A 57505-nucleotide genomic window follows, 5' to 3' on the forward strand; every position below is an offset into this window, starting at 1 on the left:
GGACGGGACGGGCCGGGACGGGACGGGACGGGACGGGACGGGACGGGACGGGACGGGACGGGACGGGACGGGACGGGACGGGACGGGACGGGACGGGACGGGACGGGTAAGGCGGGGAGCCACGAGTGGCTCGCAACGCGGAAAAGCCGCTTTGCGAGCGGGGCTGGGACGCCTCGCGCGGCTCGCAAAGCGGAAAAGCCGCTTTCGAGCGGAGCTGGGGCGCCTCGCGCGGCGGGCAAAGCGGAAAAGCCGCTTTCGAGCGGGGCTGGGGCGCCTCGCGCGGCTCGCAACGCGGAAAAGCCGCTTTCGAGCGGGGCTGGGGCGCCTCGCGCGGCTCGCAACGCGGAAAAGCCGCTTTCGAGCGGGGCTGGGGCGCCTCGCGCGGCTCGCAACGCGGAAACGCCGCTTTGCGGACGGGGCTGGGGCGCCTCGCGCAGCTCGCAAAGCGGGAAAGCCGCTTTCGAGCGGGGCTGGGGCGCCTCGCGCGGCTCGCAACGCGGAAAAGCCGCTTTGCGTGCGGGGCTGGGATGCCTCGCGCGGCTCGCAACGCGGGAACGCCGCTTTCGAGCGGGGCTGGGGCGCCTCGCGCGGCGGGCAAAGCGGGAAAGCCGCTTTCGAGCGCAGCTGGGGCGCCTCGCGCGGCTCGCAACGCGGAAACGCCGCTTTGCGGGCGGGGCTGGGGCGGCGCCTTCAGTTCGTCGATCTATGCGCGGCTTGTGCCGAAGCATCTGAGAGGCCGCGTCATGTCCGCACACCTCTTGGTCGGGGGAGCGCTGCAGCCGGCTGGCAGCCTGATAGGCGGGGCGGTGTCCAGCCTATATGGCATCCCTTTGCTATTTGCCGCGGCAGGGGCGATCCCGATGCTCACCGGAGCCATCGCCTTTTTCTCCCCGGCCCTGCGGGACATTGACGGGGAGCTTAGTTGAGCGCTTGATCCAACTGCAGGCACGCAAAAATAAGCTGCCTCCAGGCAGATCCACGGATCCCGCGCGGAGGCAGCTTCATTTTACAGTACACCGAAGGTGCAGATTACAGCTTGGACTCGAATGTTTTACAGTCCGTTTCTTCTGAGTGACTGGCCTGCTTGCCGCGATTGCTCACCACATAGATCGAGGAAGCATTGCATTGATTGCCCGCAGCCCAGTATTTACAGGAGTTTACTTCGCATAAGACGTCTTTTGCCATGATTTAGTCACCTCCTTTCATATAGGCTAGGATCGGTTTAGAAACGCATCGTTTATACATTGTGCAGGAAAAAAGCAGCCTAACGTAACGCTCATCTCGCACATTTCCTCCTCCGAATTTTGGTGCTCCTCATTCCCATGGCTTGATTGTGAACAAACTAAGGTCCTTGGGGGGAATTGGGTCATCTCTAATGCACCGTAATGCGCTTATAGTCTCTAACTTTTTTGTAACCGTTTGCATATAATGAGAGTAGGATCCGAACTCAGTGGGTAAGGAGGTGCTAATCTTGAATACTAGAAACGTCCTCGCTGCTCTTATTGGTCTGTTTTTCGTGTTTGCACCTTGGCTGCTGGGGTTTACCGACGAGGCCGGACTCGTTCGGACGAGCGTTTTTCTCGGTGCGGTGCAGTTCATCACCTCCATCCTAGCCTTCGGCAAATACGGGTGGAACACCTGGCAAAACTGGATTTCATTCATCTCCGGCGTCGCTTTTATTATTTTTCCGTTCGCCTTTACGCTTGGGTGGGGGATCACCGTGATCTATATTTTCCTCGGCTTCGCCACCGTGCTGCTGAACTTCTACAATATGAATGCAGAGAAGGCCTCTTGACGACCAAAGAGGCTTTCTTGTCTGCCCCTTGAAAACGGCGGCCAAAACCGCTATACTACATAAAAATTGATACCGACATCAGGCCTGTGAAGAGCATCCAACTCGGAGGCGTTCTCGTCAAGGGGTTCTAACGTCCCCCTAAGTTTACCGGATTCCGCCCGTTACTGCGGAGCTAAGTGGATTGAGCAGCCCGGCTGTTCAGTCAATTTGGGTGGCACCGCGAGTTAAGCGCTCCTCGTCCCATTGGGAAGAGGGCGCTTTTTGTATTTTTTTCCCAACTCGTCACAAAGGAGCGCGGTGCAAATGCTGGACATGAAATGGATTCGAGAACATGCGGATGAGGTGCAAGCAGTCGCTTATCACAAAGGAATGGAGCTATCGATCGCAGAGCTGATCGCGTGGGATGACCAGAGACGCCACATTCTACAAGAGGTGGAGCAAGGACGGCAGGAACGCAACAAGCTGTCGCTAGACATCCGAAGCCTGATCGCCAAAGGCGACCACGAGGCGGCCGAGCAGCTGAAAAGCCGCGTGAAGGACATCAACGGCAAGCTCACCACCTTAGAGGAAGCGCTGGCCGAAGCTGAAACGCAGCATCAGCAGCTTCTGATGCGGGTGCCTAACATCGTATCGCCGGACACCCCCATCGGCCGATCGGACAAGGACAACGTAGAAATCAAACGAGTGGGTGAAGCCACCGTCTTTGATTTTGAACCCAAAGATCATGTGGCGCTCGGCGAGCTCCATGCCATGATCGATCTCCCCCGCGGGGTGAAAACCGCCGGAACACGCAGCTACTACCTCAAAGGCGCCGGTGTCCTCCTGCATCGCGCGGTGCAGCAGCTCGCCTTAGATCTGCTGCTGGACAAAGGCTTCACCCTGCTGGAGGTCCCGCTCATGGCACGTACCAAGATGCTGACGAATACGGGATTTTTTCCGCTCGGTGAGGATCAGACGTATCGGATCGCGGGCGAATCGAAATGGCTCGTCGGAACATCCGAGGTACCGCTTGTCTCGTTTTATAGCAACGAGATCGTTGATGCAGCGGAGCCCATTCGGCTGGCAGCCGCCTCGACCTGCTTCCGCAGCGAGATCGGCTCGGCCGGCAGGGACGTCCACGGCTTATACCGCGTGCATCAGTTCGCCAAGGTCGAGCAGGTCGTGATCTGCGAGAACAGCCTGGAGCGCTCGGAGCAGCTGCTGCAGGAAATTACGCACAACGCGGAGGAGCTGCTTCGTCAGCTCGAGCTGCCTTACCGCGTCATGGCCGTCTCTACCGGCGACATGTCGCAAAAAACCTACAAGCAATACGACATCGAAACCTGGATGCCCAGCCGGCAAGCGTACAGCGAGACGCACTCGTCGTCGAACCTGCTCGACTTTCAAGCCCGTCGCTCGAACATCCGGTACCGCGATGCCGCAGGCCGCTTGCAATACTGCTTCACGCTGAACAATACGGCCGTGGCGTCGCCCCGCATCCTAATTCCGCTGCTGGAAAATCACCAGCTGGAAGACGGAGCCATCCGGATCCCGCAGGCGCTGCGCCCTTACATGAACGGATTGGAACAGCTTGTCCCTTAAGCCCCACAAGCCATGCCGAGAAGCCCTCCGTCCAAACGAATGCAAAACGAAGGGTTTCCGTGCCGCGGTGATCGCCTCTTTTTTACACGTTCGTTTCCGGGTATGATAGGGTTAGCCTGCTACCGCTTCCTTATTGTCCGGGATAGCACGGCGGGAAGGGTATAATATCGCGAATGTCGTTGAACGAGTAATGGAATGTGGCGAACTGCGACTGATATAAATATTGCATCACGTAGACTTGGCCTGAATGAACGCTGCACAGGATGCCGGAGACGCCTTGCCCGTTTTTGAGCGAGATGCCGACCGGTGTGCCTCTCAGACGCATCGCTTTTTGTTCGATCGGGTTATGGGATGGCCAGGGTGGCCGAGGTCCATACATGAGTGGTCCCCCCTTTATGAAAATAGTCTAATGTCATTGCACTACACTATATGCGAGGAGGAAGCGAAGTGGCATTCGGGATCAAACGAAGCGAATTGACGCAGTGGAAAGAGGCAGTGTCCAGGGGCGAAATTGCTTTTTTGACGCATTTTTGGCTGGAGCCCCGGTTTCCGGGCATTACGACCGTCACCAAGGTGGGCTGTGCGGATCTCGACCGGCTTGCGGCATGGTGCCAGGCGAATGGCTTGAACCCAAACTACATTCATCGCCGCGAGCCCTTCCCCCACTTCGACCTCATCGGACCGAAGCAAATCGAAATTTTGAAAAAAGAGCGCTTATGGGATCAGCTAGAGCGTTTCCGACTGCTTTAAGGCGCCCAGAGCCAGCATATACATGACATGGAGAAACAAAGCCGAGGAGGCGAAAACCCATGATTACACTGCTGGAGCTAGAGCCATTTCTGGATACGAAGCGCACCGAACTGCTTGCCGCGATTCGAACGTTTGGCGCGCACGAACAGGCCTTGACCGAGTATGAGGGGGGCTGGAATGTGGCCAACATCGTAGAGCACCTGATCATCATTGAGCAAAAAGTGATCGAAGAGGTCGATCGGCTGTTCGCCATCGCCCCCGTTCGGCCAAGTGAGCCTCTGGAGGCCAAGGACGTCGACATTACAGAGCTGTTTCGCAGCCACGGGCTGCTTGGTGGCCGTAAACAAGCCCCGCCGGAAACCGTGCCGACAGGCTTATTGCCGCTAGAGGACGGCTTAACGGTGTTAGGCCACGTCCGGCAAGAGCTGAAAGGCTTTATCCCCCTGCTATTCCAGCGGGAGACGAATTCCATCGTCTCTGTGCATCCCTTGGGCGTGGAGCTAAACGTGTGCCAGTGGGTGCTGTTCAGTGCTTTTCACGAGTGGGCGCACATTCATCAGCTCAAGCGCATTCGGCAGCGGCATAGCGCATAAAAACAAAAACGGACATCAGCGAAAAGCTGGCGTCCGTTTTTGTTCTTGCGCCTAAACTGTTAAGCAGCTAAACGCCTTTGCTCCGCACTAGCGCACCCCACCACTCTCACTTTCACGCTCGCGCTCCTGCTTAAACACCATCAAATTATCCTCATGCCGGCGCCCCATACACAATCGGAAGCGGTAGCCCTGCGTGTCAAGGAACGCGTCAAACGCGCCCCGCTCCCCCGACTCCGACGCCGCCTCCGCTTCCACCAGCTCCAGATACGCATGCGAATCGCGGATGCGCTTCTGCAGCTCGGCGCCGTCCTCCGTCACACTGCCGTGGCCGGGCAGCAGCAGCTGCAGTCGCACCGTATCGCCCGCCGCAGCCGCCAAAGCCTCGAGCGTCCGCAGCGTGCTGCGGTACTCGGCAAAGCTGTGGTACACGAACGGAAACTCGATGTCTGACAAGTAATCGCCGGCGATCAGAATCCCCAGCGGCTGCACGACTGTGAGGATGCCATCCGGATTGTGTCCTCCGGCATCATAGAACGAGAGCGTCGTGCCGCCCACCTTCAGCGTCTCCCCCGCTCTGCAGACCACATCCGCCCGGGGGTAGTCAATCGCATAAGGACGGTCGATGTAATATTCATCGTCGTACCGCATCACTTCGCGCACGGCCGCCGCTCGATCCGTCCGCTCCGCGAATGCTTCGCCCGCCAGATGAATCGCATCGGGAAATGCGCCGTACCCTGCGATGTGATCAAAGTCCGAGTGCGTATACAGCACATATAGCGGCCTCTCGCCCCGGATGCAGTCCACGTAACCGCGAAGCTCGCTCACCTCATCGGGCAAATAGCCCGGATCGGTCACCAGCACAAGATCGTCCGTCTGAATGACGGCGCTATTCATAAGATAAAGTCTGCTTTGGTAAACGGCAATGTGCTCATTTGTAAACGACAGAGGCACAAGGTCGACCTCCTTTTCCTAATACATCCAGTCAGTACACCATGCGCTTATTTTGCCCCCCGACTTGAATCATCATTAGGAGTGAACCATGCTAAGGCGATGCCACGTTGCTTTCCAATTTTTTGCGGCGATCCGTTGTTCGTAGATCGTCCGTTTATCTTCCGACGTAAAAAATGGAGTGGGACGAACAATTAAATTGACTAAATCATCCACGCCATAAGGGGCAACTAAAGTCACATCCCCATTGGAATCAACATAAACTCCGATGGCCGTACAGACTTCAGTGAAATTAGCTAGTCCCTCAGCAGTTGAAGTGTAAGGGGCTTGACCGCTTTTGATATGCATTCGTGCCTGATTCTTTACAGACCAAGGAACCGAAGCGTCCAGTTCTTTAAGAATTCGTTCGTACTCTTTTTCAATGGATTCGTCGGTGTAGTCGGGGTCAAAATATACAACATCTACGTCAGGCAGACGTGTCTTTTTGAACCCGTGAAGGGAATCCCAGACTTTGGAGCGAACAAACCCTGCACAAACACACCAATCGGGTAAACCTAATGATTCTACGATTCGAAGGACATGCATCATGGGTTCATCATTCTGTATCAGCTTAATAATATCTTGCTGGTTCAACTGCAACCATACCTCCGTTTACGTTATAGACTTTTATACGCCGGCCTAGATGTCCCCTAGAAGATCGTCAAGCTGCTCCCATTGCTCCGCAATGTGTATCATTTCCTCGGCAAAGCGGGTAGGGACTACGCTGAACGATTCTAGCGACGGACGGATCCACCAGAACGATTCGACACACCAAACGTACTTGATCGCCTTCAAAAGCGCACCCTTTGGAAGCGAACGCACACTTCGGTAGCCTTCGATGAAAGCAAGCACCGCACCCGTACGGAACCCTTGCTCGTTAAGCGTGCCGGAAAGGACAGCTCGCCCAAGATCCAGCGTTGGAAACGAATAGCGTGCCCGGTCAAAATCAACAATGGCAGCCAGAGCGTCTCCTTCGAAAAGAAGATTGTCGGCCCACAGATCGAGATGGCTCCAGCCCGCCGTGGAAGGTGCCAAATCATCATCACCAAGCGAATCGATGATTGACTTTTGTAACCGCAGCGCGTTTCGAACACGCTCTGAAGCGTCTCTGGCTGCATCCCAGCCGGCCTCCCAGGTACGCTTCATCTCCTCGTGAGACAACCTCCAGTGCAGCTCCTCCGGAGGAACTGCTGCTCCGCTCCCTGATGCAGCCGCTAAGTCCCAAACCACATGCATCTCCGCGGAAGCCCGTCCGAGTGAGTACATCTGCTGCTCACCGATCATACCGGCAGGCACCATACTTCCCGGGCAGCACGTCATGACGGTGATATACCTTCCACACGGCAGGATATGCATACAACGTCCTTCCAGCGTCACGGGTTCAGGACAAGGTCCGCCCGATTGATAAAAAAGGAGCTGCAGCTGCAGCGCCGTTTCAATCTTCTCGCGAAACTCCAGGTCATGCATTTTATATCGTTTAGGGTGATAGCTTTTGACGAACAGCCGCCCCTTGTCCGACTCTACAATCCACTTCTCGTTCATTAGTCCGCGCCTTATGCGCTCGGTGGACAGCATCTCAGCTGGATAATGCTTTTTTAGCCAGCCCGCGATTTCTCTGACTAATTGATCCTCAGTCGCCATTTGCATTCACAGCCTCCAAGTCGACATTCTCGAATAACGGACAAGCCAAAAGCCGCAAGTAATGTATGTACGACGATCCCCGAACAAATCCCCAGGGTAGAATACATTCCGGCTTGTCTGCCTTGCAATATACTTCTACTCACTACATACATCGTATCCGTACCTGGAGTTAAATTTCTGTGATAATTTATTTATTCCCATTCCGCCAGGCACAAGAATTACGTCACACGGCAACAATCTTTCTAATCTATTAGTATTTTATCTTTGTACATATTTACTTGCTCAATCATATGCCCGATATTCCCCTCGCCAGCATATAAGCTCATATCAAAGAAATCTTGATTCAAATCGGACCAGTATAATTCATTCTCATCCCCTGCAATAAGGACGTCCCGCTTCAACTTCCCAACATAAACTTCAACATAGCAATTCTGAACATAATATTTAAAATCCATTAAATGAACTAGGGTCACATCCTCTTTCGAAATGCTGGTTTCCTCCATCAGTTCCCTATAGGCGGCGTCAATACCTGACTCTCTAGGCTCGATTTTGCCACCGACTAGATTGCTTAATCCCTTATATGGATCCTTTAATCGTTTGCACATTAGTAATTGGTTCAGCTCATTATTGTAGATCATAAGTACATTATAGCCTTGCATGACGCCGCCCTCCTGTTATCTCTCTCGAGCATACTTATTTACCAGCAATGCCTCCAAATTAACAAAAAATCTGATACCCATTCTTCCCGTTCGTTTTCGCCCGGTATAAGGCTATCCTTGAGCAGACGCTCCAACTCATGGCCCTTATCAGCGCAATAAGTGACAACACCGATGCTGGCGGATAAACGGAACTCCTTCAATTCGTTATCCCAAGTGGATACGTACGAAACTAACCGATCTGCCAGTCGACTAACTTCTTCCCTGGAGGTAACCTCCATGAGGGTCACGATGAATTCATCCCCGCCCAACCTCACGGCAAAGCCGTTGTGCTCCCTCACAAACCGTTCGAGTCTGGAAGCCACTTCTTTTAAAACGAGATCCCCCGCATCATGGCCGAGCGTGTCATTCACTTGCTTAAACCCGTCCAAGTCGAGATAAAATAAAGTCCCCCCAATCATAGAAATCTGTTTGAACGTCATATATAGGAATTGCCGATTATACAGTCCCGTTAAGGAATCCCTGAAGGCAATCCGCTCTAAATCCAAGTAATAGGAAAATAGTTTGGCTATTTTTTGAAGCAGGCTGATGCTTTTAAAATTAAATTCACTGGCTATAGACTGAGCAGCGCACAAGGTACCGAAGGCTTCCCCGTTGGTCAGAATGATGGGAATCCCAACATAGGAGTTAATATTCGCTTCCAGAAGTACCGTCCGAAGATCATCAAGGGTGGTTTCCTGACTCATATCTTCATAGATTAAGGGCTGATTTCGTTTAAAATCGATCCGATTGCAAACCGTTCCCTGAAGTGGAATTTTCATTCCTTCACTTAATCGGATGTCCGTATCCCGTTCGGAAAGCTTTAAAATCCATTGCTCACTCGCTGTAAACGTAGTTAAGTAAATTAATTTGTCCGGCAAAATATCTTTGGCCATTTCTAGGATGTCATTAGAAAGCTCATCAAAATTTTTAAACAGATCCAATTCAGTAACCAGCATCGACATATAAACACACCCCACACGAATAAATTACCAAGTACTAGTATATTATTTTTGGAAAAAAAAGAATAGAAACCGCCTTCATCCTATGGGTATAATGGAAAAAAACAGTAAAGGTGGATGATCTTATGCTGGGTCTGGAAAATAAAATCGTCGCGATCGCTGGCGGCAGCCGTGGGATCGGCCGGGCAACCGCGGAGCGGTTCGCTCAAGCTGGAGCTTCGGTGGTGATTGGGAGCCGAACAGAAACCGAGTTTACGGAAGCGGCCGATTCGATTCGGAAAATGGGCACAACAGCGTTAGGCCTACCCTTGGACGTTACGTCAAAGGAGAGTGTCCAGCAGTTTTTCAACCGGATTGACCAAGAGTTCGGTCGTCTGGATGTACTCGTCTACTGCTCGGGGATGAATCGCCGGGTGCCGGCAGAAGCGTATCCTGAAGACGCTTGGGACCAAGTGCTGTCAACCAATCTGAAGGGGGCATACCTTTGCTGCCAAGAAGCAGGCCAGCGTATGATTCAGCAGAAGGACGGGGCGATCGTTACCATCACCTCGATGACCTCTCATATCGCAACCCCGAACCAGAGCGCTTATGCCGCCACCAAGGGCGGGCTGCTTCAGTATACCAAGGTGCTGGCTGTGGAGTGGGGAAAGCATAACATTCGGGTCAACGCCGTCAGCCCGGGATATATTGAAACCGCTTTAAATGCGAATAATTTTCGTAATGAGACCTTTCGAAACAACGTTCTCAATCAGATGCCTATGGGACGTTTTGGAGGCACCGAAGAAATTGCCAACGCTGCCTGTTTCCTCGCATCGCCCATGGCTTCCTACATCACAGGAGCGTGCTTGCCGGTCGATGGAGGCTTCCTAGCAGGACATCCGAATATCATTATGCAGTAAGGAGCATCACGCTGAGCCGCGCTAACAGAATACGATCAAAAAAAGGCACCGTCCGCCATAGGGGACCGTGCCTTTTTGCTGTCTATTCAAATCCTACTCCACAGAAACCCGCCAGCCGAACGGATCCTCGAGCCGTCCAGTCTGGATGCCTGTCATCGTCTCGTACACGCGCGCAGATACCTCGCCGGTCGATCCGTTTCCAATCGTCAGCTTCTCGCCCTTCCAATACAGGGAGCCAACTGGAGAAATAACCGCCGCAGTACCGGTACCAAAAATCTCCTTCAAGCTGCCGTCCTTCTGTGCCTCCACCAGTTCGTCGATGGTGACGAGGCGCTCTTCCACCTCCAGCCCCCAGTGACGCAGCAGATGAATGACGGAATCCCGCGTGATCCCTGGCAGCAGACTGCCTGTCAACGCAGGGGTTACGATCTTGTCGCCAAGACGGAAAAATACGTTCATGCTGCCGACTTCCTCTACGTATTTACGGTGCACGCCATCGAGCCAAAGCACCTGTGCGCAGCCCTGTGCCGTCGCGCCCTCTTGCGCTTTCAGCCCCGCAGCATAGTTACCGGCTGTTTTAACATGGCCAACACCACCCGCCACCGCGCGAACATAATCGGATTCCACGTAGATCGAGACTGGCTTGATCCCTTCGGAATAATAAGAGCCGACCGGCGACATGATGATGATGAATTTATATTGCAAAGATGGCGAGACACCCAAAGCCGCCTCGGTTGAGATCACAAACGGCCTTACGTAGAGCGATGTCTCCGGCGCGTCCGGAATCCAGTCCTGATCAACCTGGACCAGCTGGCGCAGCGCTTCAAGCCCCAGCGCCTCATCGACTGCCGGAATGCTCAAACGGTCATTCGAGCGGTTCAATCGCTTCATGTTCATATCGGGACGGAACAGGACGATTTTACCTTCTTCGGTTCTGTAGGCCTTCAGTCCTTCAAAGATCGTTTGCCCATAGTGAAATACCTTGGCCGCCGGATCCAGCGTAATCGGCTGGTACGGAACAATTCGTGCATCATGCCAACCTAGACCTGCATCATAATCGAGAATAAACATGTGGTCCGTAAAATATTTCCCAAAGCCCAGCTCGCTGGCCTTCGGTCTTGGTTTAGGATTGGTGGTGCGTTCGATGCGGATCGGTTGTGTCATGTTACTTCCTCCTCAATGGATAGACTGTTAGATTGTTAATTGAATCGTAACCGCTTGCAGAGTATATTGGAAATATCTATTTTGTATAAATAATATACCTATATAGTATACAGCAAGGAGGCCCAAGTTTCGAATGGATTTTCGACAGCTTCGATATTTTCTTGCCGTGGCCGAGGAAGGACAAGTGACCGGCGCGGCCAAGCGCTTGAATATGGAACAGCCGCCGCTCAGCCGGCAGATGAAGCTTCTCGAGGAAGAGCTCGGCGTCAGCCTGTTCGACCGCAGCGGCAAGCGCCTGACGCTCACGCACGCGGGTGAGCTGCTGCGCTGCAGAGCCGAGCAGCTGCTGCGCCAATTCCAAGAGACGATCGAGGAGGTACAGGAGCTCGACGAGGGTGTCCATGGCACGCTCTCCATCGGCTCCGTCGTCTCTTGCGTCTCGCTGCTGCCCCAGCGGATCGAACGGTTCCACGAGCTGCACCCCCGCGTCACCTTCAAAATCCACGAAGGCGACCATTTTCTACTCGGGGAGCTGCTAGAGAAGCGGAGCTTGGAGCTCGTCGTCGCTCGCCTCCCGTTCGAAGCCGCCTCCGAGCCGGATCGCTATGCTGTCCTGCGGCTGCCTCCCGATCCATTCGTTGCCTTGCTTCCCAGCAGCTGGCCGCAAGCATCGGAAGAGCGCAAGCTGGAAATCGAGGCGCTGGCTCAATTTCCTTTTCTCAGCCTAAAGACCGATTTAACGACCGGCATGCACGACCAAGTGATGAAGATGTTCCACGAGTCAGGCCATGAGCCACACATTCTGTGCGAATCTTCCAGCGTCGCAATCCTACTCGCTTTGGTAGCCGCTGGCATCGGAGCAACGATTTTACCGAAATCCGTCCTCACATCCTTCCCACTGTCGAGTATTACGATGTATGAGCTGGCACACACCCCGTTTTACTCGGAGGTAGGCCTGATCTGGATCAAGGATCGCTACCTCTCCAAGAGTGCGCGGAATTTCATCGACACGTTCGTGGGATGAAGGCAGCCGGATATTCTTTTCCATTTTGGACATAACTGGATATAGAAAGATACAGTCCAAAGAAGAGTGAAAGGTCTTTTTATGCGGTTAAACCAATGGGTTGTAATCATCCTATCGATGTTCGTTTTTAACACGATCGCATTTACGATGAATAAAAAATTGAAGTTATCAGAGATTTACACAACGGTTGTCTTTTCTTTGTTTATTGTTGTTTTGACAGATGCCTACGCGGGCTTTCGGTTTAAAGCCTGGGGATTTTTCGAAGTGGAAAAAGTAGAATTCACTGCGTTGTTCATCATTTTAGGGATCTATCCGGCCGTAGCGGCAATGATTATTAATTGGTATCCCTATGAATCGGTCTGGTGGAAAAAATCGGGCTATTTTCTAGGATGGTCCCTTTTTTCCACCGCTTATGAATGGCTATGTGTAAAAACCGGCATTCTCTGGCACATCCATTGGAATTTGTACTATTCCTTTGTTTTATATTTATTGATCTACTACCTTTTTTTAATTCTCCACGTGCGGATTTACCGATGGATGCAGAAGAAGGAATAGCAAAAACGGCTGCCGAAGGGACCGGCAACCGTGATGCACTTTTTTAGCCAGGCCATTTCCATTAGGTTGTCGCGTTGGCCGCTTTCTGTATCGCGTATATCCCGAAAGTATAGATTCATTTTTCTCGCCTCCTCCACAATCCATACGTTGCAGAGGGGATAAAAGTTACATATTATTGGCCTTTCAAAAAATGCTCGATTCGTTTTTCCGGCACGACCCAGATCGCAGCCACGAGGACGTAAAAGAAGCCAGATACCCACGGACTCACATAGGCGGTCAAGATCGCAATCAAATAGAGAAAAGGAGATACCTTCACCTTCCAATCCCTGCCCATGGACTTAAAGATGGCGGAGTCGCCCGGATGCTGGTTGATGATGGCGAGCTGGAGCAGCTGGTAAGATATCGCGGCCAGCAGAAGAATGACACCATACAACGCCGTCGGGGCGGGTGCAAAATGACTTTCCCCCATCCACGCCGTCGTGAAAGGGATTAGAGACAGCCAAAAAAGCAAAATCAAGTTGAGCCACATCAGCCTCCCGTTCAGGGTCCGAATCATGTGCAGCAGGTGATGATGGTTATTCCAATAGATGCCGACATAAACAAAACTGAAGATATAGCTCAGCACTTTTGGTCCCAGTCCAAGTAACGCGTGCCAGTCGTGGCCGTCGGGTACTTTGAATTCCAGTACCATAATCGTAATGATAATCGCCAGAACGCCATCGCTGAACGCTTCCATCCGGTTCGCTTTCATTCGTTACACCTGCCTCCCCACTCCTGAAAATAAGCGGCGATGTCCGTCCGCTCGAGATAATTCGCCCAGCCGACCGGAGTCCCCTGGAACAGGCGGTCCTTGATGCTCAGGTCGGCCGCGGCCTCTACCAGCACCCGAACCGCGTCGAGGGAGCCCGAGTCCACCGCGTGGTGCAGCGCAGTCGCATGCGCGTGGAAGCCCGCCGGGCTGTACGCGTTCAGCTCGACGCCGCCCAGCCCGAGCACCAAGGCGAGCGCACGCGCCTTCCCGTACAGCGCTGCAGCGGTCAGAGCAAGCTGCCGTTCAGCGGCGCCGGCCGTTGCCCCCAGCTGCTTGGCAGCAGCCAGGCGCCCCGTGCAGACGGCGACCGGCAGCGTCAAGGGAGCGCCCCGCTCCAGCAGCCGCTCCACCGCTGCCAGCTCGCGATGCGCCAGCGCCGGCAGCACGGCCCCTGCGGGATCGGCCTTCGCGCTGACCAGCACATCGATCAGCTTAAGCTGCAGCCCGCATTCGCGCGGGACGCGGCCGGAGCATACGAGCCCAAGCGCATAGTCGAGCTGCTCGGACAGACTGTCCACCCGCTCGCGTTCCGCCGCGCGGATGAGGGCTTGCGCCACCTCGGCAATGTTGCCGGGTAGCTTCTCATTGCGAATCGGGTTTTCCGCGATGAACCACAGCAAATACGGCTCACGAAAATAGCCTTCGCCGTAGCCTGCCGCCCGTTCCTGAAGCAGCGACGGATGCTTGGCCAAGAGCCGCTCCAATTCACCCACGTTCCCTTCATCGATGGCAGCCACCGCACTGCGAAATCGCGGTTCAACCGTCTCTAATGCTTCCTTCCAATTCATGCACCTGCACCTGCTTTCAGTCCAATAAATAGATAGCCAAATTATACCATACTGTCCGGGCAGCTGCGTGCTTTTTCGTTGAATTGGTGGTGCCTCCAAGTGCCGCAACAAATAAAAGAGGCCTGCCGCAAAACATTGCGACAGACCTTCCCCGAGCCCCCTATCACTCCTCCACAGGCTGAATGCCCGTATGCGCACGAACCACGATCTCGTCGAACTTATCCGAAGCTGCAGCCGGTACCTCCTTTTTCGAGCTCAGTAAGGTGCCGACAAACGCCCCAAGGAAGCCGAGCGGGATCGACACGATGCCGGGATTAGCCAGCGGGAACAGCGGTGCGCCGACGAGGATCGCTTTACCCGCGTCCGGGCTCCACACGCTCGGACTTAGCACAACGAGCACGATCGCGCTGATCAAGCCGACCAGCATGCCCCACACCGCCCCTGTTGTGTTAAACCGGCGCCAGAAAATCGTGAACAGCAGCACCGGTAAATTCGCGCTCGCTGCAATGGCGAAAGCCACGCTGACGAGAAACGCCACATTCAGCTTTTGAGCGAACAGCGACAGCAGAATCGACAGCACCGCCACGCCGACGGAAGCCCAACGGGCAACGCTCATCTGCTCCTTTTCATTGGCATCGCCCTTGCGGATGATGTGCGTGTAGAAATCGTGGGCAAACGCCGACGCCGCCGACAGCACGAGCCCCGTCACCACCGCAAGAATGGTCGCGAACGCCACCGCCGAGATGAACGCAAAGAAGAAGTCGCCGCCCAGCGCCTTAGCCAGCAGCGGTGCCGCCATATTACCGCCCTTATCCGCCGCCAAAATTTGATCGTAGCCGACAAACGCCGCCGCGCCAAACCCTAGGAAGATTGTCATCACATAGAAGATCCCGATCAGCCATGTCGCGTAAACGACCGAGCTTCTAGCTGTCGGCGCATCCTTAACCGTAAAAAAGCGGATGAGAATGTGCGGCAGTCCCGCCGTCCCCAGCACCAGCGCGAGGTTGAGCGACAGCGTATCGAGCGGGATTTTATACTTATTGCCCGGATTGAGAAACGCATCCTTGAGCGGCGTCGCCGTCTTCATCTGCGCGAACATGTCCGTAATGCTGAAGTTGAACTTGGCAAACACGATCAAGGAAATGATCAGCGTCCCGCCCATCAGCAGAATCGCTTTGACGATCTGCACCCACGAGGTCGCCCGCATCCCGCCGAACACCACGTACACCGTCATCAGCACGCCGACGATCAGCACCGAGGTCGTATAATCGAGCCCCAGCAGCAGCTTGATCAGCGAACCTGCCCCCACCAGCTGCGCAATCATATAAAAAATCGAGATGACCACCGTGTTCAAAGCTGCCACGCCGCGCACCTTTTTATTGTCAAAGCGCGCCGCAATCATGTCCGCCATCGTATATTTACCCAAATTCCGCAGCGGCTCGGCCACCAGGTAGAGCACCACGAGATACGCCACCAAAAACCCGATGCTGTAGAAAAAGCCGTCAAAACCGACCAGCGCGATCGTCCCCGCAATACCGAGAAACGATGCCGCCGACATATAGTCCCCCGCTATCGCTAGCCCATTCTGCCACCCCGTAAGCGTGCTGCCCGCCGTATAAAACTCGCTGGTCGACTTCGTTTTTTTCGCCGCATAGTAGGTGATGACCAAGGTGAGCCCGACGATCACCAAAAATAAAATAAACGCCGTCGTATTCATAAGCGGTCCCCCTTCAATGGTTCTTCAAATGGACTATCGCAGCTCCTTACGAATATCCTCCACCATCGCGTCGTAGGCGTTCGCCTTCCGGGAGTAAATGCTGCAAAGCACCCACGTCATAATGAATTGCGAGAATGCGAACACCCACGCCCAGCTCACAGGTGAAAAGGCCGGGGTATTCAGCACGGTGGTGTAGGAGGTCAGAATCGGCAAGACAAAGTAATACGCGAAAAAGAAGATCGACATCGGCAGCAAAAAGCTTTTTTTCCTCGCCAGCAGCGCTTGAAACTTGGATGACTGAGCCACTTCGGAATAACTCCAGGCTTTGGCTTTCATCATTTTTCCCTCCGCTCAACCAGGTTATGGAAACGCTTACAATATTCATTATATTTATACCTTTGTCCAAAAATGCTATGCCCTTGACATGATGGAGAAATGATTTTTATACGATGCCGATCTCATTTCAGCAAAAAAAGCGTCCGACCAGGACATGTTGCCGTCCCGATCGTCCGCTCTCTTATTTTATACAGGCCAAGCTTCCTTCCGGTAAGCCATGTCCCAGAACATATACTCATAGCGGCTGCTGATGATAAAATGGCGCTTCATCCGCTCCCGATCCGTCTCCGACGCCTGCTCGGCCAGCTCGTCCAATCGAGCGATCTGCTCCTCCACGAGCTCCCGGAACCATTCGCCACCGTAGGCCGCGATCCACTCCTGGTAGATCGGCTCAGCCGGTGTGCACGATTGCAGCCGCTCTCCAATCTCATAATACAGCCAGTAGCAAGGCAGGATAGCCGCGACGATATCGCCGAGCGATCCATGCGCCGCTCTGAGCATATGCGAAGTGTAGGCATAGGAGGTCGGCGCCGGCTCGAAGGCCGCCTTCTCTTCCTCGGTAACCCCCAGCTGCTTCGAGAATTTCGCATGCAGCGACAGCTCGGCACCGTAGGTCCCCTGCGCATGCACGGCCATCCTGTTCACGGTGAACAGGTCGGTCGCTTTCGATGCGCCCAGCGCCTGCACCCGGGCAAATTGCGATAAGTAATACGCGTCGTTCAGTACATAATAGCGGAAGCAATCGAGCGGCAGCGTGCCGTCGCCGATCCCCCGTACAAAAGGATGCTCGAAGCTGGCCTGCCAGCTGGCATCCGCCGCTTGGCGTAACTGTGCGGAAAATTTCATCGTTCCGATTCCTCCCCGAATTAAAACACTTTATAGCTGACATCCCCGACGTGAAACCATGGGACATGCCAGCCGAGCCAGGCAGCCGCTCCCCAGAGTACCGCTAGCACTCCGGCCATCAGCGCGTCGCTGACCGACCAGCCCAGCGTATAGTAGAACGTCCGCTTCGCCGACGACGAGAAGCGCTTGGCCTCCATCGCCACAGCGATCCGCTGCGCCCGGCGAATGCTCTGCGCGAGCAGCGGAATCGAGTGCCGCTTGAGCGATGCCAGCAGGCCGCTTAGTCCCCGAGGGGGCTTCACGCCCCGCACCTTCAGCGCCATCTGCAGCGTGCGGTACTCCGCCCAAATCATCGGCAGAAGCCGGAGCGCGGCCATAAAGCTGTACGCGTATTTGGGCGGCAGCCGCAGCTGCTGCATCAGCGAATAAAACAGTGCGACCGGGCTCGTGGTCAGCGCGAACAGCAGCCCGATCAGCGCCATATCGACGGTCTTGAGGCCGATGTGTATCCCGCGGAAAAAGCTTTCTTCTGTCACGTGCACCAGCCCCCAGCGGAGCCAGGTCGTTGACCCTTGACCGAAGAACACCATGGAGCTGGCGGACGACACGAACATCAGCCCAAACGGCAGCGACAGCAGCAGCAAGCGGCGCGGCGAATGACCGGATGCAGCGAACAGCAGCACGATGTACATCCAGGTCACATTCGTTAGCACATTGATGTTGTCCGTGAAGAGCGCCAGCACAAACATGAGCACGCTCGCCACCAGCTTAAAGCTCGGATTGACGCGATGCAGCCACGTCTCGCGAAAAGACCATGCGAACGGCATCGCCGTCACCTCCTAGTTTCCTCTAATGAAGCGATCGATGCGGCGATCGGCTCTCGCTTCATCGGCTTAGCAGCTTCCAGCCTCTCTACGTATTCCCCAGGGGACATGACATCGGCCAGCCTCCCGCTGCGAACCTCCCACACTCGCGTAGCGAACCGGGCGACAATCTCAGGATCGTGCGTCACCATCACGATCGCCGACCCCTGCTGCCGCCATGCCTCCAGCTTCTCCAGCAGCGCAAACGTATTCGCCGCGTCCTGCCCAAAGGTCGGCTCATCCAGCAGCACCAAGCGCTGCGCTTTGACCGTAGCGGCCGCCACACTGAGCCGTCGCTTCTGCCCCAGCGAGAGCTGGTACGGGTGAAGGCTGCGATGGTCGGTCAGCCCGAACCAGACGAGCAGCTCCTCCGTCTTGGCCTGCACCTCGCGCTCCGGCACGCCGTCCCGCCGGAAGTTGAAGGCCAGCTCGTCATACACCGTGCCGGCGACGAACTGCATTTCGGGGTTTTGGAACACATAGGCCGTCACATCGGCCACGTCGTCAAAGCCCCGAACGATCCGCTTCAGCAGGGGCATCGCATACTCCCCCGCCGTCGGCAGCAGCTGCATCAGCGACTGGAGCAGCGTGCTCTTGCCCGCGCCGTTCTCGCCGACGACCGCGATCCAGTCTCCGGCATACAGCTCGGCTTCCGGCACCTCGATTTTGGGCGTTCGGCCGTGAAAGCCGGTAAAACCGCCCAGCTGCACCAGCGGCTGAGCCGCCACAACGCCGGAAGGGACTCGACCAGCGGCACCAACCGCTGCCCGTGCCGCGTAGTCGTCCCAGACGCCGGGATACCAGATCCCGTACGCCTCTAGCTCCGGCTTATGGTCGTGGAACACCTGCTGAGGCTCCCCATCCGCCAGCACGCGGGCATCCGGGCCAAACAGCACGACGCGATTGACGAAGTCGACGATCTCATCAATTTTGTGCTCCACGATCAGCACCGTCTTGTCTGCGGTTACCTGCTTGACGGTATCCCATACCTCGGTCGTTCCCTCCGGGTCGAGCAGCGAGGTCGGCTCATCGAGGAACCAGACTTCAGGCTCCAACGCCAGAAGGGACGCAATGGCCAGCCGCTGCTTCATCCCCTGCGACAGCGAGGCGATGGGGACATGCGGATTGTCACCTAAATTCAGTCCGACCTGCGCCAAGCACCGGCGAATCCGCTCCGGCATTTCCGCGCGGGGAACGCACAGGTTTTCCAGTACAAAGGCAATTTCTTCATCTACGTACGGCATGCAAAATTGCGCATCCGGGTCCTGAAACAAATATCCCCAGGACTCAGGCAGCTGCAGGCCTTCCGCTTTCATCGGCACCTCGATCGAGCCGGGAATCAGTCCGCTCAGCACCTGCAGCAGCGTTGATTTACCGCAGCCGCTGGGGCCAAGCAGCAGCACCTTTTGCCCCGCCGGTACCGACAGAGACAAATCCTCAAACAGCAGCTTCGGGCTGCCCGGAAATTTCAATCGAAGCTCCGTTACTGCAACACTAGCCGTGCTCATTAGAGCTTCTTCTTATCCAACGCGCTGTAGTCGTCGGCGCTCGCCGGACGAACGAGCTGCGTAACGCCGGTTTTTTCCAGCGCCTTGGCCAGCGCATAAGCAACCGGACCGCAGAGGATAAACGAGCCGAGCAAACGGAATACAATCGCAAGGATCAGGTTCCAGCTTTGCAGCTCCAGCAAATACCCTTTGAAGTAATCGAATACGAAAGCGCCAACGCCTGACAGCATGCCCGCCAGCCCCGCCACGACAATGGAATACCGGCGGTATCCGAAGGCAGCAAATATGAGCTCCGCGCACAGCCCCTGAACGATGCCGTAGGTCAGCGCTTCAATGCCGAACTGCGAACCGGCCAGCAGCTCGCCGGAAGCCGCAGCCGCCTCCGCCAATAGCGCCACGCCAGGCTTGCGGATGATCAGGAACGCCGCCGTCGCCGCCATAAACCACATGCCGTACACGAGCTGATCGAGCTGAATCCCCGCGACCTTCGCCACGTTGTACAAATCTCCCCACAAGCGATAAATAACGCCAAATACTACCGCGATCACGATCGTGACCAAAATATCCGTCAGCTTCAATCGTTTAGACATGGACGATCCACTCCTTTTTCTAACTATAGTTTTGTTTAGGGTAAACTCCCCTGCCGCCCCATTCCCTGCGAGGATCACGTAAAAAAAGCCGCCTCCCGAATGCATCGGAAGCGGCTTTGTAAGCACATGTTAATCAAGCGTGCTAACGCTCTCCACTTCCCTACGCTGGCATCATCCAGATCAGGTTCAGAGGGTCTAGGATCTATCGATCCAATCTCAGCCTGTCGGCTCCCCTAGTGACATCCTTCATATTATCACGATTGCATAAATTGTCAATGGCTTCGGAGTTGAATAAATTCAGCCAGGCTGAAGTCTGGCGGAGAATACGCATCGTCGGACTTCAGTCAGGCTGAAGTTTGGCGGAGAATACATTATCGTCGAACTTCCTCCCAATTGTTCGCTTTTTCAACATTTTATCGCGTATTGTAGTTGATTTGTCCCCCGTTCTATGTCAAGATAGTCGATAGAATTGCTCTCTAAACTTTCTTATGAAAACAGGTGACTTCCCAAGCTATGAAAATATCGCTGTTCCGGCTGCTGACCGAGCTTTCCTCCCGTAAAACCGTGTCGAAACTTACCGGCGCTTTTGCCAAGTCGAAAGCCAGCCGTGCGCTGATCCCCCGTTTTGCCAAAACCTACGGCATTCGCATCGAGGACGCGGAAAAAGCCGTTCATGAATATGCATCGCTGAACGATTTCTTTACTCGCCGGCTGAAAAGCGGCTTGCGGCCGATCGATCTCACCACCGAGACGATGGTCAGTCCTGTGGACGCCCTCATTACCGGCATGGGGCCTATTAAGGAAGGGCTCATTGTCAATGTCAAGGGTCAAGACTATACCATTGAAGAGCTGCTGAACCACAGCCCGCGCATGATCAACTATACCAACGGCTTCTATTATGTGCTGTATCTCAGCCCGACGGATTATCACCGTATTCATTCTCCTGTGGACGGCACCATCGTGGAAAAAGAACACGTCGCCGGCAAGGTGTATCCGGTCAACGATTTTGGCCTGAAGCATATGAAACGCGTGCTGAGCCGCAACGAGCGTCTGATCACCTATGTGCAGCACGAAGCCGGAGAGGTCGCGGTCGTCAAGGTCGGAGCGCTCAACGTGAGCAGCATTCAATACGTATCTCCGCTGCCTGATCAGCTGGAAAGAGGCGGCGAGCTCGCCTACTTCGAATTCGGCTCTACCGTCGTCCTGCTGACGGAAACAGGTACGTTCGAATCCCGGAAGGATCTGCTCGTCGGCAGCAAGGTCAAAATGGGCGAAGCGCTCGGTTTGTTCAAAACGAAGGGGTAATACAACCACCATCGCAATCGCATCTAGAGAAATGAGGAGTATGCCGTTATGCAAGAAGTATCCGGTGCAGCCGGGAACGGAGCCATACTCAAGCAGCAGCAAGTTTCACGGTCGGCTGTCGTGCCGACCGTCTTTCGTATTTTGCTTGCCATCAGCTTGGTTCATCTGTTCAACGACACGATTCAATCCGTAATTCCCGCCATTCTACCACTGTTTAAACAATCTATGGGCTTGAATTACATGCAGTCCGGTATTATCGTTTTTGCTTTGAATATGACCGCATCGGTCATGCAGCCTGCCGTCGGCGTCTACTCCGACCGCAAGCCGTCGCCTTACCTGCTTCCGCTGGGGATGGCCTCCACGTTTTTGGGCGTGCTGGGGCTTGCGCTGGCTCCGAGCTATGGACTGATTCTGCTGTCCGTCCTTCTGGTCGGCGTCGGCTCGGCCGTCTTCCACCCGGAGGCGTCCCGCGTCGCTTATATGGCGGGCGGCTCCCGTCGCGGCTTGGCGCAGTCCATCTTCCAAGTGGGCGGCAACGCAGGGCAATCGCTGGCATCGATCATGACGGCGCTGATCTTCGTCCCGCTCGGGCAGCTTGGAGCCCTCTGGTTCACGCTGGTGGCGCTGCTCGCCATTGTGGTTCAGCTTTATATTGCGCACTGGTACAGCGGCTATATGGCGGCGAAGCCACCGGTTCGCCAATCCGGTGCGACCCGCGTTATGAATCCGGCGCGCAAGAAGCGCATCGCGTTCGCGATTGCCATGCTGATTTTTCTCGTCTATGCCCGCTCCTGGTATTCCGCCGGGATCACGATTTACGGGCCGTTTGATTTAATGAACCGGTTCGGGATCCGCTTGGAGCAAGCGCAGCTGTACATCTTCCTGTTCGCTGCAGCGGGTGCTGTCGGTACCTTCTTCGGAGGACCGCTGTCCGATAAATTCGGCCGCCGGAACCTGATTCTGTTCTCGATGCTGGGAACGGCTCCGCTGGCCTTGGTGCTGCCGTTTGCGAACGGCTTTTGGACGTATGTGATTTTGATGATTAACGGCTTCATTCTGATGTCCAGCTTCTCCGTCACTGTCGTGTATGCGCAGGAGCTCATTCCGGGCAAAATCGGCACCGTCTCCGGACTAATCACGGGCCTTGCCTTCGGTCTTGGCGCCCTTGGCGCTGTCGCTCTGGGTGGACTGGCGGATTGGATCGGACTGCCGGTGGTCATGCAAATGGTTGGTTACTTGCCGCTGCTGGGCTTCTTGACCTTCTTCCTGCCATCCGACCGTGAGATCAAGGCTTGGTCATAACAATAATGAAAGGGGCCATCCCAGTATTACTGGGACAGCCCCTTTTCTGCATTTAACCGGCGATCGCCTGACGGCCTGATCGCTGGAATCGCAGCCGATCCAGCACCTCATCCTCGTGCGCGACCCGGCTGATCTCTTGGATCTCCTGCCAATCCTCCGGCGGGATGCGCAGAAACGCCTCCACCACCATCGGGCAAAACTGCGTTTCGGTGCACCGCTCGATCTCCGCCCGCGCTTCCAGGTAGCCTCGTCCTTTGCGGTAGGGCCGATCGGACGTGATCGCATCGTATGTATCGCAAAGTGAGAAAATGCGGGCAAACAGCGGAATCTCCTCCCCCTGCAATCCGAACGGATACCCCCTGCCGTCCACCCGCTCGTGATGGTAGAGCACCACATCAAGCGACGGCTGCAAAAACGCGATATGCTGCAGCATTTGGTGCCCCAGCTGCACATGGCGCTTCATAACCACCCACTCGTCCTCGGTCAGCTTGTCCGGCTTCAGGAGGATGGCGTCCGGCACTCCGATTTTGCCGACATCGTGAAGCAGTGCTCCCCGAGCCAAGAGGCCCAGGTCCTCATCCGACAGCCTCATCTCCATCGCCAGTCGAGTCGCATAGGCGGTGACCCGGAAGGAATGCCCCTGCGTCTCGTTATCCCGCGAATCCAGCGCACTGGAAAGCGCTTGCAAAGACTCATCATATGTACGCTCAATTGTATCGATCATGGCGTTCAGCTCTTTATTTTTCCCGTCGATGATTCGGGTGGAGTAGACGAACACTTGACGTAAGCCGAAGAACAGGGCGAGCATCCCGATTAAAATTACCGTCAGCAGCGTCACCTGCAGCCAGCTGCTCACCAGGTCCTGCTCCGTGATGTCCCTCACGATCTCGACGACGCCGTTCACCCGGTTTCCTTCGCCTTGGATCGGCAGCCACAGATGCAGCCGATGGCCGCTCATCCGGTCATGAAGCACTTCCTTCTTCTCGACCACCTGATCGATGGCCGAATACGCAGCTGTGCTTGCCTTTTGGCCGACCCGGGATTTATCGTAGCTGAAATTAATGGTGCCGTCCGGGTAGTAGAAATTCGTCTCGACAATCGAATACAAGTCAAAATGCATCCGAACCACATTGTATACGCCTTCATAATCCTTCGGCAGCGCATGCTCTTCGTACCCTTCGCTTCCAGCATGCTCGTAGCCGCTGCTTCCGCTTGCCGCCGGCTGCATATGGCCCGCGTGGGAATCCCCTTCGTAGCTGCTTGCTGCAGTTCTGCCCTTGTCGCCGCTCGTGCTCTGCGTTCCTTTTCCGCCGAACAGATCGGCGAGCTGCGGCAGCTTGATGAAATGCTTCACCACGGAAGCATTCGTCAAATCCACGGTCTCGCGAATGACGAAGCTGCTGCTTGCCCACAAGGTCACGGCGGACAGCACCAATCCGATCAGAATGACCGAAATGCCGAGCGTCCAAGTAAATCGGCGGTACGGGTTCACTTCCTTCGTTTTGCCCACCCTCGTTCCCCCCTGTTCCTATGCTAAGAATGAATTTAAAATTTGCCTGATTTTGTCACCTACTTCCTTCGACGGGAGGCAAACATTCTCCTTCTTCTTTCCTAGGTCTAAAGACACTTTAAGATTCGGTGTACCCCCTGCCGCATTTCTTCTTCGGTTAGGTGAGGAAAATTCAAATAAATGCCGCAGCGGCTCGTGCCGTCCTCAGCCTCCGCCTTCGCTTCCGACCAGCATACGCCTGCCTCCTCGCCTTTTTTCTTCAGCACTCTGTACTGCTCCTCCGTGCCTTTCCACCAGCCGAATACGTGAAGCCCCGCATCGCTTTCGACCCAATCGAACGCCCCGCTCAGCTCCGCCTTCACCCGCTGCATCAAGAAGGCGAACTTGCGGCTGTAGATGCGCTTCATCCGCCGCAGATGCCGCTCGTACTCGCCGGAGGCCATGAACGCGGCGAGCGCCCGCTGCTCCAGCAGGTTGACCGGCTGCGGCTCGAACAGCGCTTGCGCGCGGGCGAACGGCTCCGCGAGCGGGGTCGGCAGCACGGCGTAGCCGATGCGAAAGCCCGGCAGCAGCGTCTTGGTGAAGCTGCCGACGTAGACGACCCGCTCCTCGCGATCCAGCGCCTTGAGCGGCTCCAGGCTTTTGCCCCGGTGGCGGAACTCGCTGTCGTAATCGTCTTCGACGATGACCGACTCGCGTTCGACTGCCCACCGCAGCAGCGCCTGCCGCCGCTCGAGGCTGAGCACCGCGCCGGTCGGGAACTGCCGCGTCGGCGTGACGAACACCGCCTTCGCGTCCCAATCCGCGGGCACGATGCCCAGCGCATCGACGCGCGCGTCGATGCACTGCCCGCCCGCGGCGTGAATGGCGCGCCGGGTGCCCGCGTAGCCCGGCGCCTCGGCCACGGCCGTCTCGCCCGGCCCGATGAGCAATTGCGCCAGCAGCGCAATGGCTTGCATCGAGCCGCCGGTGACGGCCACGTGCTCCGGCTGCACGGCGAGGCCGCGGGCGCGGCGCAGATACTGCGCGATCGCCCCGCGCAGCGCCAAGCAGCCTTGCGCCGGGTGTTCGCCCGGCAGCGACGCTTGGCCGTGGCTCAGCTCGCGCACCTGCGCGTACAGGCAGCGGTTCCACGCCTCGCGCGGGAACTCGTCGGCGTCGAGCGCGAAGCGGTTGAAGTCGATGACGTCCGCTGCGCGGCCGTCGCTGCCGCTAGAGCTCCCGCCGCTCCGCGGGGCTCCGCTCATGATGCGCTGTCCCCAGGGGGACAAGCGGAAATCCGGCGCGCGCTTCGACGCCGCTGCCTCTGCCGTAGGGCTCGTCGCAGCGTCAACCGCATGCTGTCGGTACGACACAAACGTCCCGCGCCCCAGTTCGCTGACGAAATACCCCTCCGACGCCAGCGTTTCATATACTTGGTTTACGGTACCGCGCGAGAGTCCGTACAGCTGAGCCAGCTCCCGCGTGGAAGGCAGCTTCGTGCCGTACGCCAGCAGCCCGCCAACCACCGTATCGCGGAGCGCATGGTACAGCGCCGAATGCTTGGTGGGATATTGCTCGCAATATAGGTGAAACGGAATTTGAAAATGCATTTGACCAGCTCCCTTGCACAACGCTACTTATTCCATGCACCTGCTAACAAACCTCAACCTTTTAAATGGTCCAATAAAACTACTCTAAATTGGTGCTTTTCTATTGTCAATGTAAGCAGTAGACTTTCACTAATCCTAAAATGCATGGTATGGAAAGGAGCACCAACGTATGGTTACTTCTGAGCTTCAAATTGAGCGCGCGATCCCGGACGATGTCCCTCATATCGCTCCCCTCTTCGATCGCTACCGCCAGTTTTATGGCCAGCCCTCCGATGTTAGCGGCGCGGTCGCTTTTTTGCAGGCCAATGTGGGGTCACGCCAGTCGGTCATCTACTTCGCCTATGATGAACAGCGCAGCCGCATCGCCGGCTTCACCCAGCTGTACCCTACCTTCTCGTCCATCTCGATGCAAAATAGCTGGATCCTCAACGACCTGTTCGTTGACCCAGAATACCGCAGCCAAGGCGCAGGCCGGGCTTTGCTGGAAGCGGCAAGGCGGCACGCTATCGAAACCGGCGCCAAAGGGCTGGAGCTGGCTGCCGCAGCCGATAATCACACGGCCCAGCGCCTGTACGAAGCAGCCGGGTATGAGCGGGACGACGAGTTTGTTCATTACTTTCTTAAAGTTTGATCGAGGAGTGGAGGGATCCCATGAGAAGAAAAGAATTTTCCGTGCAGGAGCAGTCGGAGATTGAGGCATTTTTGCAGGAGATGTCGTTCGGGTACTTGGCTACGCTGGGCGAGGACGGCTGGCCCCACTTGACCCCGCTGAATTATGCGTATTGCAATGGGCATATTTATTTTCACGGCTCCCGCGCCGGGCAAAAAATGAGAGAAATTGCTGAGGCGCGCCGAGTCAGCTTCGCCGTCGCCAAAGAGTATGCGATCATCCCGTCCTACTTCAGCGATCCGCGGCAGGCCTGTCCGGCGACCGCGTTCTTCAAGTCCGTCCACATCCGCGGCGAAGCCGAGCCCGTCGAGAACCTGCATGAAAAAGCGGAGGCCCTCTCCGCCCTGATGGCCAAGCTTCAGCCCGAGGGCGGCTATGCGCCAATCACGCCGGAGGACCCGACGTATCGCCCGGAGCTGAAGGCCGTATCCGTCGTTCGGATTACCGTCCAAGACCTGACAGCCAAATTCAAATTTGGGCAAAATATGAAGGAGGAGCGGCACGACAACGTGGTCAGCGGCCTGCTCGAGCGGAGCCTTCCAGACGATGCCGAGACGGCGGAGCTGATGAAGAAGTACTGTCCGTTTCATAAGGAGGAGTAGCCAAGGGGAGGCTTTTGCTGATTGAGGGGGAATTTTACCCCTTTTCCGGCGCCACGGCCTCGTCCCCGCCAAAAGCGACGTAAATCTCCTTCTTTTCCGGCGCTACGGTGTTCAGCAGCTTCACTCCCAGCAGGAGCCGGACGATTTTTGTCGAATAATCTTCTGTATCACGCTATACTTGTATTTGGTTTGTATTCAAGGGAGGATTTTCGCAATGACACGCATGACACCGTCCGATTGGGACCGGCTAACCGACCAGCTGCCCGCCTGGCTGGAATCGAGCCGTAAGGAATCGCATAAAGGTCGTCCGGCCTCCTATATTCCCGAGCTGGCGCATGCGCAGGGCGATGCGCTGGGCATCGTCCTCCTGACGGGGGAGGGCAAGGAAATCAGCGCCGGAGACGCTGGCCTGACGTTTACGATGCAGAGCATCTCCAAGGTGTTTACCCTGATGCTGGCATTGATAGATCACGGCGAGGAAGGCGTCTTCCGCAAGGTCGGCATGGAGCCGACGGGCGACGACTTCAACTCCATGCTGAAGCTGGAGCTGGTCGAGCCGGGCATCCCGTTCAACCCGCTGATCAACGCCGGAGCCATCGCTATCAGCTCGCTGATCCGCGGGGACCGGCCGGCTGAGAAGGTCGAGCGGATCCTCTCCTTTTTCCGACTGCTGACCGGCGATCCGAACCTGGCCTATAACGAAGCGGTCTACCATTCGGAATCGGCCACCGCGCACCGCAACCGGTCGCTCGCGTATTTTCTCAAGGACAATCGTGTGCTGGAGGAAGCGGACGACGTCGAGGAGGTGCTGGACGTCTACTTCAAGCACTGCTCGGTGGACGTGAACTGCCGGCATCTCGCGCGAATGGCGCTGGTGCTCGCACTGAACGGCAAAGACCCGGACAGCGGCGCGCTGCTGGTACCCCGCCGTTACGTGCAAATCGCCAAGACGTTCATGCTGTCCTGCGGCATGTACAATGCGTCCGGCGAGTTCGCCCTTCAAGTCGGCTTGCCGGCGAAGAGCGGCGTGGCCGGCGGCATCCTCACGCTCGTGCCCGGCCAGTGCGGCATCGGCGTCGTCGGCCCCGCGCTGAACGACAAAGGCAACAGCATCGCCGGCGTCCATCTGCTTCGCACCTTGTCGGAGACGTTCGACTGGAGTATGTTTTAACAAGACCCGGCCACCGTCGTAACGAACGATTGGGAAACCCCTTGGAAACGGAAATAGCAAATAACGAAGCGAATGGATAGGATTAGAACAACAGGCTGCCGAGCCCTGCATCGGCAGCCTGTTGTTTCCCATGCGCTCTTTTTTTGCCGCTTTCCGATGCAATCAATAATATGGTAATAAACTGGATACATTAATTTAGCGTTGGATTTCCTCTGTCCGCGAGGTGACAGCATGCGGTATGAATAGAAGGCGGTGCTTCCTTGAAGCTGGGATCTAGTCTTTCACTCGAAAGTCTCCTCGTAAATATTACCTTTTTCCGCTATGGATTCATCATTCTTTTAGCGTTAGTTCCATTCGCGGCGAGCGTGTTTCCTCAAGATTTGTCATCTCTTTATATCCTGACGTTAATTTTTTTAGGCATTGGCTTTTCGAACTCCAAGGTGGTATTTCTCTTTTTACTTTGTGTAATTGTGGTCTCTACCCGTACCATAGTTGATGATGGTTTTGTTGGCCATATGGGCGCCGTGGCTTGCCGTTTATTCACTTTTTCCATGGTGGTCTTCATTTCGGCTAATCTAGCCAGGCACTACCGGAAAATAAAAGAAAGTAAAAAGGAGCTGACCATCGCGCTGGCGAAGGCATTGGATTCACGAGATTCCTTTACCGCCAATCATTCTGAAAACGTAGCAAATGTAGCTTTAAAGCTGGCTAAGGAAATGAACTTAAGCGCCCTTCAGTGCGAAGCCGTGTATACCGGCAGCCTACTCCACGACATAGGAAAAATCGGTGTTCCGGAGCACATTTTGATAAAACCGACCGGGCTCACCGCCGAGGAATATGAGCGGATCAAATCACACCCTGAAATCGGATATGAAACGCTTAAGCATATAGCAGACTTTAAGACCACTGGTATTCTAGACATTGTGCTGCATCATCACGAACGCTTCGATGGGAAAGGGTACCCGAAGGGATTAAAAGGAGGAGGCATTTCCCTCTTCGCGCGCATTGTCGCTGTTGCCGATTCCTTCGATGCAATGGCCTCCAAACGGCTGTATAGAGATGAAATGGCACTTTCCAAAATAGTCGATGAAATAGACCGGCATAAAGGAACGCAGTATGATCCGCAAATCGCCGGTATTTTTTTGAACCTATTGAAAAACGGGGAAATTCAAGTCCCCTCTCATCCGGCAGATGCAAAAAAACACTCGATTGAAGGGACTGTTGACAAACGGCACTTCACCTCATGGTGATACAATATATGGAATTAAAAACGCTGATGATCCACTATATATTGTAGTGAATCATCAGCATTTTATTCAGCTAAGGACTTTGTCAACAGTCCCATTGAATGAGTGTTTTTTATATGGCGTTTTGTTCGTTTAATTCGCTTCGGATGAGTATGGAAAGGAGCTTCACCGGCTGCGTCTGATCATTTTTGAAGGCATGTGGCGTAGTGGACGGAAAATGAAACAATTGCCCTTCGTGTAATTGAATCTCCTGACCGTTTAACGATAAGGAGAGCAAGCCATCCATCACGTAGTGCAATTCATACCCCTCATGTGTCTTGGTTGGAACTTCGGCGTCCGGGTCCAAAATGAACAGGAACGATTCCACGTTATCTCGGCATGCGCCCTGAAACAAGGTGACTCCGGGATACGTCAGTATGCTGCGAAGCGGATGCTTGGCATCCAAGGGGTGAAGCTCTTGCTGGAACTGAATCATAGCTCTCCCTGACGGATGGATAAGAACCTCTGACCCCGCTCTTCGTTTCATCCCCCCTCGCCAATGCAGCGTTAATAGGCCAAAGATAATCCAATTTGAAACGAATGACCATAGGAGAGACCATCCCAAACTGTAGACCATATAGCCTAAATGCAGCATCAAACCCTCTACAGAAATGCCGGCGAACGACCAAATCAGCGTATACATGAACCACTTATTGAGCTTGGAAGGGAGTGACTGTACATAGAAATAGGCAATGACAGGGTAAATGCCAAAATCATCGAGCAGTACGCGCGAAAGCAAGGGATAGTTCGTGTCGACATCCTGATACTGCCACAATGGAAAAAGTAATGTCACTACATCCGAGCTTAAACTCATAATCATTGCAATTAGAATGGTCGGATAAAGCTCACCGAATCTTTTCTTTTGCGCAAAGCAAACAAACGAAAGCCAAGAAATGACGAATACCAGAAAATAGAACAAGCCGCATCCGCACCCTCCAAAAACCATTGTGGTATTCAATATATTGGGTCTATATTTTTCCACAATTTTTTTAAATTATCAGGTGCGCTATCGAATATTCGATAATACCGCTTCGATATCCTGACGGCTCATGTCCTCCTCCCCGGCGAAGGTCACTACGGCGTCCAGCAGCTGCTGCGCTCGGCTCTCGTCGAGTACTTGATCATAAAAGCCAAAATAGCCCGTCGGATCATGCTCAATAAACTGAATGTAATCGTATAAAGCCGGGGCCGTATCGGATTTAGAAATCTCCAAATGCTGAATCGGAGAAACCGTCCCGCTGTGCTCGGCCAGCGCTTTATTCTCTTCCGCGCTCGTCAAAAACGAAAGCACTTCAAAAGCTGCCGGCGTATTGCTGCTGCCAGCCGAAATCGCCCAGCCGGAGGAGGTTCCCCCATAATACTGGGAAAGGTCTCCCTTGCCGTCCACGATTGGAAACTGGAAATAGCCCACTTCCGTCCCGTAGTCGTTATGGCCGAGCAATTTGCCCGCCGCCCAGTCGCCCTCCATATACATCGCCGCCTTGCCGGATAAAAACATCCGCTCTGCCTCCGCCACGTCCATACCTAGGAAGGAGCGCGGGAACGCCTTTTTCTTGACCAGCTCATGGAATCGCAGCCCCGCTTCCACGAAGCTCGGATCGGTCAGCGCCTCCCGCTGCAAGACGCGCTGCATCGGATCATCGCCGCCCAGCCGGTTGGACAAATAAGCGAACCAATGCAGCAGCGGCCACCGCTCCTTGCCAGCCGCCGCAAACGGCGTAATGCCCTTGGCCGACAGCACCTGAACCAGATTCAGCAAGTCGCTCCAGCTGGCTGGTGGCGTCTGGCCGTACGATTGAAACAGCTTTTTGTTATACCATAGGACCACATGCCTTACGGCATAAGGGATACCATAAACATGGCCCTCGTAGGAGGTGCTCTGAAGCACCTCCGTGCTGAATTGCTGTCTGAAATCGGAGTGCTGCGACAGCAATCCGTTCAAATCGGCGACCACCCCGGACTGAACCATACGCTTGAAATTATCCCCAGTCCAAAAATAAAACAGATCCGGCATATTCCCCGAAACCATGGCGACACGCAGCTTATTTTTATAGGCTTCCGTCTCATAGTAGTAGGGAACGATCTGTATTTGCGGATGCGATTGATTAAATTTGCGAATGCTTTCCTGCAAGGTGGTTTGCCTTGGGTCCTTGGTCTCTTGGCTCCAGATGGTGATTTTGACCGGTGACGCTTCGGAAGGGACCTCTTGGCCGTGAAGGCCGCCCAAGGACATGCAGCCGGTGCAAAGCACCGCCACCAAACAGCCGATTAACGATACAAGCAGGATGCGCATCGCACCAGCTCCCTTCACGAATGGTCATTCCTATACTGATTCGGCGTCATGCCTTCGACATCACGGAACACTTGGACAAAATATTTGGACGAGGAGAAGCCCACCTGATCGGCAATCTCGTACACTTTTTTATCGGTTTGATGCAATAGGGCCTTAGCCCGAAGCAGTCGGCTGCGGTTGACGAAATCGCTGAACGTATACTTTGTTTCCTCTTTAAACAAGACCGAAGTATAGCTCGGGTTCAAATGTATACAATCCGCCACATCCTTAATGCTGAGCGAGGGGCGGTGCAGCTCGGCTTTGATATACTCCAGCGCCTTCTGGATGGACTCGCTTCGCACCTTCGGAGCCAGCGCGTCTTCCTCATGTTCGTCCTCCGCCGTCTGCGATGTTCGTTGACGCTCGCTAATCATGGCGACAGCCTCCTGAACGGCGTCCAACAAGCTTTCATGATCAAACGGCTTCAAAATATAATTGATCGCCCCGAACTTCATCGCAGTCCGAGCATACTCAAATTCAGCGTACCCCGTGAGCAGGATAGAGACGACGGAGATGCCCTCCGCTCTCAGCTGTTCGAGCAGCTGGATACCGCTTAAGCCAGGCATGCGAATATCGGTAATTAATAAATCGACCGGCTGGCTTTTCGCATAGCTCAAGGCCTCCAGGCCGTTCTCCACCGCGTGAATGTGCCATTGCCCCTGCGAGCGCTGCTGCAGCGCGTTTAAGACGCCTCTTCGTGTAGGCAGTTCATCCTCGGCGATCAGAATGTGCATGGTCATGGTTGTTCAGCTCCTCAAACGGTAGATAAAGGTTCACTTCGGTGCCCGCTCCCTTGGTGCTGCTAAGCGCAAGCTCACAGCGTTCTCCATAATGAAGCATGATCCGCGATTTCACGTTGGACAGGCCGATCCCGGACCCCGCCGTACGCAGCGACCGGGCTTCCGAGAGCCGGCTCATGAGCTGCCGTACGCCGTCCTCCGTCATGCCGTCGCCGTTATCCTTGACTTGAATGTGCAGATAAACGAGGCCTTCGCGATCCACCTTCTGAAGCCTCAGTGCAATTGAACCGCCCTCCACCTTCGGCTCGATGCCGTGCCCGATCGCGTTCTCCACCAGCGGCTGAATCAGCAGCTTCGGAATGCGGATCCGCTGAAATTCCGAGCCCAGCTCGATATCCCAGGACAGCCGGTCGCACATTCGAAACTTCATGATCTCCAGGTATCGCCGGCAGTGCTCGATCTCGCTTTGCAGCTCGACCCAATCGTCGCCCTCCGAATGCTTGATCGAATACCGGAACAGCTTCGACAAATGGAAGATAAGCTCGGCGCCCTCGGTCTCCTGCTTATCCTGCAGCGTCCAATACAACGCTTCCAGCGTGTTGAACAAAAAATGCGGATGAATTTGCGCCTGCAGCATTTTGATCTCCGCCTGATTTTTCAGCCGCTCTTTCTCGTAGGCGCTCTCGATCAGGTGGTGGATCTCCCGAACCAGCTTATTGTAAGCAGCGTTCAAATCATTCATTTCATAGTTGAAATAGGTGACCTCGTTGGTCGTTGGCAGGGTAAAATGAACGTTGCGCATTTTTTTACGCAAATGGCCGATCGGCATCGTAATCATCCGGGACAGCAGCCACAGCAGCCCGAGGAAGACGACGGTGCCAACTGCAAGCGCCAGCAGCAGCAGCTGCTTTAATAGGACCGATTTTTCCGTGATGGTACTGATCGGCACCAGGATATGAATCGACCAGTTGAACTGCCGGGAATGCTCGATGATGTGCAAATACTCTCCGCCGTTAATCCGCAGCCGGGGATACACTCCCTCCGAGCTCATCTGAATGCCTACATTCAGGTTCCGGTCCGCCAGCATGGATGGCATGGTGGAAGCAACGAGCAGCTTGTTATGATCGTACAGATGCATGCTGCCGCCCTTGATCGACGAAAAATCCTCGTTAAAAAAATCAACCAGCGACTTCATCACCCTTATGACCACGTAGCCGCCCGGGGCCAGATTATCCCGCTCCAGCCGAACCTGCCTCACCGCGAGCAGCAATTGGTCATCCTGGGGGTCGGTCCCGACAAACACGAGCTGCCCTGCCTTGAGCCTTGCGATCGTCACCAAGTCATTGCCGATGATGTCGTCGAGCCGCCGGTTTTCGAGCGGATAAAAAGGGTCATTGACCGAGTAAATATCGATGCCCTTAATGATCCATGAGAGCGCTACCAGTTGATCGATCACGGGCCTAACCGACAGCTTCTGATCGATGGGAATTTGCAGCCCCTGCTTGGAGCGGTATAAGAGTGACTGAATTCGGGCGTCCATGACGACCTGAAGACTGATCGTGTCGACCTGCGACAGCACGGCGTCCACTCGCGCGCTGGCCTGCTTGGCGGTTTCGCCCAAGTAGCCTTCCGTATTTTGAATAAACAGCGATGTGGTCGATTGGTATACCAGTCCCCCGGCGATGGAGAACACCACGGTCATGACAAGCAAAAAGCCAATGGTAATCTGTACGCGCGTTCGGTTCAGCCGCAGTCTGTCGATGAGCTTGTCCATGAGGCACTCCTTAGCTGATCACTTCACTTCTTTCTAGTAACTATAAAGCATAAACGGAAAAAGCGCACTCCCTCGAAGGTCGCACGCACGTTTCCATTTTTAGCCTTTAACCGCCCCTGCCGACAACCCGCTGACAACCTTCTCCTGCGCGAGGAAATAAGCAATCATGAGCGGCAGCGAGCCCAGCGTCAAGGTCGCCATAATGCCCGGCACATTGACCGAGAACTCCCCGTAAAACGAGCGCAATCCGAGCGGCAGAGTCATTTTCGCTGGGGTCGTAATCAGCACGAGGCCGAACACAAACTCGTTCCAGATATGAATGAAATTGTAGATCGCAATCGTAGCCAGCGCCGGGCTGAGCAATGGAAAGACGATGCTCCAGAACAGACGCGAATGGCTCGCGCCGTCCATCACGGCCGCTTCATCCAGCTCTCTTGGAATGTCTTGAATAAACTGCGTCAAAATAATGACGGAGATCGGCAAGCTAAACGCGATATACGGACCGACGAGCGCCCACATGGAATCGTACAATCCGATCTGCTTGGTCAGCATGTAGATCGGGATGAGCGTCGTATGCACCGGAATCATCATCCCGGCCAGAAACAGGTAGAAGATCGGCCGATTCAGCTTAAAGCGCATCCGGACGAGCGGAAAGCTGATCATCGCCGACAGGAGGATGATAGCCGTCACGCAGATGATGGAAACGACGATGCTGTTGAGAAAATATTTATCGATCCCCAGCTTGAACACGAGGGCGTAATTTTCAAAGTTGAACTTCGACAAAAGCGATACGGGATGCTCAAAGAACTCCGGTTGGGTTTTAAGCGAGGTCGCTACCATGTAAACGAACGGATAGCCCGTGATAACCAGAAATACGATGGAAATGGCGTATAAAATTGCACTTCGAACAGCCGTCATAAGGGTGGTCCTCCTCTCTTAGGATGATGCTTGGGCTCTGTTTTTGTCGGCGGTCAGGATGAAGATGGCAACGATCAGCGAGATCACAAACATCGTGAAGGAGATCGTGCTCGCATAGCCCATATTGAATTTGGTAAAGGCTTGCTTGTACATATAGGTGGCCATCAGCTCGGTGCTGCTGTTCGGTCCGCCTTCAGTCATAACATAGATCAGGTCAAAATATTTGAGCGATCCGATCACGGACAGTACGGAGGAGGTCACAATGGTTGGCTTAAGCAGCGGCAGCGTAATGTGCCAAAATTGCTTCCAGCCGCTGCAGCCGTCGATTTTGGCCGATTCGTATATTTCCTCGGAAATACCGGCGATTGCTGCACGGAATAAGATCATGTAGAACGGCGTAAACTGCCAGCAAATCGTCACCGCAACCGCGATAAAAGCCGTCTTGGAGTCGCCCAGCCAGCCCATTTGCCACGACCGCAGCCCCAGCAGCTCCAGCGCCTGATTGATGATCCCCATTGTCGGATCGTAAATGAACGTCCAGAGAATCCCCAGTGCAACAGTAGACATTAAGAGCGGCATGAAGTAGATGGTGCGGAACAGCCGAACCCCTCGGATCGGAGCCATCAGCAGCAGGGCCATGCCAAGCCCGAGCGGCAGCTGAGTGACAATCGAGACGACGACGAGCAGCAGATTGTTTACAACCGTTTTCCAAAAAACAGAATCAGCCATCAGCTTGAGATAATTATCGAGGAAAATGAACGTTTTCTCCGACTGAATGCCGCTCCAATGAAACATGCTGTAGTAGAACGTTGAAAAAATCGGGAAGATGACATAGGTGAGATAAATGAGTAATGCCGGCCCGATAAAACCGACAATAAAAGCGGTATTCCGATGCTTGCCTGATCGCACGGCTTCCTTCGCTTCAACCTCACCGGTGCGTTTTTCCGCTATAGTGTTCATTCTCGGATACCCCGCTTTCGTTAAAATCACCGGAAGGAAGGGAGCAGCCCTCCCCTCCGGATGTAAACTATTTCTTAAGCAATTCCTTCGCTTTCGCTTCCATTTGCTTGGCAGCTTCGGTCGGTGTCATCGATTCTCCGAACAAGGCTTGAGTCGTATCCTTGTGCAGCTCGGCGAGATCCGGCGGCAGCGTTTGGTCATAGAAGGTGGTCAAGTAGCCGGCTTTGCTCAGCATGTCGTTGAGCTGAATCGCGAACGGATCCTTGTATTCCACGCCTTTGACGGCGGAGATGGCGCTCGTTTTATCCGAGAACTGCTGTGCCAATTCCTTGGACGTCAGCGCTTTGACGAGCTCGATCGCTTTATCCGGATATTTCGACTTGGCTGCGACCGAGAACACCGGCGATACGCCGCCGACGACATTGGAAATGTTGCCTTTGCCGCCAGACACTTCAGGGAACGGGAACATGCCCAGCTTCTTCTCGAAATCCGGTGCTTCGTTGCGGACATTGTTGACATACGAGGCGGTCTGCATTTCCATCGCCGCTTTGCCGGTGTAGAGCAGCTGACGGGATTGGCCGGTGTCGTACGTCAGCCCGTTAAAGCCAGGGTTAAAGGCTCCACGCTTGACCAGATCTTGAATCATTTCGCCGGCCTTCACATAGGACGCATCATCAAAGCCGCGGCCCTTGCGTTCGAACGCTTCGGAGAAGATTTGCGGTCCTCCGACCTTCTCGGCAAAATACATCAGGAAGAACGCTGCCGGCCACTTGGTTTTATTCGCCATGGCGATCGGGATGATGTTCTCCTTCTTCAGCTTGTCGACGATCGTCAGGAACTCATCGTAGGTTTTTGGAGGCTGCAGTCCGAGCTTGGCGAAAATTTCTTTGTTGTAAAACATCGGAACGACCGACATCGCAAGCGGCGCTCCATAAACTTTGTTGTTAAAAGTGGACGCTCCGATCGCTGCTGGAATGTAAGAATCGGTGTTGACCTTTCCGGTGAGGTCCGCTACCTGATTCGCGTTCACGAACTCCTTGAGCCAGCCGCCGCCCCAGGAATGGAATACGTCCGGAGGATTGCCGCCGCCCATCGCCACGGACAGCTTCGTTTTGTAAGCGTCGTTCGGGATTTGAACCGCTTCGACCTCTACGTCCGGGTTGTCCTTCATAAACTTCTGAACCGTCGCTTCGATCAGGTCCTTGCGCGGTCCGGTTTCGATATACCAAAAGCTCAGCTTTTTCTTCTCGCCGCCCGCCGCTTGAGCTGGCTGCTTCTGCTCTGCCGCGCCGCCGTCCTTCTTAGCACCCGCCGGTGCCGATGTTTGCGTGGTGCCGCCGCAAGCGCTTAACAGCAGCATGCTTGCAATGGAAAGTGAGGCCCATTTTTTCATTATTTTTATCTCCCCTCGATTCTTATTGGTTACGCTTTCATTTTATCAAGAGAGCGTTTTCATCATAAGGTGGTTTGATTTGCTAAAATACCAATTTGATTAGATTCCGAAGGGGAAGCGTTTACAGGCAAAAATTAAACGGCCTCCGTCCCGACGAATTCAGGGCTAAGGCCGCCTAAATGCTTTATTATTTGTTCTGTCTACTTGACGGGGGCAATTCATGATCTCAGGAGGATCGTCTTGACGGCCTTTTTGCTGCTCGGATTGGAAGAGTCTTTGAGGGTAGGCGGGGACATGAAATTGTTAGAGAAGCATTAGCAAATGTAAAAAAGTGATTCCAGACGCCCCAATAATTCCCTAACAATATTAATTTATTATGAAACTAATAAAGAACTTATTTTAAGAAACTTTATCACGAGGCAGGTGTTATTATGAGCATGACTGAATTTAATCTCGATACCTCTTTATTGTTTGAAGCGCTTGAGCAATCTCAGGCACTGATTGTATTTGACCCGCAAGGCAATATTCGATGGGCCAATCACAACTTTTCAAAGGTGGTCGGATATTCAACCCAGGACTTGCAAAACATGCACCATCGGCAGCTGTGTCATTCCAGCTTTTCGACAAGTGAGGAATATGTTATCTTTTGGGAAAATCTTCGCAACGGAATCGCCTTTCATGATAAAGTCCAAAGGATCACGAAATCAAGGCAGCCCATTTGGCTGGAAGCTTCTACACACCTGTAACGAATAGCAGCGGTAGCGTCCAAGCAGTTATTAAAATAGCATCAAATATAACGGAACGACAAACGGTTCTGGAGAGCAGTACCCAGGATTTTATTCATGTTGTAGCAAAAATGACAGCCAACACCAATGAAGTATACGCTGCTTCACAATCGATCATGAATGATATGGCCATTCTGGATCGTGAATCGGATGTCGTCAAAAAGAACGTAGAAGAAATTCAGAAGGTGACAGCCTTCGTAGAAGACGTTGCGGCCAGATCCAATCTGCTCGGGTTAAATGCTGCCATTGAATCGGCGAGAGCAGGTGTACACGGGCGAGGGTTTAACGTGGTCGCCAATGAAATTCGTAAGATGGCCGATTCAAGTAAAGAGTCTGCGGCATCGATTTCGAAACAGCTCGGCGATATCCAGAAATCCGTATTTGTGATGGTGGAATTGGTGGCCAAGGTAAATGAAAAAACTCATAGAAATTATGTTTCGATCAACGAATTAAAAACAGCTTATGAACAAATAGCAAGCACGGCGGATAATCCGGCTTCTTTTCTATAACTGCAAGGAGTCCAAGCCGCCGGCCAATTCAAGAAGAAATACGCCAAAAAATAAGCACGGCTAGGGAGTCTAACCCTAGCCGTGCTTTGTCAACAGTCTCCTACCTCCGTACTTTGGACAACACGGCGGTTTTATAAATGCTCCTAATACGCATTGGCTTCCGTTTCCCGGTAGCTGAAATAATCGAAATCGGCATGCTTGCGGCTGCCGCTCACATCCTGTGCGCACAGACCGATGAAGGTGCCGGTAAACCGGACATAATCGGAGAAATCGTCCGAAAGGTGAATGACGCTGATTTTCTCGCCGACAGGGCTCCATTCCCCGCCGTCCGCCGAATACCAGAACTGGACGTGTTCGCCCTCGATCACCGCTTTGAGTCCGATGCGCTGTACCCCTTCAACATCGATCTCCTGCTCCAGCAGCTCGTCGTACTGCCCTTTCACGCTTTGGATAATTCCGAGGCTCTTCCCGGCATCCTCATGGCGCGTCACCCGCAGATAGATGTAGTCCATCGTATCGTAATACAGAATCAGTCCGGCCATCTGCTGGTAATGCTCAGGCTCGAACTCGAGGCACGTTTCGCTCACGCAGTGAAACGATTGCTGACGGCGCGCCACCATGCTTTGCCGATGCGTCGAGATCATCGACTCCATGCCGCGAAGACGCAGATAGCCCGGACGCTCGGTTAGTGTAACCCACGATTCCTCCGGCGGGATGCGCAGCGTGCTCCAATCGATGGCCAGCACGGGCTGATCGAAATCATCCCTCTCCGGCGCAGGCGCGAACGGATGCGGCGCGATGTCCGGCGCTTGGACCTGCAAGGATGGGGCCGGTCCGCCTTCCACTCTCAGCCACAGGTCGTCTGACCAGTAGCAGCGCTGAATCGCCGTCTCGCGTCCCAGATTGCAGTACTTATCTTGGACAGGACGTCCAGTCAGGTGCACCATGTACCACTCATTGGTATGCGTCTGAACCACACTGGCGTGTCCCGCCTTTTGCAAAGCGATCTCCGGTCTTCCGGCCGAGGTCAGCACCGGGTTCTGAGGATCAACCTCGTATGGCCCGTCGATGGTTTTCGAGCGCGCCATGGTGGCCGCATGGTTGTACTGGGTTCCCCCTTCAGCGGTCAGCAGGTAATAATAGCCGTGCCACTTGTAGAGGTGCGGCCCTTCCGTCAGCTTGAGCTCGGTGCCTTTGAAAATATTTTTGACCGGCCCGACCAGCTTCTGTTCCTCCACGGAATATTCCTGCAAAACGGTGCCCGCAAAGCGGTTGTGCCCCTTGCGATGATCCCACAGCATATTGACCAGCCATTTGCGGCCGTCGTCATCATGAAACAGCGAAGGATCGAAGCCGCTGCTGTTCAAATAGATCGGCTCCGACCACGGGCCCATAATATCAGTCGCCGTGACCAAATAGTTGTGCGTGTCCTTGAAGGCGCCAACCCGGCTTTTGACATCGGTATAAATCAAGTAGAACGTCCCGTTGTCGTAGCTTAAGCAAGGTGCCCACACCCCGCCGGAATCGATATTTCCTTCCATGTTCAGCTGCGATTTCCGGGTTAACGGATGCGTCAGCAGCCGCCAGTGAACGAGGTCCTTCGAATGATGGATTTGAACGCCAGGGAACCATTCGAAGGTAGATGTAGCGATATAATAATCGTCTCCGACGCGCAGGATGGACGGATCCGGATTGAAGCCGGGCAAAATCGGGTTCGTAATGATTGCCATGTCTATTCTAGTCCTCCTAAGCTTAACCTTGCTCCGCAGCTAATGCTTTTTTGCCCGCTTCCAGCGCAGCGATAATGCGGTCGACGTCATAGACGCTCCCCGCCCACGTGCCTCCGCTGACCGCTTGCAGCGCCGCCCACAGCCGGGTATCGTCCGGCAGCTTCGGATCAGGCGCCAGGCCCGGATGCGGTTCACGGGCGGCGAGCACCCGGCTGCCTTCTTCAGGCGTCAATATTTCATCGCCATCGCCGATGAAGTGAACGCTTCCCTCCAAGCGGTTGCGGTCCACCACGATGTCGATCGTGTCGCCGTCCCGCAGCTTGCCGAGGGGGCCGCCTGCGAGTGCCTCCGGTCCGACATGGCCGATACACGCACCGGTCGACACGCCGGAAAACCGCGCGTCCGTAATTAGCGATACGTATTTGCCGAACGGTAAATGCTTGAGCGCGGAGGTGAGCTGATACGTCTCCTCCATCCCGGTCCCTGACGGGCCCCGGCCGATCAGCACCATAATATCGCCCTTCTCGATGCCTCCGTTTTTGATGGCGGCGATCGCTTGCTTTTCTGTGGTGAAGACCTTGGCCTGACCGCGATGTCTGTAGACGCCGTCTTCTCCAACAACCGACGGGTCAATCGCCGTCGATTTGATGACGGAGCCTTCCGGCGCCAGGTTGCCCATCGGGAACGTAACGGTCGAGGTCAAGCCTCTCTCCCGTGCGCGTTCGGGGCTCATGATCACTTGCTCCGGATCGACGCCGTCGAGCTCCTTCAGCAGCTGCTTCATCCGCTGACGGCGCTCGCTCGTCTCCCACCAATCGAGGACGGCGCCGAGCGTTTCGCCGGAAGCGGTCATCACGCTTTCGTCCAGTACACCGAGACCGCGGAGATGCAGCATGACCTCCGGTACCCCGCCGGCCAGGAACACTCTTACCGTCGGATGATATTCCGGTCCGTTCGGCAGCACGCTGACCAAACGCGGTACGCGCTTGTTAACGGCGATCCAGTCCTGCACCGTCGGCACAGGTACGCCTGCGGCATGCGCGAAGGCTGGAATGTGCAGCAGCAGGTTGGTCGAGCCGCCGAACGCCGCATGCACCGCCATCGCGTTGCGAATCGCGCCTTCGGTAAGGATGTCCTTCATGCGGATGCCCTTTTCCTCCATCTGCATCATGGCGCGGGCCGACTGTCTGGCCATCTCCTCCCACACAGGCTGTCCCGATGGGGCCAGCGCCGCGTGCGGCACAGTCATCCCCAACGCTTCAGCAACCACCTGCGAGGTAGCCGCCGTCCCGAGGAATTGGCAGCCGCCTCCCGGCGTGGCGCAAGCACGGCAGCCCAGATCGGCCGCTTCCTCCAACGTCATCTCGCCGTTCGCGTAGCGGGCTCCGATCGTCTGGATTTTGCCCGCGTCCTCGCCCGCCGTCGGCGGCAGCGTCACGCCTCCCGGCACGATGACGCAGGGCAGCTCGTGCATTCCGGCCAGCGCCATCATCATGGCGGGCAGCCCCTTGTCGCAGGTGGCCACACCGATCACGCCTCTGCGCGTAGGCAAGGAGCGGATCAAGCGGCGGAACACCATCGCCGCATCGTTGCGGTATGGCAGCGAGTCGAACATGCCTTCCGTGCCTTGGGAGCGCCCGTCGCACGGGTCGCTGACGTAGCCAGCGAACGGAACCCCGCCGCTGTCCGATATTTCATTCGCTGCGGCCTGCATCAAGAGGCCGACTTCCCAGTGTCCCGTATGGTAGCCCAGGGCGACAGGGGAGCCGTCCTCCTTTCGAATGCCGCCTTGCGTGCTTAGAAGAAGGTACTGCTTGCCCTTCAAGCGGGAAGGCTTCCAGCCCATGCCCACGTTCTGCGATAAGCCGAACAGGTCGCCGCTCGGCGAATTCAGCAGCATTTCTTTCGTCAAAGGGAGCGAACCGCTAGGTCCGCTCGCATGCGTACGAATGGCATACAGCTCATCGTTGTCCTGCCCCATGATGAAACCCATATTTTCTTTCACAACCGTTCCCCTCCCAGCCGCATTCGTTGTGACGCTTAACGCCCCGCACCTGCCACCGGATTAACCAGCGTCCCGATGCCTGTAATATCGATCTCAACCCGATCCCCATCGGCCAGCGAAAACTCATTCGGCGGCACGATGCACGTACCGGTCAGCAGCACCGTGCCCTCGAACAGCTCATTGTCCCGCACCAGGAAGGACACCAGCTCATCCAGACGGCGCTTCAGCTGGCCGGTGTTCGCCGTCCCTTCGACGACCTTTTCACCCTGACGGTAAATGCGGCAGTCGATCTGCAGGTCGTACGGATTATCTACCGCATCGACGAGTCGAATCGCAGGTCCCAAGGAGCAGGAGCGCTTCCACAATTTCGCTTGCGGCAAATAGAGTGGGTTCTCCCCTTCAATATCCCGGCAGCTCATGTCGTTGCCAATGGTGTAGCCGATAATTTTCCCTTGGCTGCTCAGCACCAGCCCCAGCTCCGGCTCCGGAATTTGCCACTCCGAATCGCTGCGAAGCTGCACGTCATCTCCAGGACCCACGGTCCGAGCCGCCGTAGATTTGAAGAAAATTTCCGGGCGCTCCGCATCGTACACCTTATCGTAAAAGGTCACGGCATCCAGCTTGCCCCCGGTCGCCTCATAGTTGCGCGCTTCCCGGCTGCGCTGGTAGGTCACGCCGGCCGCCCATACCTCCGGCGCTTCAATCGGCACGGCCAAATCGAGCGCTTCAAGCTTCTCGGCCAGCGGCTGCTGATCCGCAATCGCGGAGCGTACCAGCTCCAGAGCGGTAACGCCTTGCGCGTCGGCTTCTTTTTGCAGGCTTATAAAATCACCTTGCGGCAGCGGAAACACCTCGCCTTGATCTGTAACGGCAGCCAACTGAAGCAATGCCTCTTGACGATAACGAATAATTCTCATAAATACACACGCTCCCCAATGAATGAATAGTAGTTGTTGTTACGCCTTAACGAACACCGTTTTGATCGAGGTAAAAAATTCAATCGCCGCCTGCCCTTGCTCTCTGGAATGCGAGCTGGACTGCTTCATGCCGCCGAATGGCGCCTGCAGCTCCACGCCTGCAGTCTCGGCGTTGATCCGGACAAGCCCTGCATCCATATCCTGGATGAAGGACAGGACCGAACCAATGCTGCTGGTGTACACCGAAGCGCTCAAGCCGAATTCGCTGTCATTGGCGAGCTCGATCGCTTCTTCCATGGAGTGCGCACGAATCAGCGCCATCACAGGGCCAAAAATTTCTTCTCTAGCAATCGCCATCTGCGGCGAAACCTCATCAAACACCGTCGGCTGAACGAAAAAGCCTCCCGTCGCATCCGCTGCCGCCGCCTTGCCTCCGCCGATCAGCAGCTTCGCGCCTTCGTCCTTGCCTTTTTGAATATAGTCCAGCACGGTCTCCAGCTGCTTCTCATTCGCGCAAGGGCCCATCCAGATCCCGGATTCCATCCCGTCGCCTACGGAAATCTCCGAAACCTTCGCCAGCAGCTTCGCTTTGAAGGCGTCGTACACTTCGCTCATGACGATGACCCGGCTGGTGGCGGTGCATTTTTGCCCCGTTGACTTCAGACCGCCGCTGATCGTACCGTCGACCGCCAGATCGAGGTCCGCGTCCGCTGCGACGATGACCGGATTTTTGCCGCCCATCTCCAGCTGATACTTCGCCCCGCGCGCCAATGCCGCCTGACCTACCTGCTTGCCGACCTGGTTCGAGCCGGTGAACGTAATGCCGTTGACGTCCGGATGCTCTGCCAGCCCTTGACCGATGATCGAGCCGCTACCGCAGATCAGGTTCAATACCCCAGCCGGAATTCCCGCTTCAGCGAAGCACTCGACCACCTTAGCAGCGGTTACAGCCACCTCCTGCGCCGGCTTCAGCACGACTGTGTTGCCGTAGATAAGCGCCGGGGCCATTTTCCAGATCGGAATCGCCACCGGGAAGTTCCACGGCGAAATGACGCCCACCACGCCCAGCGGCACCCGGGTTGTGAACATCAGCGCCTCGCTGTCGGTCGAAGGGATCACATCGCCGATGCGCCGCATGCCCTCACCCGCGTAATAGCGCAAGATCGCCACCCCGCGCAGCGTCTCGCCCTTAGCTTCGGGAAACGTCTTGCCCATCTCCCGGGTCATCGTTTCCGCGACTTCGTCCGCCCGCTTCTCCAGCGCATTGGCCGCCTTGAACAGAACGTCTCCCCGTGCAGCTCCAGACAGCTTGCGCCACGAACGGGATGCCGATTTGGCGGCCGCTACCGCCCGATCCAGGTCCTCTCTGGACGACGCCTGAACGTAGCCGACAACCTCCTTCGGGTTGGCCGGATTGATGCTGGCCACCTGCTTGCCGGTGGAGGCCCCCGCCCATTCTCCGTTGATGTAATTCAAGTACACTTGCTCTGCTTGGTATGCGCTCATAGTGACTTCGAACTCTCCCTTCAAAAATTAGCTGAATTTTTGTTTTACATTATAAAACCAAGTTTTCATTTATGATTATAAATAAATACCCCGAAGGGTAATTACTCCAAAATAACGCTACCGCCGATAGCCCAGCAGCTGCGAGACGCTATCTCCCTCGCCTTGCAGAAGCGCGACAAATTGCCGAAACAGCTCGTCATCTACGGCGGATAGGACCGTCGATAAGCTCATGGCGGCGATCACGCCTCCGGTATGGTCCCGGATCGGAACGGCTCCGCAGCGGACGCCCGGTTCATTCTCCTGATTGTCGACGGCGTAGCCCTGCTCGCGCACCTGCTTGAGCTCCTCAAGCAAAGCATCCTTATCGCGAATCGTGAATGGCGTATGCACCTGGAACTGGTACTGGTTCAAAAGCGCATCCACCTCCTCCGGCCTCTTACTGGCCAGAAGCACTTTCCCAACCGCGCTGCTGTGCAGAGGTACCCGGCGTCCGATACGGGAATAGCGGATGGCGGCCTTCGCCCCTTCCACTTTATCAATATATACGCCTTCCTTGCCGTCGAGTATGACTAGGTTGATGGTCTGTCCCGTCCGCTCCGACAGCGCTTCCAAATGCTTGCGGGCGACTGTCCGCACATCGATTCCTTGAAGCACGAGCTGGCCCTTCTCGAGCAGCCTCATCCCGAGCTTGTACTTGCCCGATTCGGCATTCTGATCGATGTAGCCGTGAAGCTGCAGCGTTCGCAAGAGCGAGTGGACGGTGCTTTTATGCAGGTCCATCTTCGCGCTGATTTCGGTAATCTTCAGCTCCGTCGTATATTCATCGAACAGCTCGATAATGTTTAAAGCCCGGTCCAGCGCTTGTATGATTGGCATGAATTTGCTCCTTGATGCAATTTGTTCTATATTATAAAACCGTGGTTTATAATATCTAACTCTATCCTAATCGATCCACCGTTGATTTTCAATCCTTATTTTCCCCTTGACCTTACATAAAAAAAGCACAACCCCTACGCTGAGCAGCGCGGAATTGTGCTCTATCACTCGTGCCAAAAATGATTATTTCAAATCCTTCATAGCGACATGGTCCATATCGGAGAACTCTTGGTTCTCTCCGGCCATTCCCCAGATGAATGTGTAGTTGCTTGTACCTACACCGCTGTGAATCGACCAGCTTGGCGAAATGATCGCCTGCTCGTTGCGAACGATCACGTGACGAGTTTCGGTAGGCTCGCCCATCATATGGAACACTACGCCATCTTCCGGCATATCGAAGTAGAAGTATACTTCGGAGCGGCGGTTGTGCGTGTGGCAAGGCATCGTATTCCACATATTGCCCGGCTTCAGCAGCGTCATGCCCATAACGAGCTGGCAGCTTTGCACGCCGTTCAGGTGGATATATTTGTAAATTGTACGCTCATTAGAGGTATTGATCGATCCGAGGTGCTGCGGTTCAGCTTCGCTGATTGCAACTTTTGCCGTCGGATAGTTTTTGTGCGCTGGCGTGGAGTTGAAGTAGAAGCGAGCTGGATTAGCTGGATCAGCGCTGTTGAACACGACGTCCTTGTTGCCAAGGCCGACATACAGGCAGTCTTTGTTCTCGAGTACATACTCGGTGCCGTCTACTGTGATGGAGCCTGTCGGTCCTACGTTAATAATCCCGATCTCGCGGCGCTCCAAGAAAAAGTCTGCGCCCATGTCATGCTTGTCCGCTTCGAGCTTGATCGGCTCGTTCGTCGGAATCACGCCGCCCGTAATGATACGGTCCACGTGGCTGTATACCATTTTCAGTTGACCTGGTACAAACAAGGTTGGGATCAAATATTCATTGCGAAGCTGCTCGGTATCATAAGCTTTGGTTGCTGCTGGAGTCGTAGCGTAACGAATTTCCATCATGATTGGTGTTTCCTCCCTGATCATCATTTCGTTTTTTTCAACAAATCTTATTATAAACCACATGTTCATTTCAGTTCAAATAAAATATATTTAAACCCAAATGAACCTGACTAAACAGACGAAAACCGTTCAATTTTCACTCCAAGATCCTGGTACTTCTTCATTGTATCCTCCGGCAAATCCGGGTCCGTAATGATCGACGTCATCTCATGCAGCCCTGCAAAAGTAATCAGCGCACACTTATCGAACTTGCTGTTGTCCGCAACGCAAAACACCTGCTTGGCGGCTTCGATCATCGCCCGCTTCTGCTCCACATGCATCTGTGTAAAAATCGTAAACCCATACTCCGCATGAATGCCCGTCGTCGACAGAAACGCTTTTTGCACATTCAGCTTCCTTAAGAAACTGCCGACCTCCTCGTTCACAAGCAAGTTGCGGCTGCGGTAGCCTCCAGGGACGACCAATCGGATTTGATCCTTTTTGATGAGCTCGCCGATAATGTACAAATCGTTAGTAATGACGGTATACGGCGCATTGTCCAGCAGCCTGGCCATTTCGAGCGTCGTGCTGCCGCTGTCCAAGGCAATGATGTCATTAGGCTCAATGAGCCGGAGCGCGCATTCCGCTGCCCTGCGCTTCTCATCCTTCTGCTTGCCGCTTGGCGCATGCTCTTGAAGCAGACCGGAATAATTCTCATTGGCCAAAATAGCGCCGCCGTGGGTTCGGATCAGCACGCCCTTGGCTTCGAGCTTCTCGAGGTCTTGGCGGATCGTTTTCCCCGTCACCCCAAGTCTCGCCGCGAGATCCGTAACGGACACTTCCCGGTGAGCCATGAGGTGCTCCATTATATTTTCGTATCGTTTAATCGCGGACATGGAAATGGATGGCCTCCTGACGCCTAAACGGTTGTGCAGCATCGCCGGCGACTGCATATCGCTTCGATGTACATTCTCTTCCTTATGCTAACACAGCTTATTTGCCAAAACCAAGAATTAATTCCAAAACTACCGTGACTGCGTCGCGCTGAAGTGGTATAATATTGGCTAAATGTTAGAAGAAGACATGGAAGGATGGACGATCATGAACCCTCTTGCCCAACAGCTCAACGAGACGATCTCCAAAGAAAATTCGCACGTGTATGAGATGCTTTCCGAGCTTGGCAAACAAATGTACTTTCCTAAGGTTGGCATTCTGAGCCAATCCGCGGAAGCCAAGCAGAAAGCCAAGAAATTTAACGCCACCATTGGCACCGCCCTGGAAAATGGCCAGCCAATGCATCTCAAGGTCATTCAAGATACCCTGTCCGCTTACAATCCGAAGGACATTTACGAATATGCGCCGCCAGCCGGGAAGCCTGAGCTTCGCACGGCATGGAAAGCGAAGATGCTGGAGGAAAACCCATCCCTTCAAGGCAAAAATCTCGGCAACCCGATCGTAACCAACGCGCTGACCCATGGTCTTAGCATCGTCGCTGATCTGTTCGCAGGACCGGGAGATACGGTCGTCATCCCCGACAAGAACTGGGAAAACTACGAGCTGACCTTCGGCATCCGCCGCGGCGCCGAGCTCGCCTATTATCCGCTGTACAATGAAGATCGCATGTTTAACGCAGACGGCCTCCGTGAGACGCTGCTGGCTCAGAAGGGCAAGGGCAAGGCGATCGTCGTGCTGAACTTCCCGAACAACCCAACGGGCTATTCGCCGAACCCGGAAGAAGGCCGCACCATCGTCGCTGCCATCAAGGACGCTGCGGAAGCTGGCATTAACGTAGTCGCTGTAACGGATGACGCCTACTTCGGTCTCTTCTTCGAAGACTCGCTGCAGGAGTCGCTGGCCGGTCAGCTGGCCAACCTGCATCCACGCGTGCTGTCCGTTAAGATCGACGGCGCCACGAAGGAAGAGTACGTCTGGGGCTTCCGCGTCGGCTTCATCACCTACGCCGGCCAAAGCGACGCCATGCTCGCCGCTCTGGAGCAGAAGACTATGGGTATTATCCGCGCCACGATCTCCAGCGGTCCGCACCCGTCCCAAACGTTCGTGCTGCATGCGCTGCAATCTCCAGAGTTCAAGGCGCAGAAGCAAGAGAAGTTCGACATCATGAAGGGCCGCGCCAACACGGTGAAAGCCCTGCTGGACGACACCGCCAAATTCGGCGACGTCTGGGATTATTATCCGTTCAACTCGGGCTATTTTATGTGCCTCAAGCTCAAAACAGTTGATGCCGAGACACTGCGCGTCCATTTGCTGGACCAGTACGGCATCGGAACGATCGCTCTGGGCGCAACCGACCTGCGCGTCGCGTTCTCCTGCATCGAGGAGAAAGACCTCGAAGAGCTGTTCAATACGATCTACCAGGGCGTGGTCGATCTGGAAAAGGTCGCTGCGAAGTAAATCGCTCCCCCCTTAGTCCATTCGAGTGGAATAAGGGGGGATTTTTTTGTGCAAAGCGGGTTTTCCGCTCTAGGGCGCGTCTGCACCATGCTGACCAATGTGCAAAGCAGGTTTTCCGCTCTTCAGCGCCCCTGCACCATGTTGACCAACATGCAAAGCGGGTCTTCCACTCTTCAGCGCCCCTGCACCATGCTGACCTACGTGCAAAGCAGTTTCCGCTCTAACCGGGTACACGAGTCGGTTCCCATAATACTCAGTGGCTAAGAAATTGTGAAATCTTGCAAATATCGAAACATTGGTTCAGTAGATAGGTCAAATGGTTCCGGAGCCCGGCAATATGGACGACGAGACTGGGATTGAGACTGAGCTTGTGGGCTGAGGATCGTGGAACGTGGTACCGTTGTGTGTGGAAGACGCGCAAATAAACAATAGCGCCTCCCTGAACGGGATGAAGTTGGGTATTGACCCATCAACATCCCTATCCTTCGGAGGCGCTTCGTTTAATAGCATATTACCTTCTCAACCATCGAATATCTTCCAACTGAAGGGGCACAGAGTAAATCCGCACATGCCGAATCGCTCCCAGAAATGCCCCTTTACCACCGCAGTCTCCGAAGGCGTCAACACCGAAGCGGCCGCCGTAGCCGCCGGGGCTTTCATGCCCATGAACAAGCGTAATAGCCGAAGACACGCAGCCTGCCGGCTCTCCGTCAACAAACAGACGGAGCTCCCCTTCGCCAAACGTAACCACCACGTGCTGCCACTGCCCCAGCGTAAACGGCTTGTGCTCGCCCCGCAAGCTGCAGCGCCTTCCCTTGGCGCATACGACCGCCTCCACAACCCCATCCTGCAGCCGAAGTGCAAGCCCGTTCTCCGCATCGCCTTCATCATAGAGCACCTGGGTCCCGTCCAAGCGCTCCGGCTGAAGCTCCATCACCACAGAGCGCAGCGCAAAAGCATCGTGCAGAAAGCCCGTGGTCTCTTCAGCCGCAACGCGGACCGGCGCATATGTCGTTGTCCTGTAATGGACAAGCAGCGCATACCGGTCCAGCAATCGGCGAAGCTCCTCTTCCCCGATCGGGAAGACGTTCGCGTGCCTGGCCCGGTAAGGCGTGCGCAGCATGCCTTCCTCCAGCTCGGCAGACCAATGAGTCATATCTGCGGATTCCATGACGCCGAATTTGCCATACGCCCAATAATCGTAAAGCAGCAGCCATTTCTTCCGGCTTTCGATCCAGAGAAATTCCGGTCCTTCCGTGAAGTCCGGCGTTTGGACGCCAGGGATGACCTCGTACGGTCCTTCCAGGCGATCGGCAGCAGCCAAAAAATTCATCGGAGGATGAGGATATCGCTCCGGCTCATAGACATGGCTCTCATCCTTAATCGCCATATAGAACTTTCCTTCATGCTCCGCAAGGCTTGCATCAATGGTTTGAAACCCGGGATCGTAGAATAGCTCGGTAGGCGAAAAGGTGCTCCAGTCCTTTGTCCTGGTGCAGTAATGCTTGCTGTGGCTCAGATCGCTTCCTGTGCTGGAGGCCCAGTAGATCAGAAAATCGCCATGCACAGGATCGTAGGAGAACTCCGGCGCCCAGCTGTTGACGGTATCCGGAATGTCCGCCATAACCGGCAGCGCCTTCTCTGCTTCCCAGTGAATCAAATCCGCCGACGAGGCGTATCCGATGGCCGGCCCGAGGGGGCGAATCGTAAATACAAGATGCCAGCGGCCATCGGGTCCCCTGCCGATAAACGGATCGCGAAGAATGCCTTCCCCGAGGGACGAAGCCCACACCGGCTTATTGCCGTTGAGCTCGTACCAGCGGAGGCCGTCCCGGCTGTACGCGTAGTGCAGCTCCTCTACCTTATGTGTTTGGCCGGGGCCGGAGCGAAAATAGCCCATGAGATAAGCCTGCTGCCGATGTTTGCTTGATGCCAGCACGAATCCGTTGCTCCTTCCATGTACAGCATTGCCCCTGTCTGTCTTGCTTGATGCCTTTATTGCCGCTGCTTGTAAATCTCGTTCATCTCGGCCGTCAATTTCTCGCCGCCATTTTTCAGCCACTCATTGACGGCATTATCGATTTCCTCCATCGGCGCATCGTTCGCAATGACGCGAGCAATGGACGACATCCACTTCGTATTCAGCTGATTTAGATTAATTTTCTTATAGGCATCCGTCTCCGCCGCGAGACCCAGCCCGTAGTTCGGCCAATCGTATTTATCGTTGTTGTCCAGCCACTGCGTGACTTGCTTCACGTACGCCTGGTCATTATATTTATGCAGCTGAATCGCTTTATCCGCACGCCGGAAAAAGTTAATCGAAAGCAGGTTGCCGGTTTCCTTCGTTTCCAGCTTTTCAAAGGTGCCGTCGTCCTTTTTCTTGTAATCGACGCCCTCCACGCCTTCCTTCAACAAATCATAGCCTTCATCGGAGAGCAGATAGTCCAGCATTTTGAGAATACGCTGCTGCTTTTTCGGATCGATATTTTTATTGATGACGACCTTTGTCTGGCCCATGCCGTCCGTTTGCGTTGCGCGAATGCCTGTCGGACCCGCAGGAGGCAGCAGCTGTGCAAGCTCCGCTTGCGGCGCATTTTTGCGGATATTCGGCAAATCCAGGCGAAGCACTTCATTCGGGTTGACCAGCTGAATGCCAACCTGACCGTTCCACAGCTTGTTCCTCGCGTCGGCCGGTTTCATAACTAGGAAGTTTTTATCCAGCACGCCCTCTGCATAAGCCTTTCGCAGGAAGCCGACAAAGCCTTTCAGCTCGGCCGATTGTGCTTGCATCGCAACCAGCTTGCCGTCTTTTAACGCCCATTCATTCCCTAGACCGAAAGCCCCCATCAAAGAGGAAGCATTGCCGAAGGTACCGTTCGGGTTAATCAGAATCGAAAAGCCGGTCGTATCCGCCTTGCCGTTGCCGTCAGGATCCTGGGTGACGAAGGCTTTAGCCACAGCATAAAACTCATCCATGGTTTCCGGCATCTTCAGGTGCAGCTTATCCAGCCAATCCTTACGGATATACATCGAAAATAAGTGCGGAATGCTGTAATATGGAACGCCGTAATAAGCGTTCTTGCCGTTCAATTCCTTCCACGCCGCTTCCGGGAGCTCCTTAGTCAAATTCGGATACGAAGCGAGGAATGGTTTTACATCCATGAACACGCCCTTATCCCGCCACTGCATGTAATCCTGCGTAGCGATCCGATAGACGTCGGGCAGGCTGTTGGAGGCTGCAAGCACACTGATTTTATCATTGTAGCTTGCGCCTGGAATCCACTGCAGATCGAGCTTGATATTCAGCTTCTCGTTCAGCTTCTTGATCAGCGGAGAATCATTCGAAGGGCCGATCTCGGCATATTGCGGAACCATCAATGAGATGTTCATGAGCTCCTTGCTATCGTCGCCCGCCGCATTCTTAGCGCCGCCAGCTGCCGGTGCTTCCCCCTTGGAGCAAGCCGACAGGCTGCCGGCCGACAGGAGCAGCACCAAGCTCATGGCCAATGTTTTCTTCATGCCCGTTCCCCCTCAGTTCTGTTGGATAAAGCTAACCGAATGCTAAGGCGCGCCACGGACCCCGCCGGCAGCTGCAAGGCTAATCTACCTTCGGCTGTGAAAGCAACGTTCGTTTCCGTCATCCGATAGCCACTCTGTTCATACCAATCCTCGTGCCGAGCTAATGGATCCTCTGATGATTGCAAGAGCATGGATGCAGATGCTTCGTTCAGCCATTCGCCGCCATGAATCTCCAGAGGCTGTGCATCCTTCAAATCCCGATTAACGGCAAAGAGGATGATTTCATCCTCACGGTCGGAAATGACTGCTGCCGCATCCACATGCGGAATATGCGCCATCGGGCGGATTCTTACCCATGTTTGAGGCATAGCAAAGCCCGTCCCCTCCGTATCAAGAGGAAGCAAACGCCAGCTTGTGTCTGTTCGCAAGAACGGCTCTGCATAAAAGCGGGAGGTATCATTGCCTGGGTTAACCGGTCTCATATCGACGGGATAGGCTCTGTAATACAGCGTATTGTCTCGTTGATAGGCATATTTGACGGCGTCGCCTTGACGGATGAACGTATTGAGCATGGAAGCGACGTAGCAGGCATGCGCCATCGTTTCGTATTCCGCCTTCGGCCAATCCGCATTCGTCTCCGGCTCCAGGTTCCACTCCCCAATGTCCAGCGGAATGGCGTCAAACCCATAGCCCTTCGCGAGAGCCTTCAGCTCCTGCAAAAGCACCTCATACTGCGTAGGATAGCTAACCAGCACCTGATTATAAAAGACCGGATCTGCATCATTCGCCTTCAGCCACGTCTGGCGCAAGCCCTCGTCGCGAATGCCTCTCGTATACTGGTGAATATCCAGCCCGTCGATATACGCGGTCCCTGCGTTTTCAAGCAGCCGCTGATTCCAGATCGGCGGCTGGCCCGGAATTTCCGAGTAGTCAACATACATCGGATCTGCTCCGGCCATGATGATCGTGATGGACGGGTCGGCTTTTTTCATCAGGGTGTAATAGGTTTGAATCCGCTGGGCAAAATCGATCGAGCTGGTGTATCCGAACTGGTAATCCCCGTAGCTTTCATTGCCGACCTGCCACAGCTGAACGCCCCATGGCTCCGGATACCCGTGCTCGGCCCGCAGCCGTCCCATCGGTGTCGTGGTGTCGCCATTGACGTATTCTACCCACTCCGCCGCAAGCTCCGGGGGCAGATCATAGCTGAACCCGACATTCAGGAAGGGCTCTACTCCGGCAAGACGGCAGAAGCGAAGAAACTCGTTCGTGCCGAAATAGTTAGGCTCCAGACCGCCCCAGTTCAGATTCTCCTTGACGGGTCTCGTCAGCCACGGACCGATGCCATCCTTCCAATTGTACTCATTGGCATAATTGCCGCCCCAGCGGATCGTAGTGACGTGATACTGCTGCAGGAGCTGAAGCGTTGTCGGGTTAAAAACACCTTCCACCGCATCGGCAGCCATGAGCATGACCCAGTCCAAATCGACCTCGCATCCGCCGCCGTCTCCTTCAGCAACCAAGCTCAGCTTGTATTCGCCAAACGGTGACGCTTTGTACCTGTCCGTGCTGGCACGGTCCAGGGTCATGTTCAGCTCGTAGCGCGTCCATTCGCCTGTAAGCGCTACCGAGCCAACGCTTAGCTTCACGCCGGAGGACATCTCTTCGATCGTCGCGCGCAACCGCACAGACGAGTCCGCGACGCAGCGTGCATAAACCTGCAAGCGGTACTCCAGCGTTCGCTCATCCGCAAGCGTAATCCGCTGAGCGATGCCGGCCGCTCCGGTTCCTTTCGCAAGCCCGATCCGCTGGTAGGTTTTCCAGCCGGCCTTGCCGTGCATCCCGCCCTGAAGCTGCTCGTAAGCTGCCTCCCCAGCGCTGACCGGCTCCCATGGATAGGCCAAGCCAGGGGTCACCGGCGTATCGCGGTACATAATTTCCGTCCGCATCGTCCAAGGGAGGTTCGTGCCGTCCTTTTTCCGCTTGGAGTGCCAATGTTCAAAAGAACCGTTGGCGATACAATCGTCGATAATACCCGGGTACGTATCCCTGCCGTTCGTCTCAAAAAACTTGCCAAAGATCCGTTTATCTACTTGCCAAGAGCTCGCCGCTCCGGCCTCCGGACCCAGCTGTATGCGCAGTCCCATTTTGCCCCTCCTTCTAACCTCGTGTGGTCTCTTCTTCTCTAGTATGCTATCGAAGCGGATCGTTTTCGTTACACAAACGCTCGAAATGTTATCCGATTTCGCTAGGAAGAAGCCACCTTCACCTCCAGGGCATAAATCGTATGCGGCTGAAGCTCGAAGCGCCACGAATCTCCTAAGAGCTCAACGAAAGAGACCTCTGCTTTCACCTTCTCCGGCTCATCGACGGTATTGCAATCCTCATAATGGAGGCTCGAAATGGTGTGCAGTTGTGCCTTGGTCTCCACTTGCCATGCTGAAAAATCAACGCAGAGCGCAGTGCTCTTTAAGCTGCGATTCACGATGCAAAGCGTCAGAACCTTTTCATCCTCCGATAGACAGGCAATTGCATCAAGTTCGGCCAGAGACTGGGAAGACAGCTTTAGCTTGGAAGCCCCCGGGTCATACGAATCGCAAGTGAGTGTCAGATCAATTACTCGGTGAAGGTGTAGATTGGCATACAGCTTCAAAACATGGTAGGTCGCCGTGCCGAAAATCACCTCGCTGCGACCGCTCCAGCCCGGCTTCTTCATCCGTTCATAGGAATCGCCGACGCGAATGCAGCCGCCAACCCAGCCGTTGACGAGATCGGAATAATTCCCGATTTCCACCCGATGGCTTTGCCGGATCATCTCGTGGACCATACATGCATTCGCTGCTGCCGCCTCCAGCGTGTGGGCATTCGTCAAATCCGGATTCGGAAAATACAGCGTATTCCACTCGGTCACCGCGATTTTTAGATGTTTCAGCTTCTCGCTGCTTTGGATGATGGTCTCCAGCTGTCCGAGGATCTCCCGCACGACCTCGGGGAATGCCGTGATGGCTCTAAATCTAGCTTCCGGCGGTGTCTTGGCATCGATGGGGAAGAAATTTTGCCCCTGATAAATATGCAGCGTAATATAATCCATCGCATGCCCTGCCTGCTCCAGCACCGTACGATTCCATCCGGGCGCCAGTTCATCTCGAGCCGTACCGCACCCCAGCAAGCGGATGCCCGGATCGCTGCTGCGCATGGCCTCGGCAAACACCAGATAGGACTTCGCATATTGCTCCGCCGTACAGACACCTGCCTGCCAAGGACCATACATTTCGTTCCCTATCTCCCAATACTTTACATCGTAAGGCTCGGGGAATCCGTTGCTCGCCCTCAGCGCCCCCATAGGCGTATCCACCGAGCCATTGCAATACTATTGACACAAATTTGAGGCTCGACGCGCAATAACCGGCACAAGGCGATAAATTCATCCGTGCCAAAATATTTGTGAACCTGCCCCGCCTGCTCCCAGGCTTCATTGATATAATTTGGCCTCAGGTCGGTGGGACCGGTGAATTCCTCCCAGTGATACAAGGAGATATAATTGCCTCCAAGCCGCAGGATCCCGCTGTTCAACGCTTGGGCCATGTCGAACACCTTGGCTTTCAGCAACCCTGTTTCCTGCTCCGGAAGCAGCGAAATATGATCGAACCAGATCATGCCGGTCGAAGCGGAGTCCTCCCACTCCCGTGATGGAAGGGGGATCGCCCAGACCTGCAGCTCAGCCGACGGTGACGAGCGGGTAACGCTGATTTGCTGCACAACCTCCGACCAGCGGTGACCGGGCACCTCCAGTTCAGCCGATCCCAGCACCTCTTGATTGCCCGTATCGACGAGCCGCACATGCACGCGTTCAATTTCGCGGGTGGCCCGCACAACGAGCCTCATCCGGTGCGGAATTCCCGCTTCGAGCTGAATTCGCTGCCCGATGCCGGCCTTGCAGCGGTCTTTATTGAACAGACGGATCTTCTGGCTGTGCCCGCCATGCCCCCTGGCCGCCGGCTCTAAGGCATACTGCGTATGCTTGCCGGTATTCAGCGGATACCAGGGTCCCGAGACGCCATCCAGGTTATGATCCTCTTCTTCAAAATCCATGTTACGCAGCGGATACGCCAGCATAGCTGTCATATGGTCATCAATATCTTCAACGAAATGGCCGAAAAGAAAAGGATTCACGGTATGGCTGGACTTGCTTGTTCCGATCACAATCTGAGCTTCGTTCATTTCTCTATCCTCTCTCTGTTGGATATGGAATTTTAATTGAAACGACTGTACCTCGATGCTCAAAGGAAGTGACGGACACGCCATACGCCGGGCCGTACTGCAAAACGAGCCGGGCATGAACGTTTACGATCCCCACCGATTCGGTTTTCATGAGCGTGCCATGCTCCGCCGAGCTGATCCACTTCAGCCTTTCCTGAAGCTCCGCTAGACGGCCGGCTTCAATTCCGCCTCCGTTGTCAGCGATCTCAATAATCAAATTGTCGGCCTCATTGTAAGCGCTAACGATTACAGTGCCATGACCTCTCTTCGGCTCCACGGCGTATTTAATGGCATTCTCGACAATCGGCTGGAGGGAGCATTTTACAA

At 54.9% G+C, this 57505-nt stretch carries 55 protein-coding genes, 1 pseudogene and 1 riboswitch (1 of these 57 cut by a window edge); of the genes and pseudogenes, 17 read left to right on the plus strand and 39 right to left on the minus strand.

Translation table 11 applies throughout. From position 1 onward, the window contains the following. Positions 1 to 527: 527 nt before the first annotated feature. On the plus strand, positions 528 to 926 hold the full coding sequence (locus FPZ49_RS35760) for a hypothetical protein (RefSeq protein ID WP_186445847.1): 399 nt from the start codon (positions 528 to 530) through the stop codon (positions 924 to 926). A gap of 103 nt (positions 927 to 1029) precedes the next feature. On the opposite strand, the gene FPZ49_RS15570 is transcribed toward FPZ49_RS35760, so the two are convergent. Then, entirely contained in the window at positions 1030 to 1185 is a 156-nt protein-coding gene (locus tag FPZ49_RS15570) for a DUF1540 domain-containing protein (protein WP_144848275.1), read from the minus strand. Positions 1186 to 1471: 286 nt separating this feature from the next. Here FPZ49_RS15570 and FPZ49_RS15575 point away from each other — a divergent pair, with 286 nt between their 5' ends. Together FPZ49_RS15575 and serS are read left to right on the plus strand one after the other, a co-directional pair. Then, a complete protein-coding gene (locus FPZ49_RS15575) occupies positions 1472 to 1795 on the plus strand; it encodes an SPW repeat domain-containing protein (protein ID WP_144848277.1) in 324 nt (107 codons plus the stop codon). Between the two features lie 303 nt (positions 1796 to 2098). Then, positions 2099 to 3376, plus strand: a complete 1278-nt coding sequence (serS, locus tag FPZ49_RS15580; protein WP_144848279.1) for a serine--tRNA ligase — start codon at positions 2099 to 2101, stop codon at positions 3374 to 3376. A gap of 130 nt (positions 3377 to 3506) precedes the next feature. Here serS and FPZ49_RS15585 read toward each other — a convergent pair whose 3' ends face one another. After that, a complete protein-coding gene (locus tag FPZ49_RS15585; protein WP_222429915.1) occupies positions 3507 to 3755 on the minus strand; it encodes a hypothetical protein in 249 nt (82 codons plus the stop codon). Positions 3756 to 3823: 68 nt separating this feature from the next. On the opposite strand from FPZ49_RS15585, the gene FPZ49_RS15590 reads away from it, so the two are divergent. Together FPZ49_RS15590 and FPZ49_RS15595 are read left to right on the plus strand one after the other, a co-directional pair. Then, a complete protein-coding gene (locus FPZ49_RS15590) occupies positions 3824 to 4126 on the plus strand; it encodes a hypothetical protein (RefSeq protein ID WP_144848281.1) in 303 nt (100 codons plus the stop codon). A gap of 59 nt (positions 4127 to 4185) precedes the next feature. After that, positions 4186 to 4719, plus strand: coding sequence for a DinB family protein (locus FPZ49_RS15595; protein ID WP_261381436.1), 534 nt, complete (start codon positions 4186 to 4188; stop codon positions 4717 to 4719). 87 nt (positions 4720 to 4806) lie between these two features. On the opposite strand, the gene FPZ49_RS15600 is transcribed toward FPZ49_RS15595, so the two are convergent. From FPZ49_RS15600 to FPZ49_RS15625, 6 genes and pseudogenes are all read right to left on the minus strand, one after another. Next, a complete protein-coding gene (locus FPZ49_RS15600) occupies positions 4807 to 5670 on the minus strand; it encodes an MBL fold metallo-hydrolase (protein ID WP_144848283.1) in 864 nt (287 codons plus the stop codon). Positions 5671 to 5745: 75 nt separating this feature from the next. Further along, positions 5746 to 6300, minus strand: coding sequence for a nucleotidyltransferase family protein (locus FPZ49_RS15605; protein WP_315899183.1), 555 nt, complete (start codon positions 6298 to 6300; stop codon positions 5746 to 5748). A gap of 45 nt (positions 6301 to 6345) precedes the next feature. Then, positions 6346 to 7353 (minus strand): phosphotransferase, encoded by a 1008-nt coding sequence (locus tag FPZ49_RS15610; RefSeq protein WP_144848285.1) that lies wholly within the window; start codon positions 7351 to 7353, stop codon positions 6346 to 6348. 26 nt (positions 7354 to 7379) lie between these two features. Then, positions 7380 to 7538 (minus strand): annotated as a pseudogene (locus FPZ49_RS15615) (LysE family translocator); the annotation flags it as partial. 51 nt (positions 7539 to 7589) lie between these two features. Continuing rightward, on the minus strand, positions 7590 to 8006 hold the full coding sequence (locus FPZ49_RS15620; protein WP_144848287.1) for an NUDIX hydrolase: 417 nt from the start codon (positions 8004 to 8006) through the stop codon (positions 7590 to 7592). 38 nt (positions 8007 to 8044) lie between these two features. After that, the gene (locus tag FPZ49_RS15625) at positions 8045 to 9007 is read right to left on the minus strand and encodes a sensor domain-containing diguanylate cyclase (RefSeq protein ID WP_315899184.1); all 963 of its coding nucleotides are present in this window, start codon (positions 9005 to 9007) and stop codon (positions 8045 to 8047) included. 122 nt (positions 9008 to 9129) lie between these two features. Here FPZ49_RS15625 and FPZ49_RS15630 point away from each other — a divergent pair, with 122 nt between their 5' ends. Further along, positions 9130 to 9903, plus strand: a complete 774-nt coding sequence (locus FPZ49_RS15630; protein ID WP_144848289.1) for an SDR family NAD(P)-dependent oxidoreductase — start codon at positions 9130 to 9132, stop codon at positions 9901 to 9903. A gap of 93 nt (positions 9904 to 9996) precedes the next feature. Here the strand turns inward: FPZ49_RS15630 and FPZ49_RS15635 are convergent, their stop codons facing one another. Beyond that, positions 9997 to 11067 (minus strand): branched-chain amino acid aminotransferase, encoded by a 1071-nt coding sequence (locus FPZ49_RS15635; protein WP_144848291.1) that lies wholly within the window; start codon positions 11065 to 11067, stop codon positions 9997 to 9999. 133 nt (positions 11068 to 11200) lie between these two features. Here FPZ49_RS15635 and FPZ49_RS15640 point away from each other — a divergent pair, with 133 nt between their 5' ends. Both FPZ49_RS15640 and FPZ49_RS15645 read left to right on the plus strand, forming a co-directional pair. Next, positions 11201 to 12091: a LysR family transcriptional regulator gene (locus FPZ49_RS15640; RefSeq protein WP_144848293.1), complete on the plus strand. Its 891-nt coding sequence runs from the start codon at positions 11201 to 11203 to the stop codon at positions 12089 to 12091. Between the two features lie 147 nt (positions 12092 to 12238). Then, the gene (locus FPZ49_RS15645) at positions 12239 to 12646 is read left to right on the plus strand and encodes a CBO0543 family protein (RefSeq protein ID WP_315899187.1); all 408 of its coding nucleotides are present in this window, start codon (positions 12239 to 12241) and stop codon (positions 12644 to 12646) included. Between the two features lie 172 nt (positions 12647 to 12818). Here FPZ49_RS15645 and FPZ49_RS15650 read toward each other — a convergent pair whose 3' ends face one another. The 8 genes from FPZ49_RS15650 to FPZ49_RS15685 form a co-directional block, all read right to left on the minus strand. Further along, a complete protein-coding gene (locus tag FPZ49_RS15650; RefSeq protein WP_144848297.1) occupies positions 12819 to 13397 on the minus strand; it encodes a TMEM175 family protein in 579 nt (192 codons plus the stop codon). Continuing rightward, the gene (locus FPZ49_RS15655) at positions 13394 to 14356 is read right to left on the minus strand and encodes an ankyrin repeat domain-containing protein (RefSeq protein ID WP_144848299.1); all 963 of its coding nucleotides are present in this window, start codon (positions 14354 to 14356) and stop codon (positions 13394 to 13396) included. Before FPZ49_RS15655 ends, FPZ49_RS15650 begins: the two co-directional genes overlap by 4 nt. A 52-nt stretch (positions 14357 to 14408) precedes the next feature. Then, a complete protein-coding gene (locus tag FPZ49_RS15660; RefSeq protein WP_144848301.1) occupies positions 14409 to 15962 on the minus strand; it encodes a solute symporter family protein in 1554 nt (517 codons plus the stop codon). Between the two features lie 33 nt (positions 15963 to 15995). Then, entirely contained in the window at positions 15996 to 16298 is a 303-nt protein-coding gene (locus tag FPZ49_RS15665) for a DUF485 domain-containing protein (RefSeq protein ID WP_144848490.1), read from the minus strand. A 186-nt stretch (positions 16299 to 16484) separates the two neighbouring features. Continuing rightward, positions 16485 to 17144, minus strand: coding sequence for a thiaminase II (gene tenA, locus FPZ49_RS15670; protein WP_144848303.1), 660 nt, complete (start codon positions 17142 to 17144; stop codon positions 16485 to 16487). Positions 17145 to 17164: 20 nt separating this feature from the next. After that, a complete protein-coding gene (locus tag FPZ49_RS15675) occupies positions 17165 to 17971 on the minus strand; it encodes an energy-coupling factor transporter transmembrane component T family protein (RefSeq protein ID WP_144848305.1) in 807 nt (268 codons plus the stop codon). A gap of 5 nt (positions 17972 to 17976) precedes the next feature. Continuing rightward, positions 17977 to 19515, minus strand: a complete 1539-nt coding sequence (locus tag FPZ49_RS15680; RefSeq protein ID WP_144848307.1) for an ABC transporter ATP-binding protein — start codon at positions 19513 to 19515, stop codon at positions 17977 to 17979. After that, positions 19515 to 20105: an ECF transporter S component gene (locus FPZ49_RS15685; protein ID WP_144848309.1), complete on the minus strand. Its 591-nt coding sequence runs from the start codon at positions 20103 to 20105 to the stop codon at positions 19515 to 19517. Before FPZ49_RS15685 ends, FPZ49_RS15680 begins: the two co-directional genes overlap by 1 nt. A gap of 140 nt (positions 20106 to 20245) precedes the next feature. Next, a riboswitch (TPP riboswitch) is annotated at positions 20246 to 20350 on the minus strand. 268 nt (positions 20351 to 20618) lie between these two features. On the opposite strand from FPZ49_RS15685, the gene asd reads away from it, so the two are divergent. Then, positions 20619 to 21410 carry an archaetidylserine decarboxylase gene (gene asd / locus FPZ49_RS15690; protein ID WP_144848310.1) on the plus strand — a complete coding sequence of 264 codons (792 nt, stop codon included), beginning with the start codon at positions 20619 to 20621 and terminating at the stop codon, positions 21408 to 21410. A 48-nt stretch (positions 21411 to 21458) separates the two neighbouring features. After that, positions 21459 to 22712 (plus strand): MFS transporter, encoded by a 1254-nt coding sequence (locus FPZ49_RS15695; RefSeq protein WP_144848312.1) that lies wholly within the window; start codon positions 21459 to 21461, stop codon positions 22710 to 22712. 52 nt (positions 22713 to 22764) lie between these two features. On the opposite strand, the gene FPZ49_RS15700 is transcribed toward FPZ49_RS15695, so the two are convergent. Both FPZ49_RS15700 and pdxR read right to left on the minus strand, forming a co-directional pair. Then, entirely contained in the window at positions 22765 to 24222 is a 1458-nt protein-coding gene (locus FPZ49_RS15700; RefSeq protein ID WP_144848314.1) for an HD-GYP domain-containing protein, read from the minus strand. 107 nt (positions 24223 to 24329) lie between these two features. Further along, entirely contained in the window at positions 24330 to 25814 is a 1485-nt protein-coding gene (gene pdxR / locus FPZ49_RS15705; RefSeq protein WP_144848316.1) for a MocR-like pyridoxine biosynthesis transcription factor PdxR, read from the minus strand. Between the two features lie 169 nt (positions 25815 to 25983). On the opposite strand from pdxR, the gene FPZ49_RS15710 reads away from it, so the two are divergent. The 4 genes from FPZ49_RS15710 (at position 25984) to FPZ49_RS15725 (ending at position 29507) form a co-directional block, all read left to right on the plus strand. Beyond that, complete coding sequence (locus FPZ49_RS15710; RefSeq protein ID WP_144848318.1) at positions 25984 to 26445, plus strand: GNAT family N-acetyltransferase; 462 nt, start codon at positions 25984 to 25986, stop codon at positions 26443 to 26445. A gap of 20 nt (positions 26446 to 26465) precedes the next feature. Beyond that, entirely contained in the window at positions 26466 to 27086 is a 621-nt protein-coding gene (locus FPZ49_RS15715) for a pyridoxamine 5'-phosphate oxidase family protein (RefSeq protein ID WP_144848320.1), read from the plus strand. Between the two features lie 223 nt (positions 27087 to 27309). Next, the gene (gene glsA, locus FPZ49_RS15720) at positions 27310 to 28257 is read left to right on the plus strand and encodes a glutaminase A (RefSeq protein WP_144848493.1); all 948 of its coding nucleotides are present in this window, start codon (positions 27310 to 27312) and stop codon (positions 28255 to 28257) included. Between the two features lie 260 nt (positions 28258 to 28517). Continuing rightward, positions 28518 to 29507 (plus strand): HD-GYP domain-containing protein, encoded by a 990-nt coding sequence (locus FPZ49_RS15725; protein WP_261381438.1) that lies wholly within the window; start codon positions 28518 to 28520, stop codon positions 29505 to 29507. Positions 29508 to 29616: 109 nt separating this feature from the next. On the opposite strand, the gene FPZ49_RS15730 is transcribed toward FPZ49_RS15725, so the two are convergent. From FPZ49_RS15730 to FPZ49_RS15760, 7 genes are all read right to left on the minus strand, one after another. Then, positions 29617 to 30462, minus strand: coding sequence for a cupin domain-containing protein (locus tag FPZ49_RS15730; RefSeq protein ID WP_222429916.1), 846 nt, complete (start codon positions 30460 to 30462; stop codon positions 29617 to 29619). An 87-nt stretch (positions 30463 to 30549) separates the two neighbouring features. Further along, positions 30550 to 31854: an ABC transporter substrate-binding protein gene (locus FPZ49_RS15735; RefSeq protein ID WP_144848324.1), complete on the minus strand. Its 1305-nt coding sequence runs from the start codon at positions 31852 to 31854 to the stop codon at positions 30550 to 30552. Continuing rightward, positions 31851 to 32615 (minus strand): response regulator transcription factor, encoded by a 765-nt coding sequence (locus tag FPZ49_RS15740; protein ID WP_144848326.1) that lies wholly within the window; start codon positions 32613 to 32615, stop codon positions 31851 to 31853. The genes FPZ49_RS15735 and FPZ49_RS15740 overlap by 4 nt, the downstream gene beginning before the upstream one ends. Beyond that, on the minus strand, positions 32584 to 34389 hold the full coding sequence (locus FPZ49_RS15745; protein ID WP_144848328.1) for a sensor histidine kinase: 1806 nt from the start codon (positions 34387 to 34389) through the stop codon (positions 32584 to 32586). The genes FPZ49_RS15740 and FPZ49_RS15745 overlap by 32 nt, the downstream gene beginning before the upstream one ends. A 99-nt stretch (positions 34390 to 34488) precedes the next feature. Then, positions 34489 to 35307 (minus strand): carbohydrate ABC transporter permease, encoded by an 819-nt coding sequence (locus tag FPZ49_RS15750; RefSeq protein ID WP_144848330.1) that lies wholly within the window; start codon positions 35305 to 35307, stop codon positions 34489 to 34491. A gap of 18 nt (positions 35308 to 35325) precedes the next feature. After that, positions 35326 to 36267 (minus strand): carbohydrate ABC transporter permease, encoded by a 942-nt coding sequence (locus tag FPZ49_RS15755; RefSeq protein WP_144848332.1) that lies wholly within the window; start codon positions 36265 to 36267, stop codon positions 35326 to 35328. 67 nt (positions 36268 to 36334) lie between these two features. Further along, on the minus strand, positions 36335 to 37660 hold the full coding sequence (locus FPZ49_RS15760; protein ID WP_144848334.1) for an extracellular solute-binding protein: 1326 nt from the start codon (positions 37658 to 37660) through the stop codon (positions 36335 to 36337). Positions 37661 to 38097: 437 nt separating this feature from the next. Between FPZ49_RS15760 and FPZ49_RS15765 the strand changes: the two genes are divergently transcribed. Both FPZ49_RS15765 and FPZ49_RS15770 read left to right on the plus strand, forming a co-directional pair. Next, entirely contained in the window at positions 38098 to 38406 is a 309-nt protein-coding gene (locus FPZ49_RS15765) for a PAS domain-containing protein (protein ID WP_222429917.1), read from the plus strand. Next, the gene (locus tag FPZ49_RS15770) at positions 38379 to 38954 is read left to right on the plus strand and encodes a methyl-accepting chemotaxis protein (protein WP_144848337.1); all 576 of its coding nucleotides are present in this window, start codon (positions 38379 to 38381) and stop codon (positions 38952 to 38954) included. The genes FPZ49_RS15765 and FPZ49_RS15770 overlap by 28 nt, the downstream gene beginning before the upstream one ends. Positions 38955 to 39097: 143 nt before the next feature. On the opposite strand, the gene FPZ49_RS15775 is transcribed toward FPZ49_RS15770, so the two are convergent. The 7 genes from FPZ49_RS15775 to FPZ49_RS15805 all read right to left on the minus strand — a co-directional run bounded on the left by FPZ49_RS15775 (position 39098) and on the right by FPZ49_RS15805 (position 47883). Continuing rightward, positions 39098 to 40684, minus strand: coding sequence for a glycoside hydrolase family 43 protein (locus FPZ49_RS15775; protein WP_144848339.1), 1587 nt, complete (start codon positions 40682 to 40684; stop codon positions 39098 to 39100). Positions 40685 to 40706: 22 nt separating this feature from the next. Then, complete coding sequence (locus FPZ49_RS15780; RefSeq protein ID WP_144848499.1) at positions 40707 to 42677, minus strand: YjhG/YagF family D-xylonate dehydratase; 1971 nt, start codon at positions 42675 to 42677, stop codon at positions 40707 to 40709. A gap of 47 nt (positions 42678 to 42724) precedes the next feature. Beyond that, the gene (locus tag FPZ49_RS15785) at positions 42725 to 43606 is read right to left on the minus strand and encodes a fumarylacetoacetate hydrolase family protein (protein ID WP_144848341.1); all 882 of its coding nucleotides are present in this window, start codon (positions 43604 to 43606) and stop codon (positions 42725 to 42727) included. A 39-nt stretch (positions 43607 to 43645) separates the two neighbouring features. After that, positions 43646 to 45112: an alpha-ketoglutaric semialdehyde dehydrogenase GucD gene (gene gucD, locus FPZ49_RS15790; RefSeq protein WP_144848343.1), complete on the minus strand. Its 1467-nt coding sequence runs from the start codon at positions 45110 to 45112 to the stop codon at positions 43646 to 43648. Positions 45113 to 45229: 117 nt separating this feature from the next. Further along, positions 45230 to 45988, minus strand: coding sequence for an IclR family transcriptional regulator (locus FPZ49_RS15795; RefSeq protein ID WP_144848345.1), 759 nt, complete (start codon positions 45986 to 45988; stop codon positions 45230 to 45232). 183 nt (positions 45989 to 46171) lie between these two features. Further along, positions 46172 to 47005 carry a 5-dehydro-4-deoxy-D-glucuronate isomerase gene (gene kduI, locus FPZ49_RS15800; RefSeq protein ID WP_186445858.1) on the minus strand — a complete coding sequence of 278 codons (834 nt, stop codon included), beginning with the start codon at positions 47003 to 47005 and terminating at the stop codon, positions 46172 to 46174. A gap of 113 nt (positions 47006 to 47118) precedes the next feature. Next, positions 47119 to 47883, minus strand: a complete 765-nt coding sequence (locus tag FPZ49_RS15805; RefSeq protein ID WP_144848347.1) for a DeoR/GlpR family DNA-binding transcription regulator — start codon at positions 47881 to 47883, stop codon at positions 47119 to 47121. Positions 47884 to 48088: 205 nt separating this feature from the next. On the opposite strand from FPZ49_RS15805, the gene FPZ49_RS15810 reads away from it, so the two are divergent. Then, positions 48089 to 49399 carry an aminotransferase class I/II-fold pyridoxal phosphate-dependent enzyme gene (locus FPZ49_RS15810; RefSeq protein ID WP_144848349.1) on the plus strand — a complete coding sequence of 437 codons (1311 nt, stop codon included), beginning with the start codon at positions 48089 to 48091 and terminating at the stop codon, positions 49397 to 49399. 511 nt (positions 49400 to 49910) lie between these two features. Here the strand turns inward: FPZ49_RS15810 and FPZ49_RS15815 are convergent. The 6 genes from FPZ49_RS15815 to FPZ49_RS15840 form a co-directional block, all read right to left on the minus strand. After that, the gene (locus FPZ49_RS15815) at positions 49911 to 51338 is read right to left on the minus strand and encodes a LamG-like jellyroll fold domain-containing protein (protein ID WP_144848351.1); all 1428 of its coding nucleotides are present in this window, start codon (positions 51336 to 51338) and stop codon (positions 49911 to 49913) included. A 56-nt stretch (positions 51339 to 51394) separates the two neighbouring features. Further along, positions 51395 to 52918: an extracellular solute-binding protein gene (locus FPZ49_RS15820; RefSeq protein WP_144848353.1), complete on the minus strand. Its 1524-nt coding sequence runs from the start codon at positions 52916 to 52918 to the stop codon at positions 51395 to 51397. Then, positions 52915 to 55065, minus strand: coding sequence for a hypothetical protein (locus FPZ49_RS15825; RefSeq protein ID WP_144848355.1), 2151 nt, complete (start codon positions 55063 to 55065; stop codon positions 52915 to 52917). Before FPZ49_RS15825 ends, FPZ49_RS15820 begins: the two co-directional genes overlap by 4 nt. A gap of 101 nt (positions 55066 to 55166) precedes the next feature. Continuing rightward, positions 55167 to 56189 carry an alpha-L-arabinofuranosidase C-terminal domain-containing protein gene (locus FPZ49_RS15830; RefSeq protein ID WP_222429918.1) on the minus strand — a complete coding sequence of 341 codons (1023 nt, stop codon included), beginning with the start codon at positions 56187 to 56189 and terminating at the stop codon, positions 55167 to 55169. A gap of 59 nt (positions 56190 to 56248) precedes the next feature. Next, positions 56249 to 57139: a hypothetical protein gene (locus tag FPZ49_RS15835; RefSeq protein WP_144848359.1), complete on the minus strand. Its 891-nt coding sequence runs from the start codon at positions 57137 to 57139 to the stop codon at positions 56249 to 56251. A gap of 4 nt (positions 57140 to 57143) precedes the next feature. Then, on the minus strand, positions 57144 to 57505 hold the 3' end of the coding sequence (locus FPZ49_RS15840) for a sensor histidine kinase (RefSeq protein ID WP_144848361.1). The gene runs 1471 nt beyond the window's last position; the window shows 362 of its 1833 coding nt (coding positions 1472-1833); the start codon falls outside the window, past its right edge — the gene reads right to left on this strand; its stop codon occupies positions 57144 to 57146.

Origin of the sequence: Paenibacillus cremeus (assembly GCF_007786445.1) — a bacterium.
Taxonomy (GTDB): Bacteria; Bacillota; Bacilli; order Paenibacillales; family NBRC-103111; genus Paenibacillus_G; species Paenibacillus_G cremeus.

Excerpts from the sequence above, each read along its gene's own strand:
- FPZ49_RS35760 (WP_186445847.1), top strand. The coding sequence starts at position 528 with ATGCCTCGCGCGGCTCGCAACGCGGGAACGCCGCTTTCGAGCGGGGCT.
- FPZ49_RS15570 (WP_144848275.1), bottom strand. The coding sequence starts at position 1,185 with ATGGCAAAAGACGTCTTATGCGAAGTAAACTCCTGTAAATACTGGGCT.
- serS (WP_144848279.1), top strand. The coding sequence starts at position 2,099 with ATGCTGGACATGAAATGGATTCGAGAACATGCGGATGAGGTGCAAGCA.
- FPZ49_RS15585 (WP_222429915.1), bottom strand. The coding sequence starts at position 3,755 with ATGTATGGACCTCGGCCACCCTGGCCATCCCATAACCCGATCGAACAA.
- FPZ49_RS15595 (WP_261381436.1), top strand. The coding sequence starts at position 4,186 with ATGATTACACTGCTGGAGCTAGAGCCATTTCTGGATACGAAGCGCACC.
- FPZ49_RS15610 (WP_144848285.1), bottom strand. The coding sequence starts at position 7,353 with ATGCAAATGGCGACTGAGGATCAATTAGTCAGAGAAATCGCGGGCTGG.
- FPZ49_RS15620 (WP_144848287.1), bottom strand. The coding sequence starts at position 8,006 with ATGCAAGGCTATAATGTACTTATGATCTACAATAATGAGCTGAACCAA.
- FPZ49_RS15625 (WP_315899184.1), bottom strand. The coding sequence starts at position 9,007 with ATGTCGATGCTGGTTACTGAATTGGATCTGTTTAAAAATTTTGATGAG.
- FPZ49_RS15630 (WP_144848289.1), top strand. The coding sequence starts at position 9,130 with ATGCTGGGTCTGGAAAATAAAATCGTCGCGATCGCTGGCGGCAGCCGT.
- FPZ49_RS15635 (WP_144848291.1), bottom strand. The coding sequence starts at position 11,067 with ATGACACAACCGATCCGCATCGAACGCACCACCAATCCTAAACCAAGA.
- FPZ49_RS15640 (WP_144848293.1), top strand. The coding sequence starts at position 11,201 with ATGGATTTTCGACAGCTTCGATATTTTCTTGCCGTGGCCGAGGAAGGA.
- FPZ49_RS15645 (WP_315899187.1), top strand. The coding sequence starts at position 12,239 with ATGAATAAAAAATTGAAGTTATCAGAGATTTACACAACGGTTGTCTTT.
- FPZ49_RS15650 (WP_144848297.1), bottom strand. The coding sequence starts at position 13,397 with ATGAAAGCGAACCGGATGGAAGCGTTCAGCGATGGCGTTCTGGCGATT.
- FPZ49_RS15660 (WP_144848301.1), bottom strand. The coding sequence starts at position 15,962 with ATGAATACGACGGCGTTTATTTTATTTTTGGTGATCGTCGGGCTCACC.
- FPZ49_RS15665 (WP_144848490.1), bottom strand. The coding sequence starts at position 16,298 with ATGAAAGCCAAAGCCTGGAGTTATTCCGAAGTGGCTCAGTCATCCAAG.
- tenA (WP_144848303.1), bottom strand. The coding sequence starts at position 17,144 with ATGAAATTTTCCGCACAGTTACGCCAAGCGGCGGATGCCAGCTGGCAG.
- FPZ49_RS15675 (WP_144848305.1), bottom strand. The coding sequence starts at position 17,971 with ATGCCGTTCGCATGGTCTTTTCGCGAGACGTGGCTGCATCGCGTCAAT.
- FPZ49_RS15680 (WP_144848307.1), bottom strand. The coding sequence starts at position 19,515 with ATGAGCACGGCTAGTGTTGCAGTAACGGAGCTTCGATTGAAATTTCCG.
- FPZ49_RS15685 (WP_144848309.1), bottom strand. The coding sequence starts at position 20,105 with ATGTCTAAACGATTGAAGCTGACGGATATTTTGGTCACGATCGTGATC.
- asd (WP_144848310.1), top strand. The coding sequence starts at position 20,619 with ATGAAAATATCGCTGTTCCGGCTGCTGACCGAGCTTTCCTCCCGTAAA.
- FPZ49_RS15695 (WP_144848312.1), top strand. The coding sequence starts at position 21,459 with ATGCAAGAAGTATCCGGTGCAGCCGGGAACGGAGCCATACTCAAGCAG.
- pdxR (WP_144848316.1), bottom strand. The coding sequence starts at position 25,814 with ATGCATTTTCAAATTCCGTTTCACCTATATTGCGAGCAATATCCCACC.
- FPZ49_RS15710 (WP_144848318.1), top strand. The coding sequence starts at position 25,984 with ATGGTTACTTCTGAGCTTCAAATTGAGCGCGCGATCCCGGACGATGTC.
- FPZ49_RS15715 (WP_144848320.1), top strand. The coding sequence starts at position 26,466 with ATGAGAAGAAAAGAATTTTCCGTGCAGGAGCAGTCGGAGATTGAGGCA.
- glsA (WP_144848493.1), top strand. The coding sequence starts at position 27,310 with ATGACACCGTCCGATTGGGACCGGCTAACCGACCAGCTGCCCGCCTGG.
- FPZ49_RS15740 (WP_144848326.1), bottom strand. The coding sequence starts at position 32,615 with ATGACCATGCACATTCTGATCGCCGAGGATGAACTGCCTACACGAAGA.
- FPZ49_RS15745 (WP_144848328.1), bottom strand. The coding sequence starts at position 34,389 with ATGGACAAGCTCATCGACAGACTGCGGCTGAACCGAACGCGCGTACAG.
- FPZ49_RS15750 (WP_144848330.1), bottom strand. The coding sequence starts at position 35,307 with ATGACGGCTGTTCGAAGTGCAATTTTATACGCCATTTCCATCGTATTT.
- FPZ49_RS15755 (WP_144848332.1), bottom strand. The coding sequence starts at position 36,267 with ATGAACACTATAGCGGAAAAACGCACCGGTGAGGTTGAAGCGAAGGAA.
- FPZ49_RS15760 (WP_144848334.1), bottom strand. The coding sequence starts at position 37,660 with ATGAAAAAATGGGCCTCACTTTCCATTGCAAGCATGCTGCTGTTAAGC.
- FPZ49_RS15765 (WP_222429917.1), top strand. The coding sequence starts at position 38,098 with ATGACTGAATTTAATCTCGATACCTCTTTATTGTTTGAAGCGCTTGAG.
- FPZ49_RS15775 (WP_144848339.1), bottom strand. The coding sequence starts at position 40,684 with ATGGCAATCATTACGAACCCGATTTTGCCCGGCTTCAATCCGGATCCG.
- FPZ49_RS15780 (WP_144848499.1), bottom strand. The coding sequence starts at position 42,677 with ATGGGTTTCATCATGGGGCAGGACAACGATGAGCTGTATGCCATTCGT.
- FPZ49_RS15785 (WP_144848341.1), bottom strand. The coding sequence starts at position 43,606 with ATGAGAATTATTCGTTATCGTCAAGAGGCATTGCTTCAGTTGGCTGCC.
- gucD (WP_144848343.1), bottom strand. The coding sequence starts at position 45,112 with ATGAGCGCATACCAAGCAGAGCAAGTGTACTTGAATTACATCAACGGA.
- FPZ49_RS15795 (WP_144848345.1), bottom strand. The coding sequence starts at position 45,988 with ATGCCAATCATACAAGCGCTGGACCGGGCTTTAAACATTATCGAGCTG.
- kduI (WP_186445858.1), bottom strand. The coding sequence starts at position 47,005 with ATGGAAATTCGTTACGCTACGACTCCAGCAGCAACCAAAGCTTATGAT.
- FPZ49_RS15805 (WP_144848347.1), bottom strand. The coding sequence starts at position 47,883 with ATGTCCGCGATTAAACGATACGAAAATATAATGGAGCACCTCATGGCT.
- FPZ49_RS15810 (WP_144848349.1), top strand. The coding sequence starts at position 48,089 with ATGAACCCTCTTGCCCAACAGCTCAACGAGACGATCTCCAAAGAAAAT.
- FPZ49_RS15820 (WP_144848353.1), bottom strand. The coding sequence starts at position 52,918 with ATGAAGAAAACATTGGCCATGAGCTTGGTGCTGCTCCTGTCGGCCGGC.
- FPZ49_RS15825 (WP_144848355.1), bottom strand. The coding sequence starts at position 55,065 with ATGGGACTGCGCATACAGCTGGGTCCGGAGGCCGGAGCGGCGAGCTCT.
- FPZ49_RS15830 (WP_222429918.1), bottom strand. The coding sequence starts at position 56,189 with ATGTATGGTCCTTGGCAGGCAGGTGTCTGTACGGCGGAGCAATATGCG.
- FPZ49_RS15835 (WP_144848359.1), bottom strand. The coding sequence starts at position 57,139 with ATGAACGAAGCTCAGATTGTGATCGGAACAAGCAAGTCCAGCCATACC.